This is a genomic window from Paraburkholderia sp. USG1 (assembly GCF_031570135.1).
Lineage (GTDB): Bacteria > Pseudomonadota > Gammaproteobacteria > Burkholderiales > Burkholderiaceae > Paraburkholderia > Paraburkholderia dioscoreae.
The window spans coordinates 115,343-172,574 of the sequence record NZ_JAMWXW010000012.1 but is presented as its reverse complement, the minus strand read 5'-3'; the positions used below and the strand labels follow the sequence as shown (position 1 = coordinate 172,574).

The 57,232-nt window shown below is 63.4% G+C and carries 49 protein-coding genes, 2 tRNA genes and 2 pseudogenes (2 of these 53 cut by a window edge); 32 read left to right on the top strand and 21 right to left on the bottom strand.

Annotated elements, in window-relative coordinates:
• Positions 1–1,004: the 5' portion of an alpha/beta fold hydrolase gene (locus NE850_RS17830; RefSeq protein ID WP_310699020.1), read on the bottom strand. Its footprint begins 901 nt before the window's first position; only the first 1,004 of its 1,905 coding nucleotides appear in the window; its start codon is at positions 1,002–1,004; its stop codon lies beyond the left edge, outside the window.
• Positions 1,005–1,146: 142 nt separating this feature from the next.
• Positions 1,147–2,139 carry a glycosyltransferase family 2 protein gene (locus NE850_RS17825; RefSeq protein WP_165185742.1) on the bottom strand — a complete coding sequence of 331 codons (993 nt, stop codon included), beginning with the start codon at positions 2,137–2,139 and terminating at the stop codon, positions 1,147–1,149.
• A 333-nt stretch (positions 2,140–2,472) separates the two neighbouring features.
• On the opposite strand from NE850_RS17825, the gene NE850_RS17820 reads away from it, so the two are divergent.
• Positions 2,473–3,933 carry an oligosaccharide flippase family protein gene (locus NE850_RS17820; protein WP_007182175.1) on the top strand — a complete coding sequence of 487 codons (1,461 nt, stop codon included), beginning with the start codon at positions 2,473–2,475 and terminating at the stop codon, positions 3,931–3,933.
• A 49-nt stretch (positions 3,934–3,982) separates the two neighbouring features.
• On the opposite strand, the gene NE850_RS17815 is transcribed toward NE850_RS17820, so the two are convergent.
• Genes NE850_RS17815 through NE850_RS17790 form a run of 6 tightly spaced genes read right to left on the bottom strand, consistent with a single transcriptional unit; the run spans position 3,983 to position 12,010 of the window.
• Complete coding sequence (locus NE850_RS17815) at positions 3,983–5,137, bottom strand: glycosyltransferase family 4 protein (RefSeq protein WP_165185739.1); 1,155 nt, start codon at positions 5,135–5,137, stop codon at positions 3,983–3,985.
• Positions 5,134–7,548 (bottom strand): hypothetical protein, encoded by a 2,415-nt coding sequence (locus NE850_RS17810; RefSeq protein WP_165185736.1) that lies wholly within the window; start codon positions 7,546–7,548, stop codon positions 5,134–5,136. The genes NE850_RS17815 and NE850_RS17810 overlap by 4 nt, the downstream gene beginning before the upstream one ends.
• Positions 7,549–7,561: 13 nt before the next feature.
• A complete protein-coding gene (locus NE850_RS17805; protein ID WP_007182178.1) occupies positions 7,562–8,719 on the bottom strand; it encodes a glycosyltransferase family 4 protein in 1,158 nt (385 codons plus the stop codon).
• Positions 8,716–9,894, bottom strand: a complete 1,179-nt coding sequence (locus NE850_RS17800) for a glycosyltransferase family 4 protein (RefSeq protein WP_007182179.1) — start codon at positions 9,892–9,894, stop codon at positions 8,716–8,718. Before NE850_RS17800 ends, NE850_RS17805 begins: the two co-directional genes overlap by 4 nt.
• Positions 9,895–9,905: 11 nt before the next feature.
• Positions 9,906–11,477, bottom strand: a complete 1,572-nt coding sequence (locus NE850_RS17795) for an O-antigen ligase (protein ID WP_165185733.1) — start codon at positions 11,475–11,477, stop codon at positions 9,906–9,908.
• Positions 11,477–12,010: a GNAT family N-acetyltransferase gene (locus NE850_RS17790; protein ID WP_007182181.1), complete on the bottom strand. Its 534-nt coding sequence runs from the start codon at positions 12,008–12,010 to the stop codon at positions 11,477–11,479. The genes NE850_RS17795 and NE850_RS17790 overlap by 1 nt, the downstream gene beginning before the upstream one ends.
• A 350-nt stretch (positions 12,011–12,360) precedes the next feature.
• Here NE850_RS17790 and NE850_RS17785 point away from each other — a divergent pair, with 350 nt between their 5' ends.
• The 9 genes from NE850_RS17785 (at position 12,361) to NE850_RS17745 (ending at position 24,998) form a co-directional block, all read left to right on the top strand.
• Positions 12,361–12,612, top strand: a complete 252-nt coding sequence (locus NE850_RS17785; protein WP_007182182.1) for an acyl carrier protein — start codon at positions 12,361–12,363, stop codon at positions 12,610–12,612.
• Positions 12,609–13,886, top strand: coding sequence for an acyl-CoA dehydrogenase family protein (locus NE850_RS17780; RefSeq protein ID WP_310699016.1), 1,278 nt, complete (start codon positions 12,609–12,611; stop codon positions 13,884–13,886). Before NE850_RS17785 ends, NE850_RS17780 begins: the two co-directional genes overlap by 4 nt.
• Position 13,887: 1 nt before the next feature.
• Positions 13,888–14,952: an amino acid--[acyl-carrier-protein] ligase gene (locus NE850_RS17775; RefSeq protein ID WP_007182184.1), complete on the top strand. Its 1,065-nt coding sequence runs from the start codon at positions 13,888–13,890 to the stop codon at positions 14,950–14,952.
• Complete coding sequence (locus NE850_RS17770) at positions 14,949–16,025, top strand: DUF1839 family protein (RefSeq protein ID WP_165185730.1); 1,077 nt, start codon at positions 14,949–14,951, stop codon at positions 16,023–16,025. The genes NE850_RS17775 and NE850_RS17770 overlap by 4 nt, the downstream gene beginning before the upstream one ends.
• 40 nt (positions 16,026–16,065) lie before the next feature.
• Entirely contained in the window at positions 16,066–18,705 is a 2,640-nt protein-coding gene (locus NE850_RS17765) for a glycoside hydrolase family 2 protein (RefSeq protein ID WP_165185727.1), read from the top strand.
• A gap of 627 nt (positions 18,706–19,332) precedes the next feature.
• The gene (locus tag NE850_RS17760) at positions 19,333–20,067 is read left to right on the top strand and encodes a Crp/Fnr family transcriptional regulator (RefSeq protein WP_007182187.1); all 735 of its coding nucleotides are present in this window, start codon (positions 19,333–19,335) and stop codon (positions 20,065–20,067) included.
• Positions 20,068–20,102: 35 nt separating this feature from the next.
• Positions 20,103–21,488 carry an undecaprenyl-phosphate glucose phosphotransferase gene (locus tag NE850_RS17755; protein WP_007182188.1) on the top strand — a complete coding sequence of 462 codons (1,386 nt, stop codon included), beginning with the start codon at positions 20,103–20,105 and terminating at the stop codon, positions 21,486–21,488.
• A 2-nt stretch (positions 21,489–21,490) separates the two neighbouring features.
• Positions 21,491–22,444: a glycosyltransferase family 2 protein gene (locus NE850_RS17750; RefSeq protein ID WP_007182189.1), complete on the top strand. Its 954-nt coding sequence runs from the start codon at positions 21,491–21,493 to the stop codon at positions 22,442–22,444.
• Positions 22,445–22,589: 145 nt separating this feature from the next.
• Positions 22,590–24,998, top strand: coding sequence for a polysaccharide biosynthesis tyrosine autokinase (locus tag NE850_RS17745; protein ID WP_165185721.1), 2,409 nt, complete (start codon positions 22,590–22,592; stop codon positions 24,996–24,998).
• Positions 24,999–25,233: 235 nt separating this feature from the next.
• Here the strand turns inward: NE850_RS17745 and NE850_RS17740 are convergent, their stop codons facing one another.
• The 3 genes from NE850_RS17740 to NE850_RS17730 form a co-directional block, all read right to left on the bottom strand.
• Positions 25,234–25,656, bottom strand: a complete 423-nt coding sequence (locus NE850_RS17740) for a type II toxin-antitoxin system HigA family antitoxin (RefSeq protein ID WP_035518172.1) — start codon at positions 25,654–25,656, stop codon at positions 25,234–25,236.
• The gene (locus NE850_RS17735) at positions 25,653–25,952 is read right to left on the bottom strand and encodes a type II toxin-antitoxin system HigB family toxin (protein ID WP_007182193.1); all 300 of its coding nucleotides are present in this window, start codon (positions 25,950–25,952) and stop codon (positions 25,653–25,655) included. The genes NE850_RS17740 and NE850_RS17735 overlap by 4 nt, the downstream gene beginning before the upstream one ends.
• Before the next feature lie 254 nt (positions 25,953–26,206).
• A complete protein-coding gene (locus NE850_RS17730; protein ID WP_007182194.1) occupies positions 26,207–27,430 on the bottom strand; it encodes a glycosyltransferase family 4 protein in 1,224 nt (407 codons plus the stop codon).
• 176 nt (positions 27,431–27,606) lie between these two features.
• Here NE850_RS17730 and NE850_RS17725 point away from each other — a divergent pair, with 176 nt between their 5' ends.
• A complete protein-coding gene (locus NE850_RS17725; RefSeq protein ID WP_007182195.1) occupies positions 27,607–28,893 on the top strand; it encodes a glycosyltransferase family 4 protein in 1,287 nt (428 codons plus the stop codon).
• 123 nt (positions 28,894–29,016) lie between these two features.
• Here the strand turns inward: NE850_RS17725 and rpiA are convergent, their stop codons facing one another.
• From rpiA to rnr, 3 genes are all read right to left on the bottom strand, one after another.
• Positions 29,017–29,712 carry a ribose-5-phosphate isomerase RpiA gene (rpiA, locus tag NE850_RS17720; protein ID WP_007182196.1) on the bottom strand — a complete coding sequence of 232 codons (696 nt, stop codon included), beginning with the start codon at positions 29,710–29,712 and terminating at the stop codon, positions 29,017–29,019.
• 66 nt (positions 29,713–29,778) lie between these two features.
• Positions 29,779–30,522 carry a 23S rRNA (guanosine(2251)-2'-O)-methyltransferase RlmB gene (rlmB, locus tag NE850_RS17715; RefSeq protein WP_007182197.1) on the bottom strand — a complete coding sequence of 248 codons (744 nt, stop codon included), beginning with the start codon at positions 30,520–30,522 and terminating at the stop codon, positions 29,779–29,781.
• 212 nt (positions 30,523–30,734) lie between these two features.
• Positions 30,735–33,236 (bottom strand): ribonuclease R, encoded by a 2,502-nt coding sequence (rnr, locus tag NE850_RS17710; RefSeq protein ID WP_007182198.1) that lies wholly within the window; start codon positions 33,234–33,236, stop codon positions 30,735–30,737.
• Between the two features lie 337 nt (positions 33,237–33,573).
• Between rnr and NE850_RS17705 the strand changes: the two genes are divergently transcribed.
• The 6 genes and pseudogenes from NE850_RS17705 to NE850_RS39490 form a co-directional block, all read left to right on the top strand.
• Positions 33,574–33,660 (top strand) — tRNA-Leu (locus NE850_RS17705).
• A 241-nt stretch (positions 33,661–33,901) separates the two neighbouring features.
• Positions 33,902–33,988: transfer RNA gene (locus NE850_RS17700), tRNA-Leu, on the top strand.
• Between the two features lie 754 nt (positions 33,989–34,742).
• Positions 34,743–35,309, top strand: a complete 567-nt coding sequence (locus tag NE850_RS17695; protein ID WP_165185718.1) for a carboxymuconolactone decarboxylase family protein — start codon at positions 34,743–34,745, stop codon at positions 35,307–35,309.
• Positions 35,310–35,375: 66 nt separating this feature from the next.
• The gene (locus NE850_RS17690) at positions 35,376–36,152 is read left to right on the top strand and encodes an enoyl-CoA hydratase/isomerase family protein (protein ID WP_165185715.1); all 777 of its coding nucleotides are present in this window, start codon (positions 35,376–35,378) and stop codon (positions 36,150–36,152) included.
• A 53-nt stretch (positions 36,153–36,205) separates the two neighbouring features.
• Positions 36,206–36,887, top strand: a pseudogene (locus NE850_RS17685) (peroxiredoxin-like family protein).
• 97 nt (positions 36,888–36,984) lie between these two features.
• A pseudogene (locus NE850_RS39490) lies at positions 36,985–37,353 on the top strand (SDR family NAD(P)-dependent oxidoreductase); the annotation flags it as partial.
• 55 nt (positions 37,354–37,408) lie between these two features.
• On the opposite strand, the gene NE850_RS17675 reads toward NE850_RS39490, so the two are convergent.
• The 3 genes from NE850_RS17675 to NE850_RS17665 all read right to left on the bottom strand — a co-directional run bounded on the left by NE850_RS17675 (position 37,409) and on the right by NE850_RS17665 (position 39,990).
• Positions 37,409–38,329, bottom strand: a complete 921-nt coding sequence (locus NE850_RS17675) for a LysR family transcriptional regulator (protein ID WP_165185712.1) — start codon at positions 38,327–38,329, stop codon at positions 37,409–37,411.
• A gap of 211 nt (positions 38,330–38,540) precedes the next feature.
• Positions 38,541–39,305, bottom strand: a complete 765-nt coding sequence (locus tag NE850_RS17670; RefSeq protein ID WP_310699013.1) for a hypothetical protein — start codon at positions 39,303–39,305, stop codon at positions 38,541–38,543.
• 232 nt (positions 39,306–39,537) lie between these two features.
• A complete protein-coding gene (locus NE850_RS17665) occupies positions 39,538–39,990 on the bottom strand; it encodes a helix-turn-helix domain-containing protein (RefSeq protein WP_007182207.1) in 453 nt (150 codons plus the stop codon).
• A 126-nt stretch (positions 39,991–40,116) separates the two neighbouring features.
• Here NE850_RS17665 and NE850_RS17660 point away from each other — a divergent pair, with 126 nt between their 5' ends.
• The 3 genes from NE850_RS17660 (at position 40,117) to NE850_RS17650 (ending at position 42,316) form a co-directional block, all read left to right on the top strand.
• On the top strand, positions 40,117–40,479 hold the full coding sequence (locus NE850_RS17660; RefSeq protein WP_310699012.1) for an NAD(P)-binding domain-containing protein: 363 nt from the start codon (positions 40,117–40,119) through the stop codon (positions 40,477–40,479).
• 52 nt (positions 40,480–40,531) lie between these two features.
• Entirely contained in the window at positions 40,532–41,473 is a 942-nt protein-coding gene (locus tag NE850_RS17655; RefSeq protein WP_007182209.1) for an SDR family oxidoreductase, read from the top strand.
• A 204-nt stretch (positions 41,474–41,677) separates the two neighbouring features.
• Positions 41,678–42,316 carry an NADPH-dependent F420 reductase gene (locus NE850_RS17650; RefSeq protein ID WP_007182210.1) on the top strand — a complete coding sequence of 213 codons (639 nt, stop codon included), beginning with the start codon at positions 41,678–41,680 and terminating at the stop codon, positions 42,314–42,316.
• 269 nt (positions 42,317–42,585) lie between these two features.
• Here NE850_RS17650 and NE850_RS17645 read toward each other — a convergent pair whose 3' ends face one another.
• On the bottom strand, positions 42,586–42,954 hold the full coding sequence (locus tag NE850_RS17645; protein WP_007182211.1) for a helix-turn-helix domain-containing protein: 369 nt from the start codon (positions 42,952–42,954) through the stop codon (positions 42,586–42,588).
• Between the two features lie 111 nt (positions 42,955–43,065).
• Between NE850_RS17645 and NE850_RS17640 the strand changes: the two genes are divergently transcribed.
• Together NE850_RS17640 and NE850_RS17635 are read left to right on the top strand one after the other, a co-directional pair.
• Entirely contained in the window at positions 43,066–43,800 is a 735-nt protein-coding gene (locus tag NE850_RS17640) for an SDR family NAD(P)-dependent oxidoreductase (RefSeq protein WP_165185706.1), read from the top strand.
• A 70-nt stretch (positions 43,801–43,870) separates the two neighbouring features.
• Complete coding sequence (locus tag NE850_RS17635) at positions 43,871–44,518, top strand: nuclear transport factor 2 family protein (protein ID WP_007182213.1); 648 nt, start codon at positions 43,871–43,873, stop codon at positions 44,516–44,518.
• A 335-nt stretch (positions 44,519–44,853) separates the two neighbouring features.
• Here NE850_RS17635 and NE850_RS17630 read toward each other — a convergent pair whose 3' ends face one another.
• Entirely contained in the window at positions 44,854–45,783 is a 930-nt protein-coding gene (locus NE850_RS17630; protein ID WP_007182214.1) for a LysR substrate-binding domain-containing protein, read from the bottom strand.
• 213 nt (positions 45,784–45,996) lie between these two features.
• Here NE850_RS17630 and NE850_RS17625 point away from each other — a divergent pair, with 213 nt between their 5' ends.
• The 5 genes from NE850_RS17625 to NE850_RS17605 all read left to right on the top strand — a co-directional run bounded on the left by NE850_RS17625 (position 45,997) and on the right by NE850_RS17605 (position 50,615).
• A complete protein-coding gene (locus NE850_RS17625) occupies positions 45,997–46,911 on the top strand; it encodes an amino acid ABC transporter permease (RefSeq protein WP_310699010.1) in 915 nt (304 codons plus the stop codon).
• 26 nt (positions 46,912–46,937) lie between these two features.
• Entirely contained in the window at positions 46,938–47,711 is a 774-nt protein-coding gene (locus NE850_RS17620) for an amino acid ABC transporter ATP-binding protein (protein WP_405044855.1), read from the top strand.
• Between the two features lie 49 nt (positions 47,712–47,760).
• Positions 47,761–49,083, top strand: a complete 1,323-nt coding sequence (locus NE850_RS17615; RefSeq protein ID WP_007182217.1) for an LLM class flavin-dependent oxidoreductase — start codon at positions 47,761–47,763, stop codon at positions 49,081–49,083.
• Between the two features lie 72 nt (positions 49,084–49,155).
• Positions 49,156–49,656 carry a flavin reductase family protein gene (locus tag NE850_RS17610; RefSeq protein WP_007182218.1) on the top strand — a complete coding sequence of 167 codons (501 nt, stop codon included), beginning with the start codon at positions 49,156–49,158 and terminating at the stop codon, positions 49,654–49,656.
• A 59-nt stretch (positions 49,657–49,715) separates the two neighbouring features.
• Positions 49,716–50,615, top strand: coding sequence for an ABC transporter substrate-binding protein (locus tag NE850_RS17605; protein ID WP_007182219.1), 900 nt, complete (start codon positions 49,716–49,718; stop codon positions 50,613–50,615).
• Positions 50,616–50,982: 367 nt separating this feature from the next.
• Here the strand turns inward: NE850_RS17605 and NE850_RS17600 are convergent, their stop codons facing one another.
• A complete protein-coding gene (locus NE850_RS17600) occupies positions 50,983–51,684 on the bottom strand; it encodes a TetR/AcrR family transcriptional regulator (protein ID WP_007182220.1) in 702 nt (233 codons plus the stop codon).
• Between the two features lie 200 nt (positions 51,685–51,884).
• Between NE850_RS17600 and NE850_RS17595 the strand changes: the two genes are divergently transcribed.
• Positions 51,885–52,652, top strand: a complete 768-nt coding sequence (locus NE850_RS17595; RefSeq protein ID WP_007182221.1) for an SDR family NAD(P)-dependent oxidoreductase — start codon at positions 51,885–51,887, stop codon at positions 52,650–52,652.
• 32 nt (positions 52,653–52,684) lie between these two features.
• On the opposite strand, the gene NE850_RS17590 is transcribed toward NE850_RS17595, so the two are convergent.
• On the bottom strand, positions 52,685–53,473 hold the full coding sequence (locus tag NE850_RS17590; RefSeq protein WP_310699006.1) for an enoyl-CoA hydratase/isomerase family protein: 789 nt from the start codon (positions 53,471–53,473) through the stop codon (positions 52,685–52,687).
• Between the two features lie 449 nt (positions 53,474–53,922).
• On the opposite strand from NE850_RS17590, the gene NE850_RS17585 reads away from it, so the two are divergent.
• The 4 genes in view from NE850_RS17585 to NE850_RS17570 are tightly spaced (each overlapping or abutting the next) and all read left to right on the top strand, a layout consistent with a single transcriptional unit that may run on beyond the window.
• Positions 53,923–55,092: an ABC transporter substrate-binding protein gene (locus NE850_RS17585; RefSeq protein WP_007182223.1), complete on the top strand. Its 1,170-nt coding sequence runs from the start codon at positions 53,923–53,925 to the stop codon at positions 55,090–55,092.
• Complete coding sequence (locus tag NE850_RS17580; protein WP_310699005.1) at positions 55,089–55,919, top strand: CoA-transferase; 831 nt, start codon at positions 55,089–55,091, stop codon at positions 55,917–55,919. The genes NE850_RS17585 and NE850_RS17580 overlap by 4 nt, the downstream gene beginning before the upstream one ends.
• Positions 55,916–56,854 carry a CoA-transferase subunit beta gene (locus NE850_RS17575; RefSeq protein WP_007182225.1) on the top strand — a complete coding sequence of 313 codons (939 nt, stop codon included), beginning with the start codon at positions 55,916–55,918 and terminating at the stop codon, positions 56,852–56,854. Before NE850_RS17580 ends, NE850_RS17575 begins: the two co-directional genes overlap by 4 nt.
• Positions 56,851–57,232 carry the start of a branched-chain amino acid ABC transporter permease gene (locus NE850_RS17570; protein ID WP_007182226.1) on the top strand. The gene runs 491 nt beyond the window's last position, so 382 of the gene's 873 nt are visible here — the first part of the coding sequence; it begins with the start codon at positions 56,851–56,853; its stop codon lies beyond the right edge, outside the window. Before NE850_RS17575 ends, NE850_RS17570 begins: the two co-directional genes overlap by 4 nt.

Sequence of the window (57,232 nt, the reverse complement as noted above, 5' to 3'; positions counted from 1 at the left end):
GCATTGCCGATTCGCGACACGGCGCCTGTATTCAGCAACAGCGCGGCCGGCGCGGCGGCCGCGCCGCGTGCTTCGGGCCGGCAATAGATGCCGAACAGCCTGCCGCCGTCGAGCCATACCGGCGTTTCGATCACACCGGGCTCGACCACGTGGGCCGTCTCGTGATCAGCGGCATGTTGGTCATTAGCATTGGTATCGCCGATCTTGCTCGCGCGCCCGGATGCACTCGCACGGGCCACGCCGTCCGCCAGCCAGTTTTCCATGGACTGGAATGCCGCCTGCGGAATCTCGCTGTCGAGCGACTCCATCATGAACTTGCTGTACTCGTCGAACGACTGCCGGTCGACGTCGATACCTTGCTCGCGATAATGCGCAGCCAGCGCGTCGATCCGCATGGGATCGAGCGAATCGAGTATGAGAACGCGGCCGGCCGGCCGCTGTGCATCGCGTTTCAGATCGACGGCGCGCAAACTCTCCAGGGTGTCCCGATAGAGACGAAAGCCGTATGCCTCCACAAAAGCGTCGGTATCGGGTTCGGCCAGGCAATCCATCGCAGCCGGAATCGACAGCCATTGACGATAATGCGCACGCAACTCGCGCTGATAGTTCTTGCCCGACAGAACGGGCGCGAGCAGCACGAGGCCGTCCACGCCGCCAAGCTCCTGAGCGGCCAGCGCGGCGAGCGTGCCGCCGAGCCGCATGCCGCACAGCGTCACGCGTTCGACACCGGCGGTCTCGCGCAGCAACGCCACGGCTTGCCTGATGCTGTCGATCCATGCGCGCCAGCGGCCGGGTTCGTTCGCCTCGCCCGCCGAATCGCCCGTGCCCGGATAGTCGAAACGCAGCACGGGCATGCCGCGCGCGGCGAGCCGCTCGGCCAGCCTGCGCATGCCGCGATAAGTGCATAGCGCGTCGTAGCCGAACGGGTAGCACAACACCACGCCGTCCGCCCCGCTCGCCGGATGCAACCAGCCGAACTGGCCGCCGAACACTACAGGCCTCACGCTATGCTCCTCACGAGGTTCTCCCTTTCAACGCATTACATCAGCCATCGCATGATTGGTCTGTACGTCCCGCCACATTGACTCGGAGTCCGATATATCGGCCAACGACCGTGGCGCGGGTGATCAGCAGCGGGCAGCGCCATCAATTGCCGTGCGGCGCGCGCAGCGCGAACGTCGAGCGCGCGGCAAGCAGCACGTGATAGAGGAAACGTGCGCGCAGTCTGTCGCGCATCGGGTAATGCCTCGACAGCAGCACACGCCAGGCCGCGGCAGGCTCGCCCGCACGCGCATAGGCCGAGGCCGCGCGCGGCGCCACGCGGCGCAGGGCATCTTCGCGCGCGGCCTGCGCCGCGGCGGGCACATGGCTCTCGCGTAGCTGCGCAAACGCGTGCATGGCGGGCAGCGCATGCGTCGAAATCGACAGCGCCGTTTCACGCGATACGGACACGAACTCGTCCACGAAGCAGATCGCCGTTGCCGCGACGCTCAGCCGCAACCCGAAATCGAAGTCGCACGCTTCGCCGACTTCCGCGGCCGGCCGATACGCGATGCGGCGCGCGTCCACGGTATTCACCAGATAGCCGTTGTTCGGGAACATCTGGTCGATGCCGGCCAGCGCCGGCACGGGCAGCCTTCCGGCACGCCCTGGCACACGCCGGTAATCGCGATTCAGGCGTTCGCTGGCGTCGGGCCGCGGCGTGCCGTCGTCGGCGATCACGCGCTGCTTGCCGAATGCCGCTGTCAACTCTGGACAGGCTTGCCAGCAAGCGTCGAGACGGCTCAACGCATCCGCTTCGAGCAGATCGTCGTCGTGCAGCAGTACGAGCCGGGCACCGTGTGCGCGCGCGAACAACCGGTTCACATTGGACGCCTGGCCGAGCCGCGGCACATTGCGCTCGTAACGAATGGACCGGTCGCTGTGCAAGCGGCAGCGCTCCACCACCTGCTGCGCGCTGTCATCGGTCGAATCGTCGCCGATCACGATTTCGAACTCGCCATAAGTCTGCGCGAGACAACTCGCGATGGCCTGTTCGAGCAGCGCGGGCCGGTTGCAGGTGGGAATGCAGATGGAGATCAGCCGCGCATCCAGTTCGGTCGCGCCGCTTCCCTGCTGGTCGCCGGTGCGATCAACCATGTGTGCTCCGCAAACAGTTCGCGTTCAGGCCGCTTTGCATTCTGGCCCGCGAGCGGCGCTCGAATCCGGCACGCTTCATTGTCAAACCCCGTTTGATGAATGCGCGGCAAACCGCCGCCGCGCGCACTACCTTCTGATGATTTGCATTTAACCCTGCCCGATGGCAAGTATCTGTACGGCCACACACATAGACGCGCTGGGGGCCAGGGCAATATCGAAACCTGCGACGGACCGACGCCGTCGCGTAAAGCGTGCTGCAGGGTGCGACTACGCACCGACAGCGGCCAGAACGGACCACACCATTGCAGGAATTCAGACGCCGGACCGCGCACCATGGAAAGAAGTATCGTCAGGAACATCGTCATCAATTTCGCCGGAGCGATCGCTCCAACGTTCATCTCCCTCGTCACCGTGCCCGCCTACATTCACCTGATGGGCGTCGAGCGATACGGCGTGATCAATCTGGTGTGGACCTTGATCGGCTATTTCAGCGTGCTGGATCTCGGCACGAGTCTCGCCACGGAAAATCAGATCTCCAAAGCACGCGCCGCCAACGACGACTCGATCGAGCGCATCTTCTGGAGCGCGTGGTTCATGAATCTGGGCACCGGCATCGTCGGCGGCCTGCTCATTTATGTCGGCACGGTCGTCTATATCACGCACGGCGTGAAGATCGAACCCGCCTTCCAGCGCGAAGTAATGGCGAGCCTGCCGTGGATCGCCGTGGCCGTGCCGATCGCCAACGTCTCGTGGGTATTTGCCGGCGCCATCAATGGCGTGGAACGCTTCGCCAGCTTCAACATCAACCAGACGCTCGGCACGGCGCTGTTCCAGTTGCTGCCGTTAGCGGCGATCTTCTGCTTTTCGCCCTCGCTCGCGGTGGTGATTCCGGCGGCTGTGGTGGCGCGTCTTGTCGCCGGCCTGATGCTGGGCGCGGCCGCGTTTCGCGCGCTGGGAATTCGCCGCGTGCGGATGCCGCAATGGCATGTGATGGCCGAACTGTTCCGTTATGGCCGGTGGATGCTGATGTTCTCCGGCGCCAACATGATTGCGTCGACGCTCGACCGCGTGCTGGTGGGCGCACTGCTCGGCGCGCGCTACGTGACGTACTACGCGACGCCGCAGAACCTGATCACGCGCCTGAATCTGCTGCCTATCGCGATGGTGCGCACGCTGTTCCCGCGCCTGTCGGCCGTCTCCCGCGCGGATGCGGACGCATTGGCGCATAGCGCTCTCGCCTTTCTCAACGGCGCGTTTACGCCGTGCGTGATCGTCGCGCTGTTCGCGCTCAAGCCTTTCCTGCTGCTCTGGCTCGGACCGACAGTCGCGGCCGCCGCGCCGGTCGCCAGCGTGCTCGTGCTCGGCGTATGGCTGAGCGGCCAGTGCGGGATTCTGGGCATTCTGATCCAGGCGCAGACCAGTCCGGCGGCCGTCGCCACGGTAAGCTGGTTCGAACTGCCGGTGTTCGCCGGCTCGCTATGGTGCGGGATTCACTGGTTCGGGATCATGGGCGCGGGTGTCGTCGTCACGCTGAAAACGCTCTTCGACTATGGCGTGCTGCTGGTTTTTGCGCGGCTGCACGTGTGGACCATCGTGCGCAATATGCTGGCTCACCTCGCGTTCCTGCTGGTTGCGGTCGTGCTCGCCGATTCGATCAGCGCGCTGCCGACGCTGATCGCCGCGGCACTGGTGCTGGCGCTCGCGAACCTCGGGCTGTCGCTGCATGGGTCGAGCGAACTGCGCGGCGTCGTCTACAAGCTCTGGGCACGCTTTACGCCGTCCACCAGCAGTTAAATCCGGAGAATGGCGGGTTCAAGCGGGTCGCTGTGCGCGGCCCGCTTTATCAGATCGTGGTCGATTGCGTGACGCTATCAGGCACCACCCTGCCCGATGCCGTCATCCCGCGCGTGGCGATGCTGGCAAAACGGCGCGGCTGGCAACTTGCCAACGTGCGTTCGTAGATCGACAGATAGCCGTCGCTCACCTGCTGCACGCTGAATTTTTCGAGCTTGTGCGGCGCGCGTGCGGTCAGCGCCGCATGCGCGTCGCGCGCGGTCATGAGATGCCCGATCGCCTCCGCCAACGCAGCGGGATCCTGCACCGGCACGAGTACGCCGGCTTCGCCGCCGTCGAGCATCTCGGGAATGCCGCCCACGCGCGTCGCTACGATCGCGCGCCCCAGTTCACGCGCTTCGCACAGCACGAGCCCGGCGGCTTCATAGTGCGAAGCGAGTACGAACACGTCAGCCTGGGCGAGATACGCGCGCGGGTCCGCGACAAAACCTTCGAAGCGCACTTGCGCGGCGACACCCAACTGCTGCGCCAATTCCTCCATTGCAACGCGGTCCGGCCCGTCACCGACGAGATACAGCACCGCGTCCGGCACGCGCTTGTGCAGCAGAACGAAGGCGTACAGCAGATCGCCGATGCCCTTGCGTTCATACATGCCCGACACCGTGACGACGCATGGATGCGCGAGTTGCGGCTGCGCGGGCATCGGCGTGTCGGCGAGGCGCGGCGTGCCGATCGTGCCGTTACGCACCACGCTCAGACGCTCCCGCGCAATGCCGCGCCGCGCCATTGCCACGGCCACCGCATCGCTGACCGCCACCACGTGGTCGCCCACGCCCATCAGCGTCGCGCTGCGCTGAAACTCGTTGTGCACCGTCGTGATCAGCACGTAGCGTCGCCGCAGCGCGCTCATGCGAGCGATCAACGCGCCGGTCATCATGTGCGCGTGCACGACGTCGGGATCGTATTGCGCGATGAGGCGTCTGAAGGCCGCCACCATGCCCACCACGCGGGACGGTCTGGGCGACTGCGGCAGCAGCACATGACGCACGCCGTGCCGCGCCAGCAGGGCTTCAAAGCCGCCGCCGGCCGAAGCCACCGTCACGTCGTGGCCGGCGCGCGCCTGCAGGCAGGCAAGGTCGACCATCACGTTGACGATGCCATTGCCGATGCATTTCGCGTGATTGGCGAGGTGAATGATTTTCATGGAGTCTGCGCAACAGTCGTTGAGTGAGGGGCGGCCGCGGCAGGCGGCGCGGTTTGCGGTGTGAAGCGGTACATCAGCGCTTTGCCGTACGCGTCTTCTTCCACCAGCACGAGGTATTCGCCCGAAGCGAGGCGATGGGCGGTCATCGGCATCGGCACATCGACCCAGCCGCTCGTCGAGCCGACTTCCTTGCCCGGTGAGAGGCGGCCGACATCGCGTCCGGTCGCGCGGTCGTACACACGCACCACCGCGCCGCGCGTTTCGACCGCGAAAACGTAATCGCCGGCCACGGCGAAGCCGCTGATCGACGACCAGTCCGGCGCGCCGCGGTCGGGCAAACCGATCACATAGCGCAGCACAGGTTTGCCGCTCTTCCAGTGGTCGTAGCGGGCCAACTGCGAACCCGCGCCGTTCCAGTTCTCCTGAACGAACGGATGCGCCGGCGTCGAACCGGCCACAAACATGCTGTCCTGATCGGGGAAGTAATTCAGGCGCGCGATCCGGTAGAACGGTGCGGGCGGCGCATACTGCCGCATCGCCGTGTAGCGGTAGACCGGATTGCCGACGCGGTCGAAGCCCTGCAACGGAAAGCAGCGAATGCCCTGCGATTCGGTGCCCTGCCAGATATCGCCGTGGCTATCCACCCACCAGCCGCGCATTTGCGGCGCGTCGGTGCTGCGGAGGTTCTGGTCGAACGCCGCCGGGGAAAAGTCGCCCTTGCCCGTCGTGTCGCGCCAGATCCATTCGCCCTGGCGCGGCTGGTTCGGCGGCCACGCGCCGTCGATATGCGATTGAGAGAAAAGCCCTGCGGGAATCGCGGTCTCGCGATCGTCGGCGAAACGGTAGATCCGCAGATACGACGAGTACATGTCGGTCGTATAGAGCAGCCGGTGACCGCGCACGTCGCGCACCATCGGCATGCCGCGCTGGCCGCCGAGATACAGATGAAAATACGGATCGTACGGATAGCGGAAACGGTCCGCCGTGTAGCCGGCATACGACCACTCCTGGCCAAGCGGTCGCGAAAGATCGAGCGTGAAGCGCTTGCTGCCGCTGTACACCGAAGGCGGCTCGCCATCCACGAACTGCGCGCCGTCGACGAACAACAGTCCCTGCAGACTGAAGCGCTGCTTACCATCGGGCGTATAGCTTTCGAGCAGTGCGCCGTCGTAAGTACTCGGGCCCGTGCCGAACGGTCGCGGTCCCGCACCGTTCATCGACACGTAGAGGTTGCCGCCGCGGTCCACGCCCACGCCGGTCAGCCCGTTGAAGCGCCGCGGCCCCGGCGCGCCGGCGCGCCCCGCATAGATGCCGCGCTCCTGCCCGAAGCTCGCCGACAGTTGCAGGCCCGCTCCCTGCTCAATCGTGCTGCCCGCCGTCGCGCCGGGCGTCGCCGTGAAGATCAGGATCTGCTGGCGTACGCCGTTGTCGGCGATCAACAAACGCCCGTGCGTATCGACCGTCAGATCCACCGGCACCACGCCGTCGGGCAATGCGAGTTCGGCGAGGCGAGTGCCATCGCGCGCATGGTGAACCACGCGCCGCGCGCTGTCTGTGCGGCTGTTCTCAATGACCCACAAGGAGCCGTCGGGAGCGAGCGCGAGGCGGCCGGGCTCATGCACCGGGAATGCGCCGACCGGCTGCATGGTCTGCGCGTCGTAGATCTGCACACGGTTGTCGAGCAGGTTCGAGACGAACAGACGCGTGTCGTCGACAGCGAGGCCCCGGACCGCATAGTCCGTCTTGTCCGAATAGGTGGAGATCAACAGATACGCGAGCCGGCTGCCGGCGGGAAATTTCACCTGACCGGCGAACGGCACGCCGTCGCGAATGTCGGCGCGGCTGCGGCGCGCCACGCCCGTCCATACTTCGCCCTCGCGCGGAGTCGCGCGGTGCTTCGCCTCTTCGTTGCCGAGGCTCACCATTGTCTGTGCGACGTATACGTACTCGCTGTTCACCGCGATCGCGTCGCCGCCCATCATGCCCCAGCCATGCGACTCGCCGCCGTGGCGAACCAGTTCGCCGTTGCGGTATTGGCCGAGTTCGCCGCCGCCTTCGTCCCAGGGTGCGTTCGTGAATACGTCACCGTCGGGCGTGACGGCGAGCGCCTGCACGTCGATCTGCATCCAGCGATGATCGGCGTAGCCCCACGTATTGCCGATCCACGAGGTTCGGTAGGATAGCGAAGGATGAGCGGAGACGGCATGCGCTTCGGCGGCGGGCCGGCTGGCCGCGGCCACGGTCGTGGCGGTCGCGGTTGCCGCAGCAGTGGCTGCCGCCGCTTCGGTGGCAAGCGTCGGCCCGTGTGTCGTCCAGCCGGCACCACCCGCCGTGACCAGCACGAGCACCGGCAACGCCACGGCGATAACGCACACGAGCCGCTCGAAGGTTTTGCGTGCAGAGCTTCGCATGATCACAGGCGCATCAGAATGCGCTGATCGCTTCGCGATAAACGCGCGCAACCTGCGCGGCGACCACCGGCCGGTCGAAATGCGCGCTCGCATACGCGCGGCACGCTTCGGCATCCGGCACCGCGCGGCGCCCGAGCAGCACGTCGGCAATACCTTCGCCGATCGACCTGAAACCGCTCGACGGCAGCACCAGTTCGGACGACAGCTGCGCCACCGCTTCCGGCAGGCCGCCCACCGGCGTCACCAGCACCGGCGTGCCGGCCGCGAGCGATTCGATCGTGGTGAGCCCGAAGCCTTCGAGCGACACGGTGGGCACCACCGAAAGATCCGCCGCGCGATACCACAGCGGCACCTTCTCGTCGGCCACGAAACCCGCCAGCCGGACATTGCGCTCCAGGCCACGCGAGACGATGCGCGCCTGCAATTGCGCTTCCAGCGGCCCCTTTCCGGCGATGATCAGGAGTACGTCCGGGATCATCGGCTTGACGATAGCCATCGCATCAATCAGATCCTCGAGTCCCATGCGCGACACGAGGCGCCGCATGCAGAACAGCAGCGGCCTGTCCTGCGGCAAACGCAAACGCCCGCGCGCCTCGCGCTTCGTCGCGCGCGTATTGAAATGCGCCACGTCGACACAACCCGGCACGATACGAATGCTGTCCTCACGCACGCCATAGGTTTCGTGCAGAACGCAGCCGAATGCCTGCGAGAGCACGATATGCCGTGTCCCGCTGCGATACACGAAACGTTCGAGCGCGACACGCGCCGCGCGAGACCAGCCGCCACCGCCGCCCGGAAACGATTCGGCCGCCCACGGTCCGTGAAAATGCACGACCTTCGGCACGCGGCGAAATACGCCCACAGTCGGCGCCGCGTAGAGCGCGAAATGCGAGGCGACCACGTCGGGCATCTTCGCGGCCCGCAGCGCGCGCGACTGCCTACGCGAGCCCCACAACCGCGTGCCGAGTTGCGACTGCGCGCCGGCAAAGGCCAGCACGCGCCCGCCCGACGCATCGAACACGCCCGGCGTGCCCGCCACCATGCCGCGCACATTGACGCCCTGGTCGGGCAGCGTATCGATCAACGCCTTGAACATGCGGTCGAGGCCGCCCGGCCTCTCGTTGAACCAGTGCATACCGATTTGCAGCGAGTCGATGGACATATCGGTCATAGCTCCGCCGATGCGGTCGCACACGCCGCCGGCAGCTCGCGCGACGTACGCCGCGCATGCACCTGCTCATAAACCGACAGATAACGCTCGGCCATAGCCTGCCAGCTCAAGGTGCCGGCTACCGCGCGCGCGGCGAGGCCAAGGCGTCGCGCGTAGTCCGGTTCCTTCGCGAGATGTTCGATCGCCACGGCGAGCGCGGCGGCGTCGTTGGGATCGTCGAGCACGATGCCGCTGCCGCGCGCGATCACTTCCGCGCCGCCCGCGGTACGCACGGTAATGACCGGCAGTCCGGCGGACAGCGCTTCGAGCAGCACGAGTCCCATCGGCTCGTAGCGCGAGGGAAATACGAACGCATCGACCGAGCGCATCAGCGCGGGCATGTCCATCACCATGTCCGTGAAGTGGACCCGCTGCGTCAATCCGAGCGACTCCACCAGCGCGGGATACGGACTGTTGTGCAAAATCCCCGCGACCGCCAGATGCACGTTCGGGGGCGTACGCACGAGCGCATGCAGCACCGTGTCGAGATTCTTGCGCGACATGCGCAGGTCGCCGGCGAACAGCAGCATGAACGGTCCTTGCGGCAGATTGAAGCGAGCCCGTTCCGGCGCACCGGGCGTGAATTCGCCGGTGTCGACGCCGTTATGGATCACCTGCACGCGTGCCCCGCCGATGCCCAGCGCGCGAACCTCGCCCGCCACTTTCTGCGACACCGGCACGATCACTTCGGCGTGCCGGAATGCCCACTTCTCACACACGATGTTCAGCAGCGTGTAGGTGACCTGGTACGCGTGATACAGGTTGTGCAGCAGCCGGAACGGATAGAAGCCGCAGCGATACCAGCCGTCGTGGACGAAATGCGCGGCGTTGACATCGGCACGCGCCCACGCAATGAAGCCGTTCACGTGCACCACGTCGAACTCGTTGCGATGCGCGCGAATCCATGCGCCGCAGCGCCACGCGAACATCTGGTATTGAAGCAGCTTGGTCGGCAAACGGCTGGTGGCGACCTGCACGAAGCGCACGTGGGGATGCTGCACCAGTTCAGGCGCCGCCTCGGCGGCGAGCAGCGTCACCGAATGACCGGCGGCGAGCGCCGCCAGCACGATTTCATAATTGACCCGCCCCTGGCCGTCGTTCTTGCGCACGACGTGGGTGACGATCAGAATCCGCATCCTCTTGTCCTTCATCTGGATATCTTGTTGTGACGTGGCGAAGCCGCGGCGGCCACGTTCTGGCGTTCGCGCGCATAACGCAGCGAGATCACCGGCAGCGTCACGCCGAGAAAGAAAAACATTCCCGATACGGAGGTCAGCGTGTTGATGAAAATCATCATCGAGAAAATCGCGACGGCCACGCCGACGCCGGAAATCGCCAGCAGGTCGTTCGGATGCAGCCGGCTCGCGCGGTACGCGCGCCACAGCAGCATGAGCACGCCGGTGGCGTACAGCAGCGTGCCCGGCCACCCCATCACGAAGGGGACTTCCATCAGGCCGCTGTCGAAATCGACCATCGCCGTGGATGATTTGTCGTCGGAGAGCTTGGTGCCGAGTCCGATCGTGCCGAGCCCCTGCCCCGCGATGTCGGTGAACGCCGAGGAGAAGAAGCTCTTGTAGAACTCCGCGCGCGCCTGGTAGCTGTTGTCCTGGCCGAGGTTCTGCATCGTGCTGAAGCGCTGTATCACCGGTTCGGCGACCTGATCGATCATCATCAGCGGCGCGGCCATTACGGCCAGTCCCAGCACGCCGGCCAACAGACGCATGCGGCTTTTGCCGTTGAGCATGAGAAACGAATACGCGAGTGCGATCGCAAAGCCGCCCCACGTGCTGCGCGCGCTGGTGAGCAGCAGCACGGGAATTCCCACGCAGCCCAGCACGATGCGCGCTTTACCGCGTGCCGCGAACGACATCAGCAGAATCGTCATGAGCGTCACCGCGAACGGGCCGCACGAGTTCATCGTGCTGCTCACGCGCATGCCGAACGGCACGGGCTGCCCCTCGGACTGCATTTTCGAAGCGATCAGCCAGAACGCGTCCCACGGCATCGGCGAAACGAATTCGACGAGGCCGTACACGCTCATCAGGAGTCCGCCATAAACAAAGGTCTTCAGCAGCACCCGGTGATAGTCCGGATAATGGCGCCACGTGACGGTGAGATAAAACGCCACCATCACGGGATACAGCCAGTTGATGAGCGTGTAGGTCGCGGCGGCTGGGCCGACCTGCGCCATGCCGACCACATACGCATACAGCAGCGCGATCACGATCAGCACGAGCGGCGCCGCGCGGCGCTGCCCCAACAGCGAGACATGCTTGAGCAAGGTCAGGCCGGTGAGCGCGACGGCAAGCAAAGGCGCGATCATGATCGGACTTTGATCATTGAACGCACCGTTGACGAAGTCCGCGAGACGGCGCACCTCGGGCGTCAGGAAAAACAGCCAGCAGACGAAACCGAGGTAATGCGCGGGCGAGCGCCAGTACAACAGCAACGCGATACCGAACGCTGCGAACGGAAAGAAGTACTCGACCAGTCGGCCCTGATGCAGCGCGATCAGCCCCAACGTCACCGCAAACAGCAGCAACGGCAGGCGCAGCGGATGCCGCAGGCCTCTGACCTGCCTGCGCGTAACCGGCGCAAGCGGCACCGCAGTCGGCGCGGCGGGTCCGGAAACCGTGCCGGGCAGCGCGCGCGGCCTGTCCGGCGCCGGTCTCGCCAGTGCAAGCTGCGCACTGGATGGCGTGACGAGCATTCGCCCCATCACAGCAACTCGAAAGTATTGACCAGCACGGCGCTGTCGCGCTCGCGGCGCCGCACGCCGAACAGCGGCTGACTCACGCGCACCTGGCGAGTGAGGCCGATGAACGGCACGCCATGTTCGAGATACGGCCCTTCAGTCTTGCGAAAGCCGAATTGCTCATAGAAGCCGCGCAAACCGAGCGGTGCGCTGACACGCGCGGCATGTCCCGGCCAACGTTCGGCGAGCGCCTGCAGCACGCGTTCGAGCAGCAGTTCGGCGGTGCCGTCGCCGCGTCGCAGCGGGCTCGTCAGCACCTTGTCGATGGTGATCTCCGGATCTTCCGCGTCGCCCGGTTGCAGGCGCGCATAGGCGAGAATCGGCATCGGGCGCGCCATGTCCTCCACGGCGAATACATGCAACGCGTTTTCGTCGCGGCCGTCGGCGTCGAGACAAACATGCGATTGTTCGACCACGAACACCGCGCTGCGCGCCCGCAAGATCAGATACAACTCGCGTGCCGAAAGTTGATCGAATTCCAGCGTTTTCCAGTTCATCACGTTCCCCAGCGGTCCAATAAATTCAACGAAGCCGGCATCGCGCGCCCGCCTCGACGGCCTGGCTGCCTGCGCCGGCCCGTTCTGATGGCTACACGGTACGTCCGCAAACCGCGTGTTTCCGTGCGCCATCGCACTGACGCTGGGCTTTGACAATTCTTAAATACAGGACATCGGGGCACGGCATGTCAGCACGCCGCCTGAAACCGCACGCCGTGACTGTGAACGCGTCGCGCCCGGCAAATGGACCACACCGGCATGCGCCGCGGCAATGGACACAAAAACGATTCACGTGCGTTCGATCGATGTCCGCAACATTCGAGACCGTTGAATAACTGGGGGACCACACCATGAAAACCGCATTGCGACGCATCCTTTCCGAATCGGCCCGCCTGGATGTCCCGCCGGACACCCTGGCCGACGACGCCGATCTGTACGCCGCGGGCTTGTCATCGCTCGCGACCGTGCATCTGATGCTGGCAATCGAAGATGAATTCGGCATTGAAATTCCGGACCGTCTGTTGACGCGCCGGCTGTTCTCCAGCATCGATTCGATGGCCGCCGCGGTGACCGAGCTGCAACAGGCGAAGGCGGCAGCATGAACGCCCCCTTGCTGGATGCGGCGCCGTCGGCCGCTCATACGCCGGCGCACGACGAAACCGACCCGTCGGTCATTCTGACCGCTGTCGAAACCGAACCCGGCTGGCGCGCGGCCGCGCAACGCTGTGCCGCGGTGGCCGCGCAGTTCGCGGACTCGGTGGATCGCGAAGCACGCTTTCCGGTCGAAGCATTCGACGCCCTCAAGCGCGAGCGCCTGCTCTCGGCGATGGTGCCGGCGGCGTTCGGCGGCGCGGGCCTGTCGCTCGCCGACGTCGGCGCGATCTGCGAAACGCTGGCGCAAGGCTGCGCCTCCACCGCAATGGTGTATGCGATGCACCAGATTCAGGTGGCGTGCATCGAGGCGCACGGCAGCAGCTCGGCGTGGCACCGGAAGTCGCTCGCGCAACTGGTCGAACACCAATGGCTGCTGGCTTCGGCCACTTCGGAGGAGACCATCGGCGGCAATATGCGCACCAGCGCCTGCGCAGTCGAGCTCGACGCTGCGCGCTTTCGCATCGAAAAGCTCGCACCGACGATCTCGTATGGCGCGCACGCCGACGGCATTCTCGTCACGGCCCGCCGCACCGCCGAGTCGGCCGCGGCCGACCAGGTGCTGATCGTCGCGCTGCGCGCCGATACGCAGCTGGAAAAGCGCGGCGGCTGGGACTCGATGGGTATGCGCGGCACCTGCAGCGAGGGCTTCCGGCTCATCGCCACGGGACTGGCCGAACAGCTTCTGCCGACACCGTTCGCTGAGATCGCCGATCAGACCATGCTGCCCGTCTCGCACACGCTGTGGGCCTCGGTCTGGACCGGCGTGGCCAGCGACGCCGTGAATCGCGCGAAAGCCTTCTTCCGCGCACAGGCGCGTTCGAAGCCCGGTTCGATTCCGCCGGCCGGCTTGCGCCTCGCCGAAGCGGTCGGTCTGCTGCAGATGATGCAGGCGCGCCTCGCGGTCGCGCTGGAGGCGGCGCGGGCCGCCCACAGCGCGCGTCACGGCGGCTCGCAAGCCGATGCGCCGCTCGCGGCCATGCTCGGCTTCGCCTCCGACATGAACACGCTGAAGACGAGCATCTCCACCACCGCGCTGCAAGTCGTGCAGGAAGTGCTGATGATCTGCGGCATGGCGGGCTACAAGAACGGCACACCGTACAGCGTCGGGCGCCATTTGCGCGACCTGTACTCGGCGCCGCTGATGATCAACAACGACCGCATTGCGCAGAACACCGCGAGCCTGTTGCTCGCGCAACGTCCTGCCGCCCCCGGGAGAGCCTGAGATGAACACGATGACCGATACCGCCGCGCTCGCGGCCGCAGCACAGCAGGCCGAAGCGCCGAGCTTCCGCGATGAACTGCTGGCCGCGGGCCTGTTGATCGATACCGGCGAAAACGGCCTGTACGGCCGCAGTCAGATTTTCGAAGACGTGGTGGACCGTCTGAACGTGGCGATCACGCATCTGGGCGCGGACCAGCAGCCGGAAGTGCTGCGCTTTCCGCCCGCCATGCGCCGCACCGACTTCGAAGACAGCGAGTATCTGAAGAGCTTCCCGAATCTGGCCGGCACGATTCACTCGTTCTGCGGCGACGACATGGGCCACCGGCGCCTGTTGCGCGCACTCGACGACGCCATGACCGAAAGCGACGACGACCGCAGCGACGCATGGATGGCGCAGCAGAAACCGACCCGCGTGGTGCTCACGCCGGCCGCCTGCTATCCGATCTACCCGGTGATGGCGCGGCGCGGTCCGTTGCCCGCGAACGGCCGCACGATCGACGTGCTGTCGTATTGCTTCCGTCACGAACCCTCGCTCGATCCCGGCCGCATGCAGATGTTCCGTCAGCGCGAATACGTGCGCCTCGGCAACGCTGAACAGGTGATGGCGTTCCGGCAGATGTGGATCGAGCGCGGCTCGCTGCTCGTCAATCTGCTGCAGTTGCCGGTCGAAGTGGATCTCGCCAACGACCCGTTCTTCGGCCGCGGCGGCAAGATCGTCGCCGACAGCCAGCGTGCCCAGGCGCTCAAGTTCGAACTGCTGATTCCGGTGGCCGACCCGCGCGGCAAAACGGCTTGCCTGTCGTTCAACTATCACATGGAACACTTCGGCGCGATCTGGAAGATCGAGTGCGACGACGGCACGGTCGCGCATACGGGCTGTGTCGGTTTCGGCATGGAACGCATCACGCTCGCGCTGTTCCGTCATCATGGGCTCGACGTGAACGCGTGGCCGGACGACGTGCGCGCGCTGCTGTGGGGCGATACCGAAGGACGGGTGGCGCATGGCATCGCGACCATGCAGACAGCGTCCGACGCGGCGGCGCAAGACGCCGGAGAGCGCGTATGAATCCGTCGATGACACCTTTGCCGAACGGCGCGCACACCGCCTTCCCGCCCAGCCGGCGCGCCGATCCGCCGCTCGCGGGCGGCATCGCCACGGTCACGCCAGTCACGCCGGTCACGCGTTCGCGCGAGCATGCGCCGCATGCGCTGCATCAGGGCGAGCGTGTGTGGCAGGAGACCAACTGCTACGTGGACCTGTGGATCGAATTGCTTCATGGCTTCGGCCTCGATCCGCGCGCGGCGTTCGGCTTTACCGTCACGCAGGATTTCGAAGGCGACCAGTTCACCTTCTTCAAGTTTCCGCTCGAGGATATCGAACGGCTCTACGGCACCCAGGTGCAGGAACTGGCCATCTACGATTCACTCGAAGCTCGCGTGCTCGCGCAGACTTCGCGCGGTCATACGGTGCTGGTGGAAGTGGACGGCTATTACCTGCCGAACACGCGCGCCACGTCGTACCGGCGTGAGCATCCAAAAACCACGGTGGGCATCGACTTCATCGATCCCGACGCGCGCCGTCTCGGCTATTTTCACAACACCGGCTATCACCGGCTCGACGGCGAGGACTACGACGGCGTATTCCGCAAGCTGCCGCAGTTCGCGCAGCAGCCCGATCTGCTGTTTCCGTACGTGGAATTCGCCAAGCAGGCGCGGCCCGCGCTCGAAGGCACCGCACTGGCGGAGGCATCGGCGGAACTGCTGTGCGCGCATCTTGGGCGCCGGCCGCTCGTCAATCCGGTTTCGCAATGGCGTGCCGCGTTTCCCGCGCATCTCGAGACGCTGCTCGAACGCGGCGAAAAGTTTTTCCACCCGTACTCGTTCAACCTGATGCGCCAGCTCGGCGCGAACTTCGAGTTTCTCTCGAAGTATCTGCTGTGGCTTTCCGCGCAAGGCTTCGAGATTCCGGCATCGATTCCGGCAGCGGCGCAGAGCATCGCGTCGGAGTCGATGGTCATGCAGTTCCGGCTCGTGCGGGCCATTACCCGCGGGCGCCGCGATCTGTGCGAAGACTGCTTCGACGTGCTCGAAAGCGCTTACGAAAAGACGCTGCCGCCGCTCGCCGCGCTGGTGCTGTGACGCGCCGCGCGAAGCTTTGCGGACTTCTCAGGAACCTGCCGTGGATGGACTGACGATCAACCTCGCGCCCGATGAAGGCGACGCGAGCGGAGCGCTCGTGAGCGCGCCTGACGAAGCCCGCAGCGCCGCGCATACCGGTGCACATGTCGATGTCGCCTCGGCACGGGCATCGCAAACACTCTGGCCGCAGCGGCTCGATATCGGCTGGCAGTGTGTCAGCACGCCGGCGGGCGCATGCGCGTCGCCCGCCGATTTACCCGCACATGGCTGGCTCGCCGCGCAAGTGCCCGGCACCGTTGCGAGCGCGCGGCGTGCCGCGGGTCTGCTGGACATCTCGCAGCCGCCGCCGCTTGCCTTCGACGATCACTGGTATCGCCTCGCGCTCGAAGGCAGCGGCCAACGCCGCTTGCGCCTGCATGGCCTCGCGACCGTCGCCGAAGTGTGGCTCGACGGCGTCAGGCATCTCGACTCCGATTCGATGTTCGTTACGCACGATCTCGACATCGAACTGAACGGCAGCGCGACGCTCGCGCTGTGCTTCCGCTCTCTCACCCCGGCATTGGCGGCAAAACGTTCACGCGCTCGCTGGCGGCCACGGCTCGTGTCGCCGCCCACCTTGCGCAACGTGCGCACCACGCTGCTCGGCCATATGCCAGGCTGGTGTCCTTCGGTGCAGGCGGTCGGGCCGTGGCGTCCGGTCGAATTGCTGAGCGACGCGCCTCACGCATTCGACACCGTGGACATGTCGAGCCGGCTCGACGGCGACGACGGCGTTGTTTCGTTGACGCTACGTTTCGTTCGTCCACAGAATGAAGCGAACTTACGCGCCTCGCTTAAATGCAGGGATGGTGTTTCGTCTTTGCAATGGCGTGATGCATATACACTGACCGGCAGCGTGCGCGTGCCGTGTGCGCAGCGCTGGTGGCCGCACACGCACGGCGAGCCCACGTTATATTCATTGACGTTGCAGCTTGATGACGGGCACCCGACATCTCACGTATTGGGTTTGGTCGGCTTTCGCAGCATTGAAGTGGACCGCGGCGCCGACGGCATGGGCTTCGCATTGCGCGTAAATGGCCTGCCGGTGTTCTGCCGCGGCGCGTGCTGGACCAGTGCGGACCTCGTCACCCTCAACGGCACTGAGGCGCAACTGCGCCACGCTTTCACGCTGGCCCGCAATGCAGGCATGAACATGTTGCGCGTGGGCGGCACGATGGTCTACGAGTCCGACGCGTTTTATGCGCTCGCCGACGAATACGGCATGCTCGTCTGGCAGGACTTCGCGTTGGCGAATTTCGACTACCCGAGCGATGCCGCGTTCAGTGCGTCGATCGAGCGCGAAGCCACCCAGTTTCTGACGCGCACACGGCGCTTCGCTTCGCTCGCGGTACTGTGCGGCGGCAGCGAAGTCGACCAGCAGGCGGCCATGTTCGGCCTGCCGCCTTCGATGCGCGCGCAACCACTCTTCACCGAACAGTTGCCCGCCATCGTCGCGCGCGAACGGAGCGACGTGCCGTACGTGAGCAACTCGCCATCGGGAGGCGTGTGGCCGTTTTCGACTAACGAGGGCGTCACTCACTACTACGGCGTAGGCGCCTATCAGCGTCCGCTCGACGACGTGCGCCGCTCGCAAGTGCGCTTCGCCGCCGAATGCCTCGCCTTCGCCAACGTGCCCGACGACGCCACCTTGCACGACGCGCCCGGCACGATTCATCTGCACGATCCGCGCTGGAAAGCCGCCGTGCCGCGCGACCCCGGCGCCGGCTGGGATTTTGACGACGTGCGCGACCACTATCTGCAAACGCTGTACGGTGTCGAGCCCGCATGCTTGCGTTACGAAGACCCCGAGCGTTATCTGGACCTGTCGCGCGCAGTGGTCGCCGAACTGATGGGAGACGTATTCGCCGAATGGCGCCGCAACGGTTCGACATGCGGCGGTGCGCTGGTCTGGCAGCTTCAGGATTTGCGAGCCGGTGCAGGCTGGGGCTTGATCGATGCCACAGGACGGCCTAAAAGCGCCCTGCACGGCCTCGCGAAAGCCCTGCAACCCATTCAGGTGCTGATGACCGACGAGGGCCTCAACGGGCTCGATATTCATCTGCTCAACGAGCGCGCGCAGCCCCTCGTCGCACAACTCGAACTGGTCTGCCTGCGCGAGGGCAGCGTCAAGGTCGCCTGCGCAAGCTGCGAAGTCGAGCTTGCGTCGCACAGCGCGCAACGTATAAGCGCGGCCGCGTGCCTCGGCCAGTTCTTCGATTTCACGCACGCGTACCGCTTCGGCCCGCGCGCGCACGACGTGGTGATGGCCACGCTGCGCGACAAGGCGAGCGGCGAGATCGTTTCGGAAGCGTTTTATCTGCCGGAGCGGCGCGTTGCCGGGCGCCACGATCTGGGAGTGAGCGTTGCCGCCGAGCGTAACGGCGACGGCTGGCAGCTCGTGATCGAAACAAAGCGCTTTGCGCGCTTCGTTCATATCGTTGACACACACTACCGCGCCGCACACGACTGGTTCCATCTGCCGCCGAACCGGCGTTGCGTCGTGCCGCTCATTCCGCTCATGCCGCACGACGGATTCGTTGCACACGCATCGAATGCCGTGTTTAAAGCCGATGCAACATACGCGGCGCCCGCCGGCGAAGTTCGCGCGGTCAATGCGATATCCGCCACGTTCTACGGCTGAACGTCTCCCTGATCTGGCCACCCCTTCGCGAGGCGCGTAAAACCTCGCGCTGCGCGAATCCATCTGTCTGGTCTGCGGAATCACTGTTGGTTTTTCTCAGACTTTTGCGGCGCCAAAAACATCATCGGTGCGGCGCCGCACATAGCGTGTCGAACACATCTGAATCAATTCCGGCACATCCCGGACGCCGCATGAAAACACGCCCAGTAAGGCTGATTCACCCCTGAGACACCTGGCACCCACCCCCTTCCGTCAGCCGCCAGCCCAGTCCCAGCAAGGCATTGATCCAAACGAAGGGGCTCTGCGAAACGTGCGGCGGGCGCGAGGCCGGTGTACAGATTTGAAACAAAAAGCCGCGTTTGGCTTCGCGCAGCGCTAAGCCTTCGTGCGTTACCCCGCACCAGTCCTCGTTTTCCCTATCGCTGGCACGCTCCTCGCTAATAGAAGAGCGCAACACCGCGTCACCGCAGACGAGATAGACAACCACGGCGGCGCATCAGGCCAATACGGGGCCGGTCCTGTTCATCCTTCGCTGCTCGCCAGGCAGCACGTGTTTATCAAGGGATGCAGGCATCGGATCAAAAACAGAAAGTCACGCAGAGCGCGACTTTCACGCGAGGACCGATCATGTTGACACTTCAATCCGATTTGCACGGTAACCATTTGCTCGGCGCACTGCCGTCCCACGAATGGCAGGCACTGGCACCCCACCTGGAACTGGTTCACCTGCGCACCGAGCAATTGCTGTGTGACTCGGGTCAACGCATTCATCATGTCTACTTCCCCACCACCGCGATCATCTCGATGCTCTCGACGATGGAAGACGGCAGCTCCGTCGAAATCGCCGCGGTCGGCCGCGAAGGCATGACGGGCGTGCCGGTGCTCACGGGCGGCGAAACCATGCCGAACCGCGTGCAGGTCCAGTGCGCCGGTTTCGCGTACCGGATGAGCGCACAGGCGCTCAAGCAGCAATTTGCCCGCTCCGACTTTCTACGCCGCCTGATGCTGCTGTACATGCACGCCCTGCTCACGCAAGTCGCGCAAACCGCCGCCTGCAACCGTCATCACGCGCTGAACAAGCAACTGTGCCGCTGGTTGCTGATCGAGGTGGACCGCGTTGCATCGAACGATCTCACCGTTACCCAGCAACTGATCGCCGACATGCTCGGCGTGCGCCGCGAAGGCATTACCGAAGCGGCCGGCAAGTTGCACGACGAAGGCCTGATCCATCACAGCCGCGGCCATATCAAGGTGCTCGACCGCAAAGGACTCGAGGCACGCGCCTGCGAATGCTATGGCCTCGTCAAGCGCGAATTCGACCGCCTGCTGCCGCGTCTGCGCCAGGCCGAAGCCGTCGAGTAAGCGCAGGTCCGTTCGACTAATGGGTAGAGTCAAACATGTTCAGGAATACTGCGCGATTCCTCGACGCACTCTTCGTGATTGCGGGAGGCCTGCTCGCTCACTGGATGCGGTTCTCGACGCCGATTGCGCTGTCGGACACCGAGCGTCTTCTGATCGCCTTTAACTGCGTACTGGTCCTGCTGCTGTTTCCCGGCTTCGGGGTCTATGAAACCTGGCGCGGCAAACACCTGTCATCCATGCTGGCGAGAGTGGCCGCAGCGTGGATAGTGGTGGTCGCCACCGCGCTCTTTCTCGCGTTCACGCTGCATCGCATGGATGCCGTGTCGCGTTTGTGGTTCGGCTACTCCACGCTGATTTCCGGCGCACTGATCATCGCGACCAAGTGCCTCGTGCACGTGGCGCTGCGCATCGTGCGGCGCCGCGGGATGAACTACCGCACCGTGGCGATTGTCGGCGCACCCGGCTTCGCACGCACGCTGCTCGCCCATCTCGAACATGCGCCGCAAGCCGGCTTCAAGCCGGTGTGCGTATTCGACACCAGCATCGAAGCGGCCGAATCGTACGGCGCGCGTCTGAACCGCCTGCCGGTACTGACCGATCTGAACGCCTTCGCCGCCAGGGTGCGCGAAGAACACGTGAACGAAGTGTGGCTCGCGTTGCCGCTTTCCGAAGAACATACGATCTACCGGTTCACGCGCATGTTCCGGCATGACTTCGTGAATCTGCGCTTCATTCCCGATGTGCGCAGCCTTTCGCTTTTCAATCACGCGCTGGTCGATGTCGTCGGTTTACCCACGCTCAATCTGAGCGCGACGCCCTTCTCGTCGCCGCAGATGTGGCCCAAGCTGATCTTCGACCGCCTGTTCGCGGCGGCTGCGCTGCTGGCGCTCGCGCCGGTGTTCGTGGTGCTCGCGATCGGCATCAAGCTCAGCTCGCCGGGACCGGTGTTCTTTCGCCAGATTCGCAAGGGCGTGGACGGCCAGCCGTTCGCGATCTACAAGTTCCGTTCGATGACCGTGCATCACGAAGCGCAGGGCCAGCTCACCCAGGCCTCGCGCAACGACGCCCGCGTCACGAAGCTCGGCGGCTTCATGCGCCGCACTAGCCTCGACGAGCTGCCGCAATTCCTCAACGTACTGCTCGGGCAGATGTCCGTGGTCGGCCCGCGTCCGCATGCGGTCGAACACGACGATCTCTACAAGGATCAGGTGTACGGCTACATGTACCGCTACCGGATCAAACCGGGCATTACCGGCTGGGCCCAGGTCAACGGCTATCGCGGCGCCACCAGCAAGGTGGAAAAGATGGAAGCGCGCGTCAAGTTCGATCTCTTCTACATCTACAACTGGTCGTTCTGGTTCGACATGAAGATCGTGTTCATCACGATCTTCAAGGGCTTTGTCGGCCGCAACGCATTCTGATCATGCCAATACGGGAACCGTTCGTGAAAGTCTCCGTGATCGTGCCGACCTACCGGCGCACCGCCGACCTGGCGCGCTGCCTCGCGGCACTCGACGCCCAGGAGCGCCGCGCCGACGAAGTGATCGTGATCGCACGCCACGACGATTACGCCACGCTCGACTGGTTGCGCACCCGCGAGGCCAACCGGCCCGACTCGCGCCGCGCGGTCGTGCTGGTGCGCGAGCCGGGCGTGGTCGCCGCTTACAACCTCGGCATCGAAAGCGCCAGCGGCGACGTGCTCTGCTTCACCGACGACGACGCCGCGCCGCACTCCGACTGGGTCGCGCGGATCGCGCGCGCCTTCGAACGCGATGCGACGCTCGGCGGCCTGGGCGGACGCGACATCGTGCACGAACGCAACGGCATCCTGCAAGGGCAGAAGCCGCGCGTGGGGATCGTGCGCTGGTATGGGCGAACCATCGGCAATCACCATATCGGCCACGGTGAGGCGCGTGAAGTCCACGTGCTCAAAGGCGTGAACATGTCGTTTCGCCGCGAGGCGATCGGCGCGCTGCGTTTCGACGCCCGCTTGCGCGGCACCGGCGCGCAGGTTCACTGCGAGATGGCCTTCAGTCTGGACGTGCAGCGGCGCGGCTGGAAACTGATCTACGACCCGGCGCTGCTGGTGGAGCACTTCCCCGCCCAGCGCAGCGACGAAGACCAGCGTTTCACCTTCAACGACGCGGCGTTCTATAACGCGTCGTTCAATCTCCGACTCATCATGTGCGAATACCTGACGCCACCCGGCCGATGGGCGTTCGTTGCTTACTCGACGCTGATCGGCGATCGCGCGGACCCGGGGTTCCTGCGCGCATTGTCGCTAGCGTTCGAGCGCGGCGGCGTGGCACTTGCGCTTCGCAAATGGCGGGTCGGTTTACGCGCAATGCGCGGGGCATGGCAGGAAGCGATGCGCTGACCGATCGACGCACCGGATCGACGCACCGGTTTCTCGCGAGGGACCACGACATGATCATCAAAACAATGGCCGCCGAGCTCGCGGCCGTACCGCTCTTCCACACCGCGCTGTTGTTCAGAAAAATTGCTCGCAACGGGGAATCACTATGAGTACATATGACATGCTGGAGCCGGGACCGGCGTCCAGCAGCGACGAAGATGCCGTGATGCGCGACCTCCTGCGCATGGTCATGGATCAGATCTGGTGGGTGATCGGCATTGCCGCGAGCGTGATTCTCGCCGCGGTGCTCTATACGAAGATCGCCACACCGATCTATTCCGCCGACGCGCTGCTTCAGGTCGACGCGCAAAGCAGCAACAACGGCAGCGGGCAAGCGCAGAACTCGGCGTCGCTGATGCCGACGGTCGGCCCGATGCGCACCGACGCCGAGATCGAGATCGTCAAGAGCCGCGCCGTGGTCGAACCCGTGGTCGAACAGTTCAAGCTGAACTTCACCACGTCCGAGAAGTCCGTGCCGGTGCTCGGCAGGATTTCGGCGCTGTTCGCGCGTCCGGGCCATCCGCTCGGCGCGGCCTTCGGCCTGGATTCGTATGCGTGGGGCGGCGAGCAATTCGAGGTCCAGTCGATCACCGTGCCGAAGTCGCTCGAAGGCGCGCGCCTGACCTTGCGCGTGCTGGACCACGGCCGCTACGAACTGAGCGACGCGTTCGGCCAGCAGATCCTGACCGGCGTGGCCGGCCAGGAAGCCGAAGGCGGCGGCGTCACGCTGTTCGTGAAGACACTGGTGGCGCGTCCCGGCACCGAGTTATACGTGACGCGCTACAACCAGCTCGACGCGGTCAACGGCCTCGCGGCCGGTTTGCAGGTCACGGAGAAAGGCCGCGACACCGGCGTCGTGCAACTGTCGTACACGGGCACCGACCCGCACGCGATCACCGACATCGCCAACGCGGTGGCACAGTCGTATCTGAAGCAACGCACCGAGCGCGCGCAGGAAGAAGCGAGCCGCATGCTGACCTTCCTGAACGGCGAATTGCCGCGCCTGCGCGAAGAAGTGAAGAGGACGGAAACCGCCTTGTCGGAGTATCAGTCGAAAGTCGGCTCGTTCTCGTTCCAGCCGACTCAGGAAGCCGGCGTATATCTGGCCGGCGGCCTCGACTACGACAAGCAGCTCGGCACGCTGCGCATCCAGCGCGCGCAACTGTTGCAGCGTTTCACCGAAGCCTCTCAGGAAGTGCAGCAGGTCGACGCGCAAATCGCCGCGATGACGCGTGAGAAAAAGCACTTCGAAGATCACTTCGCGTCCCTGCCGAGTTCCGAGCGCAACGCCATCGCGTTGCAGCGCGATGCGAAGGTTGCCGAAGAAATCTATGTGACGCTGCTGAACAAGACGCAGGAGCTGTCGATTTCGCGTGCCGGCACGATCGGCAACGTGCATATCATCGACGAAGCGTTGCTGCCGTCCCAGCCGGTGCGGCCGAAGTCGGCGCTGATCATTTCGGCCGGCACGGTGCTCGGCGTGATCGGCGGCATTCTGTTCGCGTTCTGCCGCCGCACGTTCTTTACCGGCGTGTCCGATCCCGAGTTCGTCGAACGGCGCTTTCATCTGCCGATCTTCGGCTCGATCGCCTTCAGCCCGGAACAGGCGCGCAGCGACCGGCAATTGAGCGCGACGCGCCGCGCCGCCCTGCCCGCGCCGCGCTCCACGCCGACGGAGGTACGTGCGGCCGCCGACGAACCTGCGGGCGTCATGCGGCTGTTGCGGCCGCGCCCGGCGGCCGGCGGTCAAGCCAGTGTGCCGGTGGGCACGCAGACCATCATCGGGTCGGGCAAGACACCGATACGGCCGCTACTGGTCAAGACGCATCCGTACGATACGACGGTGGAAGGCTTGCGCGGTCTGCGCGCCACGCTGCAATTCGGCCTGCTCGACGCGCCCAACCGGATCGTCGCGATCACGAGCCCGGCACCTTCGGACGGCAAGAGCTTTTTGTGTGCGAACCTCGCCGCGCTGATGGCGGAATCGGGCAAGCGCGTGCTGCTGATCGACGCCGATCTGCGGCGCGGCCGGCTCGCGCACTATCTCGGCCGCTCGCCGAACGGCGGCCTGACCGAGTTGCTGACCGGCGAGGCGGACCTCGAAACCGTGGCGCGCGCGACCGGCGTGGACGGCCTGCACTTCATCGCGGCGGGCGCCTATCCGCCGAATCCGTCGGAGATTCTGACGTCGTCGCGCTTCAGCGAGATTCTTGCGCGCTTCGAGCAGGAGTTCGATCTGGTCATCGTGGATACGCCGCCGCTGCTGGCCGTGGCTGACGCGGCGGTGGTCGCCAACATCGCCGGGTCCACCGTGCTGGTGATGCGCTCCGGCGCACACACCGAAGGCCACGTGGCCGACGCGCTGAAGAAGTTGCGGCGCGCGCGGGCCCGGGTGGTGGGCGGCGTGATGAATGCCGTGCCGCTCAAGAGCCACAATCGCAACGGCACGTACGACTATGCGTATGCGTACACGTACTCCGCCGGTGATCCGCCCGACATTCACGCGCCAGGCTAGAGCGCGTTGAGCGTGGGATAACGAAAAGGGCTGCGCCGCATCGAGGGCGCAGCCCTTTTTGTATTGGGCGGGTCTACAGGGCGGAGGGAGGACACCGATACCGGCGGTTAGAAATGCCGCCGACGGTGCATGGACAGAACCGAACCGAAGTGATGTGAAGAGAAGTGAACTGAAGGACCGGAAAAAGCTTGCCGGTCAGCGCAGCGCATGGCACAGGGCCGGCGCTGCGCCGTTTTTACAGAAACGCACTGACGTCGGTATGAAAACGCACGGCCAGGGCCTTGGCCACCTTCTTGCTGATGGCGCGGCGGCCCGCAAGAATGTCGCTCACCACGGTGGGCGATGCGATACCTATCAGGTCTTTTTGCCTGAGCCCATGCGTTTCCAGCAAATGACGCAACACCTCGCGCGGTTCCGCTTTTGGAATCGTGACGTTGTGCGCTTCCCAGCTTTCGATCAGGTCGGTCACGATCGCGAACAGATCGGACAGCGGATCCTCCTCGTTGCCGTTCAGATGATCGGCAAGCGAGTTGGCGAGCCGCACCATGGTCTGGTAGTCCTGCTCGTTGCGAATGGGCGTGATCGGCAACTGGGCTTGCAGCGCGGCCCAGGTTTGTGCGATGTCGGGAAAACCTCCCGGAAGGCGATCGGCATTCATGAGTTTAGATTCTTCCTCGTCCAAAGGTCGTACTCCGCATGCGTCAATACATGACGAACGAATAACGACTGCCTGTTGTAGTGAATCGCCGCAACGATCCTGAACCGGTTGCCGCCTACATCGAAAACGGTGTATTGAGGCGGCACGTAGTCCACGCCGGCGAACGTCTGCTTCAGGTCGTTATAGCCATACGCGAGGCATGCCTGCGCCAGTGAATACCACGTCAATAGCGCACTGCGCGCCCCCGGATGTCTGTTTATGAAGTCCAGCAACGCTTTCTTTGAAATGACCCGCATCGGATTTCCTTGCACGTAATCGCGCGCTGAACATGGGCGCGCCACCGGCAAGGCTAAACGGAGCGAATCGACAACGATAGCCGGCCGGAAGGCATAGTCCGAACGGCTGTTTACAGCTCACTGCGGGACAACGAACAGCATTTTATTCTCGTTTCGCGAACTTCGCGATATGCGAATAATGAGACGACCTACCGCTGCCCAGCGGTCGTCTCTCCACCATGCGCAAGCCACTGACGTGGTCGCCTTCGAGCCCGTCAGCGGCCCCAACTGCTTTTCGGCGCCGGTTCGGCCGGCCAGCGTAGATCCTGGGGCTGGGCGGCCGGATCGGGCTCGACCCGCTCCACTGCCCCGACCCGATGACGCAGCCCCGCCGCCGCGATCGTGCGCGTGACCTCGGCCATGAATGCGCGCCGGAACACCGCCGCCGAAAACCGTTCAGCGTTCGCACGGCATGCCGCCGGCGTGATCTGGTTGCGCTGACGCTCGAAGCGATCGATCGCGTCGAGCATCGACACTACCGTCTGGCGCGCGAAATACACGCCGGTGGGATGCGCCTCGCCGATCGGCACCACGGTTTCAAGCGCGCCGCCCTTGCCGAATGCGATGACCGGCGTACCGCATGCCTGCGCTTCGAGCGGGACGATGCCGAAGTCCTCTTCGGCGGCGAACACGAAAGCTCGCGCGCGTTGCAGGTGATCCTTCAGAACCTCGAACGGCTGATAACCGAGAATCGTCACATTCGAGCGGGCCTTGGCACGGATCGTCGCCATCTCCGGCCCGTCGCCGATCACGATCAGCTTGCGGTGCGGTGTGGCATTGAAGGTCTCGACAATCAGATCGATACGCTTGTAAGGCACCATTCGCGAAGCAGTCAGATAAAAGTCTTCCTTGCGCGTACACAGTTCGAATTCCTGCACGTCGACGGGCGGCGGAATCACGGCCGCATCGCGCCGGTAGGTTTTCATCATGCGGCGCGCCACGAACTGCGAGTTCGCGATCAACCGGTCGACGCCGTTCGCCGAATGCGAATCCCAACCGCGCAAGTAGTGGAGCAGCGCGCGCGCCGCCCACGACTTCGGTCCATGCGTCAGATTCGCTTCGCGTAGGTACTGATGCTGCAGATCCCACGCGTAGCGCATCGGTGAATGCACATAACTCACATGCGTCTGATCCGGGCCGACCAGTACACCCTTGGCGACCGCATAAGAACTCGTAATGATCAGATCGTAGCCGGACAGATCGAACTGTTCGACAGCAAGCGGCATCAACGGCAAATAAGCTCGATAGTGGCGTCGTGCGAACGGCAGCCGCTGAATGAACGATGTCGTCACGGGCTTGCCGCCCAGGGGTCTACGGTCTTCGAGGAAATCGACAAGACTGAAAAGATCCGCGTCGGGAAAGCACTCGATGATCTGCTCAAGCACCTTCTCCGCCCCGCCCGGCGCGACCAGCCAGTCGTGCACGATCGCCACTTTCATGATCCCCCCGATTTTTAATTAACGCCTCTTGGGCTTAGCAACGAGTGTATGTGGCGCATCGTTGGCTGTGCGTGCGCGTGCCCACATTCGACGCGCGACTGTACGCGAATAATCAGGTATCGCCATTCGCCTATTGCGAACCTGCGCCTTCTCGCTTTCTATTACTTCGCCTTCCTATGCGCCCGACGATCGAAGCCTCGCCACTCGCCCCGCTTACTCATTCCTTGCAACTGGTTCAGCCCACGCTGATCGATCCACCTGCTGCACCCGCGCCTTCTGCATCGACGGCAACCGCTGCAGCGCCCGCCATACCTCGCGTGCTGTTCGTCGATCAGAGCGGCCAGCTCGGCGGCGCTGAATTCGCGCTGCTGCAACTGGCGGGACATTGCGCCGCGCGCAGCGAAGTCGTGCTGCTTTCCGATGGCCCGTTTCGCGCGCGCCTCGAAACGCTCGGCGTGCGCGTGCAGGTGATCAACGACGCGCGGGTGTCGAACGTCGAGCGGCAAGCGTCTGTGTTGAACTGTCTGCGCGTCGTGCCCGGCATCCTGCGTCAGGTGCGCGCAATCGCCACGCGTGCACGACGTTTCGACGTGCTGTTTCTCAACACGCAGAAAGCGCTGGTGCTCGGCGCGCTCGGCAAACCGCTGCATCGCAAACCGGTGATCTGGTATCAGCACGACATTCTCACGCGCGAGCATTTCGGGCGCGTGCAGTTGAGTGTCGTCAAATGGCTGGTGCGCTTCGCGGTCGATCACGTGGTGGTGAACTCGCAGGCGTCAGAGCGTTCGCTCGCGGCGCTGACCGGCAGCGCGGCCGGCTCGGCACCGGTCGTCTATAACGGTATCGACGCCGCCGCGTTCAGCCGCGTGAACGGCAGCGACATGGCCGCGCTGCGGCGGCGCCTCGGCTTGCCGGAAACGGCCTGGCTCGCGGGTCTGTTCGGCCGCCTCGCGCCGTGGAAAGGCCAGCATGTCGCGCTCGACGCGCTCGCGCGCTTGCCGGACGCGCATCTCGTGCTGGTCGGCGCCCCGCTATTCGGCGAGGATGCCTATGCGCAGCGCCTGCGTGAGCAGGCCGCGGCGCTCGGCGTGACCGATCGCGTGCACTTTGCGGGCTTTCAGGACGACGTGCCCGCGTGGATGAAAGCGATGGACGTGATCCTGCATACATCGACCGAACCCGAGCCGTTCGGACGGGTGGTCGTCGAAGGGATGGCGGCGGCGCGCCCGGTGATCGCCTCGGCGGCCGGCGGCGTAACCGAGATCGTGCGGCACGGGCACAACGGCTGGCTGGTGAAACCAGGGGATGTCGCGGCGCTAGCGGAGGCAATCGGCACGTTGCGTGCCGATCCGGCCTTGGCGCAGCGTCTTGCAAAACAGGCGCTGGCCGATGCGCAAGCGGAATTTTCGGTGGAGCAGTATTTGCAGCGGATGACGCAGGCGATCAGGCAGGCCGCGCGTTGATGCACGCGTTGATGCAGCTTAGCGCACGTTAAGCATGCTCACGCATATCGACTCGAGTCCCGCATTCGCTGTCTGCGCGAGCCGGTTGACCCGAACTCGCGCGCGACGATCGGGCGGCGTTGCTCAGCCCTTGCTGTACTCGATCGTCTCGACGCCGGTGTCCGTGCCGAGCAGGCACAGATTGGCGCCACGACTCGCGAACAGGCCCACCGTCACCACGCCCGGCCATGCGTTGATATGCGTTTCCAGCGTGCGCGGGTCGCTGATGCGCAAACCCTTGACGTCGATGATCTCATTGCCGTTGTCCGTGATGAACGGCACGCCTTCCTTAGTGACGCGCACCACCGGCACGCCGCCGAGCGCCGTGACGCGGCGGCCGATCGAGGTGCGCGCCATCGGCACCACTTCGATCGGCAGCGGGAAATTGCCGAGCGTTTCGACCAGCTTGCTGGCGTCCGCGATACACACGAACACGTCCGACACCGACGCGACGATCTTCTCGCGCGTGAGCGCGCCGCCGCCGCCCTTGATCATCGCACCGCTGTGGTCGATCTCGTCGGCGCCGTCCACGTACACCGGCAGCAAATCGATTTCGTTGAGATCGAGCACCTTGAAACCGTGCGACTGCAGCCGCGCGGTGGTGGCGAGCGAACTCGACACCGCGCCGCGATAGCGCGTTTTGTCGGCGGCCAGCGCGTCGATGAAACAGTTCGCGGTGGAGCCGGTGCCGACGCCGATCACCGAGCCTTCGGGCACGTTGGCGTTCACGTAGTCGGCGGCGGCCTGGCCGACCAGTTGTTTGAGTTCGTCTTGAGTCATGGAAGAGGCTGGCGGGCAGTAGAAAAACGGTAGTTTACCGGAGTGGCGCGCGAGCGCCGGCCGGGCTTACTTCTTCACCGCCCGCTGCCGCACGGCTTCGAACAGACAAACGCCGCTCGCCACCGAGACATTCAGGCTTTCGACCGTGCCCGCCATCGGAATCTGCATGACCACGTCGCAGGTGTCGCGCGTGAGACGCCGCATGCCCTCGCCTTCGGCGCCCATCACCAGTGCCACCGGACCGTCCAGCTCGGTGTCGTAGAGGCTTTTGGTGGCCTCGCCGGCCGTCCCGACGACCCACACGCCCGCGTCCTTCAACTCGCGCAGCGCGCGCGCCAGATTCGTCACGGTGATGTACGGCACGGTGTCGGCCGCGCCGCTCGCCACCTTCGCGGCCGTCGCGTTCAGACCCACCGCGCGGTCACGCGGCGCGATCACCGCGTGCGCGCCGGCGGCATCGGCCACGCGCAAGCAGGCGCCGAGGTTGTGCGGATCGGTCACGCCGTCGAGCACGAGAATCAGCGGCGAACCGTTGATGCCGTCGAGCAGCTCGGCCAGGTTCTGCGCGAGCGGCATGTCGCCCGCGCGCGCGACCACGCCCTGATGGCGCTCGGTGTGCGCGAGGCCCCACAAACGCGTTTCGTCGGCGGCGATCAGGCGCACGCCGGCCTCTTTCGCCGCGTGCAGGAATTCGGTCATGCGACGGTCTTTGCGCGTCGCGTCGTAATAGACATCTTCGACTGTCGACGCATCGTGCCGGATACGCGCGGTCACTGCGTGGAAACCATATAAAACCTTGAGACGTGCCATGACTGATACAACCTTTGATTGAGCGCGCGTGCAACACGCGCTGCTGTGATGAATATGAATCTGCGCAAACCTGCCTGCCGCGCTTCGCCGCCACGTTTCGCCGCCACGTTTCGCTGCCGCGTTCGAATGCCTGCCGGCGATAAAACGCAGACCGCGCGCATCGGGCACGTTGCTACGTGCCCGATGCGCGCGGTTCAGGCAGTCCGGCGACTTCAGCGCTTCTTGCGTGCCTGCGGTTTCGACGCCGATTTGGTCGCGGCGCCGTGCTTCTTCGCCGCGCCGCGCGCCGCGCGCGCTTCCTTGACCGCCTCGGTTTGCGCGGGCGCGGCGCGCTTGCGGCGCGCGCCCGGCGCTGCCGTGCCGCCTTCCGCCGGCGGCAGCGCACGCACGCGTGCACCGCCGTTTTCAGCGGACGACTTGTCAGCCCCCGGCCCACGCGCCAAAGGCGGCTTGATCGGCGTGTCGCGCACGAGCCGGAAGTCGATCTTGCGCGCGTCGAGATCGACACGGCTTACCTGCACCCGCACCCGATCCGACAGCCGATAACGGATGCCGGTGCGCTCGCCGCGCAGCTCGTTCTTGATCTCGTCATACTGGAAGTAGTCCGAGCCGAGTTCCGTGACGTGCACGAGGCCTTCAATGAAGAGCGAGTCGAGCTGCACGAAAATGCCGAACGAAGTCACGCCATTCACCATGCCGCCGTACTCTTCGCCGAGCTTGTCGCGCATGAAGTAGCACTTCAACCAGGCTTCGACGTCGCGCGAGGCTTCGTCGGCGCGGCGTTCGTTGGCCGAGCAATGCAGACCGAGCTCTTCCCAGATCGCCACGTTGTTGCCGCGCACGCGGCCGCGTTTTTCGTCGTCGGCCTGCTGCATGGCGCGAGCGCGCGGCGAGAGCGCCGTATTCAACTCGACGCCTTGCGGCGGCTCCGGCTGATACTTGCGGCCCTGCAGGATCGCGTAGATCGCGCGGTGCGTGAGCAGATCGGGGTAACGTCGAATCGGGCTCGTGAAGTGCGCATACGCCTCGTACGCGAGACCGAAGTGGCCGATATTGTCCGGGCTGTAGACGGCCTGCTGCATGGAGCGCAGCAGCATGGTTTGCAGCATCTGCGCGTCGGGCCGCTCGCGAATCTGCGCCATCAGCGCGGCGTAGTCGCTCGCGTGCGGCTTGTCGCCACCGTTGAGCGTGAGGCCCATGCCGCGCAGGAAGGTGCGCAGATTCTCGAGCTTTTCCGCGGTCGGCCCGGCATGCACGCGGAACAGTCCCGGATGTTTGTTGCGCTTGAGGAAGTCGGCCGCGCAGACGTTAGCGGCCAGCATGCATTCCTCGATCAGCTTGTGCGCGTCGTTCCGCGTGCGCGGAATGATCTGTTCGATCTTGCCCTGCGCATTGCAGACGATATACGTTTCGGTCGTATCGAAGTCGATCGCGCCGCGTTTCTGGCGCGCGGCGAACAGCGACTTGTACACGCCGTACAGATTCTGCAGTTGCGGCAGCAAGGCGGCGCGGCGCGCGGCCTCCGGGCCCTTGGTGTTCTTCAACACCGCGGCGACTTCCGTATAGGTGAGCCGCGCGGCCGAGTGCATCACGCCGGGATAGAACTGATACGCCTTCACTTCGCCGCGCGTGGTGACGATCATGTCGCACACCAGCACGCAACGGTCGACGTTCGGATTCAGCGAGCACAATCCGTTCGACAGCTTCTCCGGCAGCATGGGAATCACGCGGCGCGGGAAATACACCGAGGTGCTGCGCTCGATCGCGTCCGCGTCGAGCCCGCTCTTCGGATGCACGTAATGCGACACGTCCGCGATCGCGACGATCAGGCGGAAGCCCTCGCCGCGGCCGACCTGAACCGGCTCGCAGTACACGGCGTCGTCGAAGTCGCGGGCGTCTTCGCCGTCGATCGTGACGAGCGGCACGTCGCGCAGATCGATGCGATGACGCGCATCGACCGGGCGCACTTCGTCGGGCAGCCGCGCGGCTTCGTCGAGCGCGGCCTGGCTGAATTCGTGCGGCACACCGTATTTGCGCACCGCGATTTCGATTTCCATGCCGGGGTCGTCGATATCGCCGAGCACTTCCACCACGCGGCCGAGCGGCTGCGAATGACGGCTCGGGAAATCGGTCAGCTCGACCACCACCACCTGGCCCACCTTGGCCTTCTTGGTGTTCTGCTGGATCAGAATGTCGTGGCCGATACGCTTGTCTTCGGGCGCCACAATTAGCGCGCCGTTCTCGTTGAGCAGCCGGCCGATCACGCGCTTGTTGGCGCGATCCGTGACCTCGACGATGTGCCCTTCCGGACGGCCGCGCCGGTCATAGCCGACGATGCGCGCGAGCACGCGGTCGTTGTGCATGACCTTCTGCATCTCGCCGGTGGGCAGGAACAGATCGTCCTGGCCGTCGTCGCGAATCAGAAAACCGTAGCCGTCGCGATGGCCTTGCACGCGGCCCGCGACGAAGTTCGACGGATGAGTCAGTTGATAGAGATTGCGCTGATCGAGCCGGATCTGGCCGTCGCGCTCCATCGCGCCCAGGCGCTTGAAAAATCCTTCGCGCTCCTGGCGCTTGATCGACAAGGCTTCGGCGATGTCGTTCGCGGCAAGCGGCGCTTCACTCGTGCGCAGGACGCCGAGGATTTCTTCGCGGCTTGGAATCGGATACGGAAATTTGCTCAAGGGCTTGTCGATGATTTTTTCTCGTTGCATGGACGTCGGTCTGCGATGTGGCTCGGCTTGGGAAGCGATGACGGCGCGCTTCGCTTGCGCTTCAGTCGCGCTTGAATTGCACCTGCAAATGCACAGAAAAGACTGCTCGGGTCCGGCTCGGTCAAGGCTGAGTCCGACGGGCGTGTGCACCGTGCCAACGAACTACTGCGAGGCATTCTAACACCCGTATTGCGCGCCTAGCGGCCCGTCAATAGTCGCCCGGCGGTTGCTGCGAGACGCATGCACGCTCCTCGGAGCGATGTTCAGGCGAGTTTTGAGAAACGCTTGACAGTCACCAATCTGTCGCTATAATGTCGGTCTTTGCTGTTCATCACCTGCCCAGGTGGCGAAATTGGTAGACGCACTAGGTTCAGGTCCTAGCGGTGGCAACACTGTGGAGGTTCGAGTCCTCTCTTGGGCACCAGATTCAAAAGTAAAGCCGCTTACGAGCGGCTTTACTTTTTGTGTGAACCCATGTGATCCGTTTCTGTTTATCGGCGTGGATCACGTGGTGAAATGAGTGGTGGCAGGACGGTTGTCGAGCAGTGAAAGCATTCCTTCATTGCACGCGATATCCGCGCGGTTGATTGGAGCGAAGTTAGTTTGAATGTGGGGATTGACACGCTGCATCATCACGCTAAAATAGCGGTCTAGGTTGAAAACGTGCCCAGGTGGCGGAATTGGTAGACGCACTAGGTTCAGGTCCTAGCGGTGGCAACACCGTGGAGGTTCGAGTCCTCTCCTGGGCACCATCAGTTGTTCCGGCGTAAGCCGGTGAAGTTCGAGAAACCCCGTAAGATCAATGTCTTACGGGGTTTTTTGTTGCCTATAGTTCCCGTGGTTCCCGTGGTTCCCGTGCGCGCCACTGGCATTGCTCCGCTACCGACGACCGAGCACGGGCAAGGATAATTTCCTCAGCCTCGGCCCCTACCCCGATATCACGCATCGTTGATGCGCGACGGTCGGCCACTACCGCACGCAATCTCGTACGCGAAGGCATCGATCCGGTTGCATATCGCCAGGCCGAGTCCATCGCCCGCAAACGCCTGGCCGAAGACGCCTTCCATCTCGTGGCCCCGCGCTGGCTCGACTCGTTCGCATGTTGATGCCGGCATGCCCGCTCACTGCGGCACAGCGGTCGTTCGCCAACGGCGATCGCGAACGGCCGCTGGGACATCAACGAATTCACACTGCCGCCCTACTTCGGCCGCTCCGGCCAGCCCGTCCACAACGACCGCCTTTAAGATATTCCGGCCTTCCGCTCCATCCAGTCGGCCGGCGCGCCCTTGACCGGAGCCGTCGGTAGGATGTCCGCCAGGCGAGGACTTTCCATGCGTTTGCGTTCCACCACCGCTCACCGCGCCGGACCATCCGCCCCCTCAGGCGTGAGCACTTCAACCATCGCTTTATGCCTGCGAGGAATGACTGTTATCGACGGTGCCTGCCTTCTTAGAAAAAGGGCTGACCTTCATCATTTGCTCACCGTCAACCAGCAGGAGCAAAACGATGAGCAACTTCCAAACCTACACGATCGATAACGCACCGGCCGCCTCGAAGGCCAGCCTTGAAGACACGAAGCGCGCGTTTGGCTTCGTCCCCAACCTTCAGGCGCATATGGCGGAATCGCCCGCGCTGCTGGCCGGTTACTCGGCGTTGTGGGATCTGTTCTCAAAGAGCACGCTGACGCCGCACGAACAGCAGGTCGTCTACCTGACCTCGAACTTCGAGAACAACTGCCGCTATTGCATGGCCGGTCACAGCACGCTGGCGAAAGTGATCAAGATGGACGCAGGCGTGATCGCCGCGCTGCGCGCCGGCACGCCGCTGCCCGATGCAAAGCTCGAAGCGCTGCATCGTTTCACGACGCTCGTGGTGCGTGAGCGTGGCTTTGTTCCCGACGCTGATGTCGACGCCTTTCTCGCCGCAGGCTACACCCGTCAGAACGTCCTCGAAGTGATTCTGGGCGTGGCAACCAAGGTGATGAGCAACTACACGAACCACATCGCCCACACCGAGCTCGACGGCTTCATGGCCGGTAACGAGTGGACCAAGCCGGTCGCTGTCGCTGCCTAAGCCGTCTCGGGGAGCCGCCTCGCGGCTCTCGTCCAATCCCATATCGAAGCTCACCGAGGAACCGAAATGTCCGCGTTCGACCGCTATAAAGACGCATACGCCAACGCCAGACTGACCCGTACGCCGGACGGCGTGCTCGAAGTCCGCTTCCATACCGACGGCGCGAAGCTCGTCTTCAATGGCCATACGCATGAACAGTTCACCGACATGTTCCATCAGATCGGCGCAGACCCGGATAACCGCGTGGTCATCCTGACCGGTAGCGGTGACGCTTTCATGGACGCGATTTCGCCGGAAGGTTTCGATTTCTTTACTCCGCGCGGCTACGACAAGATCTTCCGCGAAGGCCGCAAGATATTGATGAACATCCTGGACGTCGAAGTCCCGATGATCGCCGCGCTGAACGGCCCGGTCCTGCTGCATTCGGAATACGTCCTGCTGTGCGACATCGTGGTGGCCACACCCGAGACGGTGTTCCAGGACATGCCGCACGCTGCGTTCGGCATCGCCCCCAACGATGGTGTCCATCTGCTGTGGCCGGAAATGATCGGCAGCATTCGCGGCCGGTACTTCGTGCTCACGCAGCAAAAACTCGACGCTGCGGAGGGGAAGTCGCTGGGCGTCGTCAATGAGATCGTACCTGCGGATCAACTGCTCAGTCGTGCGCATGCCATCGCCGCGACTATCGCAAAGCAGCCCCCGCTCACCACCAAATACACCCGCATCGGCCTGACCCAGCGGCTGCGTCGCGTGATCGACGAAGGCATCGGCTACGGGCTGGCGCTCGAAGGTATCACTGCGGCCGAAGTGGCGCGCATTGCGGCAGCGCAGAACGTAGCCTGAAGCCACCGGCTCGTTGGTTCCTCAATTCCTCTTTCTCTCGACGGAGAACACTCATGTCACTGCAAGACAAACTCGACGCATTCCGGGCCGACTTCAAGGCGGGCAAGCCGCCGTTCAACGCACCGCCGGAGATTCATTCGGTGATGGAACGCGCCACGGCAGAACTGATTGCGAGCGGGCAGGCCGCCGGAGCCATTAAGGCCGGTGATCGCGCGCCGCACTTCAACCTGAAAGATCAGGATGGCAACGACGTGTCTTTCGCAGCGCTGCTCCTGAAGGGGCCACTGGTCGTGACGTTCTATCGCGGCGCCTGGTGCCCGTACTGCAATATCGAATTGCAGGCGATCAACGAAGTGCTGCCGCAAATTCAGACATATGGCGCGAACGTCGTGGCGATCTCACCGCAGACACCGCTCACTAGCCGCAAGTCGGTGCGCACCAACGAACTGGGTTTTCCGGTGCTGAGTGACATGAACGGTCGTGAACGGTCAGACGCGCGCCGACTTCGGACTGCGCTTCGCGCTGCCCGACTATCTGGTCGAGCTTTACAAGAACCTGAAGAACGATCTGCCGACGTTCAACAACGATCCCAGCTGGACCTTGCCGATGCCGGCGCGCTATGTCATCGGACAGGACGGCATCGTGCTGTATTCCGAGGTCAATCCGGACTACGCGCGTCGTCCCGACCCGTCGCATATGTTCCCGGTTCTGGAAAAAGCGACCGCCAACGCCTGAGCCTTACTGCTCAGCGCTTAAGGCTAAACGGTCACTACGCCGCGCCGGAGAACCCGCCGCGGCTTTTCGATTCCTTCCTGTTCTTAAAGGACATTTAATGACACAGCGTACTTTTCTCGTTACCGGCGCGACCAAAGGCATCGGTCTCGCGCTGACAGAGCGCCTGATTGGCGACGGCCACCGTGTCGTTGGCCTCGCGCGTGAAGCAAGCGATTTTCCGGGTGAACTCGTCCGTGTCGATCTCGCCGACCGTGATGCAACCAACGCCGTGCTCCAGGATCTGGTGCGCCGGCATTCGTTTGACGGCGTGGTGAACAATGTTGCGCTGGTCAGGCCATAACGTCTGGGTGAAGTCGCGCTCGACGATCTCGACGACGTCCTCGCGCTGAACCTCCATCCGGCGGTCCAGACCGTTCAGGCGTTGCTTCCCGGTATGCGGGCCCGGGGCTGGGGATGGGTCGTGAACCGCCTTCATGACGGGTCAGACGCTGTACGTCGACGGCGGCGCGTCGATCGGCAAGCTAGGGTTCTGAGGGCGTGCCGGCATTGCCGGCAGACGCGACGCCCACTACCTCCGCCACGAAAGCGACGAAGGCGCGCGCCTTCGCACTCACCAGGCGTCCGGCAGGGAATACCGCCCAAAGGTCGATCGGGGGCAATTCCCAGTCGGTCAGCACCGCCTTGACCGTACCATCGGCAAGTTCCGGAGAAAACATCCATTCCGACGCGATCGCGAGGCCCATGCCGCCGAGCACCGTCGTGCGGATGCCCTCGGCGGCGCTGACACTGACGCGACCCGACACGACCACGGCTACTTCCTTGCCGTGCTGGCTGAACGCCCAGGATTCGCCCCCACCGCGTAACGAATAAACCACGGCCTGGTGCTGGCTCAAATCCGCGGGCGATTTCGGCACGCCTGCTTCGGCGAAGTAGCCGGGTGTGCCGACGACCAGCCTCCGGCTCCGCCCAATGCGACGCGCGGTCATGGCCGAATCGTCGAGCGAGCCCATGCGCAATGCAACGTCCACGCCTTTTTCGAGCAGGTCGATGGTGCGATCGTCCAGCACGATGTCAATCTGCAGATTCGGGTGGCGGTTCATGAAGGTCTTGAGCGCCGGCAGGATGTGCAGGCGTGCAAAGGTCACTGCGGCGCTGATGCGTAGCACGCCCGACAGTCCAGTAGACGCGTCGCGCACCACCTGTTCAGCAAGATCCACTTCTTCGATTGCGCGCCGCGCGTGCTCGTAGAACCGCTGACCCGCATCGGTGGGTGTCAGGCCGCGTGTCGAGCGCAGCAGGAGTCGCACGCCGAGCCGCTCTTCGAGCTGCGCGATCGACTTCGAGACGGCCGGCTGCCCGAGCTTAAGCCGTTTTGCGGCCGCCGAGAATGAACCCGCCTCCACGACACTGACATACGTTTCCATTGCTGCCATCCGGTCCATGCCGCTGCTTCTCCTTGAAGGATCGTGAAGTCCGTGTCGTGGCTGAGATGTTTTAAGCCCGAAGTCTATCGCGTCGGAACACGGTCGATGAAATTGGCGTTGTCGAGCGGGCTTTGCAATCCGCACAATCCACGGAAACGATCCGCAGAGACTAAACAGCCCCGCCGCAGGGGATCTTGCGGCGGGGCCAGTAACAACGCTCGCTTCTGGTTCAGATGACCGGCGCTTCGCTGTGGAAGGAATAATCGGTGTAGCCGCGCGCATCGCCGCCATAGAACGTCGAGCGGTCGTAACGGTTCAATGGCGCCCCGACGCGCAGTCGCTCGGGCAGATCCGGATTGGAGATGAACAGGCGGCCGAACGCGACAAGATCGGCGTCGCCTGCCTCGATCATGCGATGCGCACTATCCGCAGTAAAGCCCCCCGCCGCGATGAGGGTGCCTTTGAACACACGACGCAGATCCTTTGCCGAAACCGCCGATACCGCTGCATCGACGTCGTCGTTACCGCGCACACGAGGCTCGACCATATGCAGGTATGCCAGGCCGTAGCCATCCAGACGACGCGCGACGTAGCCGAACGTAGCATGCGGATCGCTATCGGACACCGTGCCATACGAGCTTCCGGGCGAAAGACGAACACCGATCTGGCCAGCGTCCCAAACTGAACCGATGGCATCGAGCACCTCGAACAGAAAGCGCGCGCGATTCTCTAACGAGCCGCCGTATGCATCCGTGCGGTGATTCGAGCCGTCCTGCAGGAACTGGTCAGGCAGATAGCCATTGGCGGCATGCAGTTCGACGCCATCGAAACCGGCCTGTTTCGCAAGCGCCGCGGCGTGACGGAATTCTTCGATCACGCCGGGCATCTCTTCAGGCGCAAGGGCACGAGGTAGCACCTGTTCGACTTCGATAACCTGGCCGTTTTCGTCGTGGATTGCCGAATGTTCATAGGCGCGCACGGCTGAAGGGGACATTCGGTGTGAGCTCGCAACAGGCGCGAATGTAGCGTCATGGCCGCACTGTGCCGGACGACGACTGGCTCAGTGCGACCCTGAGCAGCCGCTGGGGTTGGTGAAACATTAATAGCGGCTTCCAGGACCGTTTCGGACATCGGCCCCGTTATTCGCTGCACCTCGTAGCCGGTGGTGTATGCATATCGTTCGTGCGACGTGACAGGACGCGCTTGCCGTCTTGCTCATTTCTTGCTCATTTCTTGCTCTCAGGAAACATACATCCGCCATTGCGGACCAGCGCCTTCACCTCTTCACTCACCTGCAAGGGGCTCTGACTCAATCGAGCAACGAATTCCTTACGGCGCCGCACGTACGACTTCGAATCGTGCTTCGCACTCCAAAGGACTATGGTAAGCACGACAGGAATGAGGTCCAGGCCCTTCTCGGTCAGCGTGTAAAAGTCCTTCCGCCTGTCGTCGGGGCTGGGTGCCCTCGAGAGAATTCCTTGCTCCTCAAGAAACGCAAGGCGGGAAGCAAGGACATTGGTCGCGATTCCCTCTTCCGATTTCAGGAACTCGCCATACGTCTTCTTGCCGGCAAAAACGATGTCGCGAATGATCAGGAGCGACCAGCGGTCGCCGAAGATCTCCACGCCGTAGTTCACTGCGCAATGGGACCGAACGTCTTCTTTAGATGTCGTCTTCATGGCTGGATATTAACATCGCTTGCTTGATGCAAGTAAAATTCCATGTTTACTTGTTTTTTGCAAGTAATTTGAATAGGATGGTTGCTAGTGGTTACGAGCGCCACCCAACTCACCAGGAGACAGCACATGAGCACTATCAGCATCATCGGCGCAGATGGCATGGCCGCAGCGATCGGCGGTCTTGCCGCCGGGGCCGGACACACCGTCGAGATGATGAGTCGCGACGCCGCCAGGGCGCGGGCGCTCGCCGGGCAGGTTGGAGCCGGCGCGACGACAGGAACGTTCGGCGCCGCCCCGGCCGGGGACATTGTCATCCTGGCGGTTCCCTACTCCGCCGTTCTCGGCGTGGTGAAGCAGTACGGCGAAGAGCTGGCAGGCAAGGTTCTAGTCGACATCACCAACGCCGTCGCCTCCGACCACACGAATTCTGTGACCCTCCACTCCGTCAAGCCCACCCACCTCTCAATCGGCGGCAGCCTTCTCGGCTGAGTGCATCGGTACCACCACTTCTCGCATCACATCACCTACAAGGAGCAATAACATGCACGTTTTGGTCACTGGCGGGACCGGCCATATCGGTTCGTACATCATCCCCGAGCTCATCGCCGCCGGCCACGAGGTCACCGGCCTGGCCAGGTCGGACAAGTCCGCGGCGGCGGTGTCCGCGCTCGGGGCCAAGGTGCGTCGCGGGGATGTTTCCGACCTCGATGGGCTCAAGGCGGCAGCGGCGGATTCCGATGGCGTCATCCACCTCGCGCACAGGCAGGACCTGCTTCCCTCCGGCGGGATCGATGCCGTGGCCGCCGCGGAACTGCAGATCATGCGCGCGTACGGCGAGGCGCTGGCAGGGACCGGAAAGCCGCTGGTCGCGGCGGGGAGCATTGGCTCGCCCGGGTGGGAAAACCTGGGCCGGCCAGCCACGGAGGAGGATCCGCCCCTTCCCGGCGGCGACGAGTACAGGGGAACCCTGCGGGTTCGTAACGTCGTGGAGATCGCTGTGCTCGGCCTCGCGGCGCGGGGCGTGCGGTCTTCGATCGTGCGGATTCCTCCCATCGCGCACAGCACGACCGATAGTGCCGGCTTCCTCCCGCTGCTGATCGGGCTCGCGAAGCAGAAAGGCGCCATCGGCTACCCCGGAGATGGCGCGAACCTGTGGCCGGCCGTGCACAGCCGCGACCTCGCCTCCTTGTTCCGGCTGGCGCTGGAGAAGGGTCCGGCTGGAAAAAATTGGCACGGGATCGAGGGCGCGGGCATCCGGTTCCGCGAGATCGCCGAGGCCATTGGCAGCCATCTGGGCCTGCCGGCCGTGAGCATTCCCGCGGACGTACTGATGCTGCCGGGATACTTTGGATTCCTCGCGAATATGGTCACGCTGAACCTCCCGGCGTCCAACCTCATCACCCGCCAGACCCTCGGCTGGGAACCCGCCCAGCCCTGGCTGCTCGCCGATCTGGACAACGGCCATTACTTCCCTGCCGGCTGAGTCGAGCTGAGGCAGGGAGCCGGGTCGCAACGAGCCCGGCGGACAGCGATGTCGCGATGCCGTGATCCGTTCGACCAAAGATTCTGTCGACCCGGGGATGTCATGAGGGATGACGCACGCAGCTCGCCACACACGAAATATTAGCCGGGGGATGCCCCGGTTAAAGACTACGGAGCAAGACCCCAACTCACGAGGAATCTGCACATGAGCACTATCCGCACTATCCGCACTATTAGCATCATCGGCTCGGGAGGCATGGCCGCGGCGATCGGCGGCCGTACCGCCAAGGCTGGGTACACCGTCGAGGTAATCAGCCGCGACCCCGCCAGGGCGCGGGCGCTGGCCGACCAGCTCGCAGCCGGAGCGACCACAGGGACGTACGGCGCCGCGCCAGCGGGCGACATCGTCATCCTCGCCGTGCCGTACAACGGTGCGGCGGCGGTGGTGGCCGAGTACGGGAAAGCGCTCGACGGCAAGGTGATCATCGATATCACCAACCCGATCTCCCCCGACGCCACGGGCCTCGTCACCCCCGCCGGCAGTTCTGCTGCGCAGGAGATCGCCAGGGGCGCCCCCGTCGGCGCGCATGTCGTGAAGGCGTTCAACACCCTCTTCGGACCCGTCCTTGCTCGGGGTGGGCGCCTCGATGCGTTCATCGCGGCCGACGATCCGGAGGCCAAGGCGCGCGTCTCAACCTTCATCGAGAGTCTCGGCCTTCGTCCGTTCGATGTCGGCGGCCTACATATGGCCCAGACGCTCGAGTCGCTTGGCCTGATGCTCATCGGTCTGGCCAAAAACGGCGCCGGCACCTTCGACATCGCCTTGAAGGTCGATGTCGGCTGAATCACCGACACCTCGTCCTCACCGGCAGGTCCACGACACCACTGGGAACAACACGTCTCTCACGTCGTTCTCATCGACCAACTCGGCTTTTCTGCCATATGAAATCGCGCCGAAGAGCGTGGGATCTACACGCTGCGGCGGCTCGGCCTGGAAATCCTGCGGCAGGTCAAGGGAGTAGAGACCGTCCGACTTCTGTGCGGAGGAATTCCACCTGCCGCCCTCCTACGAACGCGGAGGGTCGTATGACTCAGCGGTTCTTCAGCGTCCTGCTAAAGCAAACGGTCTCGCTCGGCGAGAATGCTCACCATTTCTGCCATGTTCTCGGTTCCCCAAGTGCACAGCGGGACAATCCTGTCGGCCAGACTGCGTCCGAGCGGGGTCAGCGCGTAGTCCACGCGCGGTGGCACCTCCTTGTAGTCGGTCCGCGCCAGCACGCGATCGGCTTCCAGTTCCTTCAATTGCTGGATCAGCACCTTTGCGCTGACGCCGTGGACGTTGCGCTTGAGCTCGCCGTAGCGCTTCGGGCCGTCGAGCAGAAAGTACAGGATCAGCGGCTTCCACTTGCCCGCGATGATGCTGAGCGTGGCGGCGAGCCCGTAGGAGTAGCGACCCCCGCAATTTTGAGAACAGTCAGTCATTTTTCATGGTTACCAAAAGGTGCATACTTGTCCGTAGGTTATCAGAACTGCATACTGATCTCAAGCCAGCAGTTCCCTGCTTCCGTACAACTCCAAGGAAGGATGCACGACATGACCAGACTGAATGGAAAGACCGCTGTGATCACCGGCGGCGCTACCGGCATCGGCCGCGCCGCAGCAAAGCGCTTTATCGAGGAGGGCGCCTTCGTCTTCATCTACGGCCGCCGGCAGGAAGCGCTCGACGCCGCTGTGGCCGAGCTCGGCCCCAATGCCCGCGCGGTGAAGGGCTCGGTCTCGGATGAGGCCGACCTCGACCGACTCTACGCGGCGGTGAAGGCCGAGCGCGGAACCCTCGACATCGTCTTCGCCAATGCCGGGGCGGGAAGCCAGCTTGCGCTCGGCAAGATCACCGCCGAGCACATTGACGAAACCTTCGACACCAATGTGAAGGGTACGATCTTCACGGTCCAGAAGGCGCTGCCGCTGATGGGCCAGGGCGGTTCGATAATCCTGACCGGATCGAGCGCCGGCACCACAGGCGCCCCGGGAATGAGCGCCTACAGCGCGAGCAAGGCGGCAGTGCGCAACCTCGCGCGGACCTGGGCCGAGGACCTGAAGGGCACCGGCATCCGGGTGAACGTGTTGTCGCCCGGGGCGACGGCGACCGAACTCGCGAAAGCAGCGCTCGGCGAAGAAGGCCAGAAGGTCTACGCCGCTATGACTCCGCTCCAGCGCATGGCCAATCCGTCGGAGATCGGGGCCGTGGCCGCCTTTCTCGCGTCGTCGGACAGCAGCTTCATGACCGCCAGCGAGGTCGCTGTCGACGGCGGCCTGGCGCAACTCTGACGCTACGCCCTACGGCGCTCCACTCGATTATCCGGAGCGCCGTAAGGCTCGGCAAACTGAAGGAAAATATATGAGCTACGCAATTATCGGCTTCGGCAAGATCGGCCAGGCGCTGGCCAGGGCGTTTGCCCGAAGCGGCATCGAAGTGTCAGTTGCAACCACTCGCGACCCTGAAAGCTTTGCATCCGCCGCGGCCGCGATCGGACCCACGATCGACTTCAGGGATGCGATCGTTCCCTCGCTTGCCCCAGTCGCGGATCTATTTCGATCACGTCCGACTAGATCGGACACGATCAGATGCAACAGAAATGGAGAGATTTCGATGAGCACGCAAGAGAATGTCCAGATTGTGAAGGATTTTTTTGCAGCAATGAGCCGCGGCGACAAGCAAGGTCTGCTGGCGATTTGTGCCGAAGACATTGAGTGGGTCATTCCGGGCGAGTGGGCGCTGGCTGGCACACACCGCAGACACGAGGGATTGGCGGATCTGCTTCAGAAGGCTTCCGAAATGGTGGAAACGTCATACCCACAGCCCCCCGAATTCGTAGCGCAGGGCGACCGGGTTCTGGTTGTCGGCTTCGCCGCCGGCAGAGTCAAAGCCACGAATAGGACGTTCGAGGACGATTGGGTCTTCGCCATTACCGTTCGAAATGGCAAAGTGACGAACATCCGGGAGTACATCGACACGCTTGCACTGGCACGGGCCTCCGAACTTTAAGGCTGGAGCGGGCGCTGAATCCAACAACAGTAGACAATCCGTTGGGTCGAACTGAGTCTGTGGAAGTCGCAGGCAGGTTAATACACCTTATCAGACCGAGGTTGCGACGTCTAAAACAGAGCAGTGCGATATCGTTCCAATGCAAGCAAACCGCAGGCTATAACATAGACCATTGAAAGCAGGATTCCAGTAAGAGACGTCGAAATCGGCAGCCTGAGCTTCAGCAATTCGGCGCTGAGCGACTAATCAACTTCGCTTATTCGCGTCCGCGTATTTGCGTTCTGCGCAGTAGCTGTGAGCCCATCGTCCTGTTGACGCGGGCCATGGCTTTTTTGTCAGGTCGGGCAACGCTTCGGCGCCCGCGGTGTTTTCTTTGCCTGGTTGAATTCGAGCAGTAGCATGTCGCGAAACCCGTTTGCCGCCGTAGACAACGGGCGAGCGGTCGACGTAATCAGATACGCGCGATAGTCGATGCGCGGCTTGAACGCGGCGATGTGATAGCCCAGATGCGCGAACTCGAGCGCCGACTCGCGGATCACGAGCCCGACGCCCAGACCATGCGCCACCATATGGCAGACCGTCGATGCCCACGGGGTCTCCGCGCGAATGCGTCGCTCGACGCCGCTCGAATCGAACACCGCATCGATCGACGTGCGCGCCTTCACCTTGGCGGCCATCGAAATGAAGTCTTCGCCGGACAGATCGGTTGGCTGCAACACAGGTCGTCCAGTCAGGCGGTGCCCTTTGGGCAGAATGCAGACAATCTCCGAACTGGCGATTTCCTCGCTACGCAACCCCTCGCGATCGGATGCGCGCAGCGCGATACCGAGATCGATGGTCTGCCGCGACACGGCTTCGATCACGCTATCGGTCGACATCGGCTCCAGCGACGTCAGCAGTTCCTCACGCCCCGCGACATAGCGTGTGATCCGTTCAGTGATCCAGCCCTCGGCGAATGCGGGAAATACGCCGACGCGCAAATAGCCGCGCCGCATGGTGCCGATTTCTCTCGCTACATCGTTCAGGTAATCGAGGCCGCGATATACCTGCGTGACTTCGGCGAAGAAAATTTCCGCTTCTGGCGTCGGCACCAGCTTGCCTCGGCGCCGCTCGAAAGCGACGAAACCGGCCTCCTGCTCGAAGCGCTCGATCATCCGGCTCACGGCCGGTTGCGATACGTTAAGGCGCTGTCCGGCGGCGGTGATCGAGCCGTGCGTCATCACCGCGACGAACACTTCCATCTGCTTGGCATTGAGCCTGGCCACGAGCCTGTCTCCCCGATTATTGGCGCAACGCGGTGGTGTTGAAAGCCACCGTGCAGCGATTTTAGGGCATTACATAGAGTAGGATCAAACGAACAAAATTGTACTAGATGTAATAGTTTTGCCTGCCTATAGTCGCTTCATCGACGCATTGCGCGCCTTTCAAAACGACTGCTTCACGAGGACAGGCCAGTGGACATTGAAGCTCGAAAAGACATGCAGGACGCCGCTGCGTTTTTCACGGAGACGCCGGCCGCCCGCCGGCAAAATGGCGAAGCGTACAGGGCCGCCGTGCAGCAGCCTGCGGGCTTGCGCATTCACGCGCGCCCGAAGAAATCCGACTGGTTCTGGTACGCCATGCTACTTGTCGTCGTCATCCTGTTCGTCGAACTGGTGGTAGACAACCCGCGCTGGCAATGGGACATCGTCGCCCATTACCTGTTCAACAAGCGCGTGCTGAAGGGATTAGGGAATACGCTGGTCCTCACCGCGTCGTCGAGCGCGCTTGGCCTGTGTTTTGGGGTCGTGATCGCCGCCTGCCGGATGGCCGACAACGCAGTGCTGCGCGCCGCCGGTTACGTGTACATCTGGATCATCCGCGCGACGCCGCCGCTAGCAATGCTGCTGTTGCTGTTCTTTCTGTCGGCGCTGATTCCGCGGCTCTATCTGCCGCTGCCGTTCCTTCACGCGAATCTGTTCGACATCGACACCAACCAGATCATCTCGCGCTTCAGCGCGGCCGTGATCGGTCTCGCGATGTACCTCGGCGGCTATAGCGCGGAAATTTTTCGCGGCGGCGTCTCAGCCGTCGATCGCGGACAGCGCGAAGCCTGCAAGGCGATCGGCATGAGCGATTTCCACACGATGTGGCATGTGGTCATGCCGCAAGCGGTGCGCATCATCATTCCGCCGCTCGCCAACGAACTGATCACGATGTTCAAGAACACGTCGCTCGTCACGGTGATCGGTTACGTCGAACTCCTGACGACCGTGCAGTTGATCTACGCGACCAACTTCGAAACGATTCCGCTGCTGACCGTCGCCTGTATCTGGTATCTGGCGCTGACGAGCCTCGCAATGGCGGCGCAGAGTCTGCTTGAACGTCACTTCAGGAAAGGAGTGCGGACGTGAACGCGATCCACGAGGACACATCGGCGATGAACGACACGACACGCTTTCTCGACATGCGCGCCGTCACGAAGCAGTTCGGCGACTTCACCGCGCTGGATGCCGTGGACTTCTCGCTGTCCAAAGGCGAAGTCGTTGCGATGATCGGGCCGTCCGGTTCGGGCAAGAGCACACTGCTTCGCTGCATCAATATGCTCGAATTGATCGACGCCGGCAGCATCACCTTCAAGGGCGAAGTGCTCGGCACAGAAATGCGCGGTACGCGGTGCGTGCGCCTGCCGAAGAAAACACTCGATCAGCAACGCCGTTACTTCGGCATGGTCTTTCAGGGCTTCCATCTGTTCCCGCACTATTCGGCGCTCGACAACGTGCTGGCCGGCCCGTGCATTGTCGGGCGCAAGCGCAAGCGCGACGTGATGGAGCGCGGCAAGTATCTGCTGTCGCGCGTTGGACTCGCGGACCGGATGCACCACTACCCGGCCGAACTGTCCGGCGGACAGAAGCAGCGCGTCGCGATTGCACGCGCGCTCGCAATGGAACCAGAAGTGATGCTGTTCGACGAGCCGACCAGTGCGCTCGATCCGGAACTCGTCAACGAAGTGCTCAACGTGATCAGGGAGCTGGCGCTCGCGGGCACCACGATGGTCGTCGTCACGCACGAGATGGAATTTGCGCGCAAGGTGGCGAGCCGCGTGGTGCTGATGGACGGCGGCCGCATCGTCGAAGAGGGCACACCAGCCCACATCTTCAATGGCGGCGGCACCGAACGCTGCAAACGCTTTCTTTCCAGCCTGCGCACCTAGCGCATGGCGGTTAACCGGTGTTTTGGAAACTTCGATCGGGATTGTAAAAATGACTGCTACAGACGGAAAGATCAGAATTGGCCTCTCGATGCGCTATCTGGGTTATCACATGGCCGCATGGCGGCATCCGGATGTGCCGGCAGCGGGCGCCATCGATTTCAATTACTTTCTTCGTACTGCAAAGAAAGCCGAAGAAGCAAAACTCGACATGATTTTCTTTGCCGACGGAATCGGTATCCGCGCAAACGATACGCCTAAAGGATCGCTCGCCCGCGACGCAAAGAATGCCGAACTCGAACCGCTGACCTTGCTGGCGGCGATCGGCGCGTGCACGTCGCATATCGGCCTCGTCGCGACGGCTTCGACCACGTACAACGAGCCTTTCCATATCGCACGCAAGTATGCGTCGATCGACCATATCAGCGGCGGCCGCGCGGGCTGGAACGTCGTCACGTCGTGGTCGCAGCAGGAAGCGTGGAATTTCAGCCGCGACGAACATCTCGGCTATGACGAGCGTTATGAGCGCGCGGACGAATTCGTCGAAGTGGTCAGGAAGCTCTGGGATAGCTGGGAAGACGACGCGTTTATCCGTGATAAGGCGAGCGGCGTCTTCTATGACGAGGCGAAGCTGCACGTGCCGGATCACAAGGGCAAGCACTTCAAGGTGCGCGGCCCACTGAACTCCGCGCGCACGCCGCAAGGCCGGCCCATCATCGTGCAAGCCGGTGCCGCCGAAGCGGGACGCGAACTTGCCGCGCGCTATGCCGATGTCGTCTATAGCAATGCAAGCGGCATGGAAGGCGCCAAGGCCTACTATGACGATCTCAAAGGCCGCCTTGCGAAATACGGCCGCAGGCCGGATCAACTTTTGATCATGCCCGGCGTCACACTGTATGTCGGCAAGACGCGCGGCGAAGCGCAGGACAAGTTCGATCAGTTGCAAAACCTGATCGATCCGCTTAGCGGACTGGCCATTCTGTACGGCGTGCTCGGCGATCTGTCCGAATACGATCTAGACGGCCCGGTGCCCGATGTCGGCAATCAGCGTGTGCGCAGTATTGCGGAAAATCTGCTGGCGCTGGCGCACAGGGAAAACCTGACGATCCGCCAGATGTACAAGCGCGTGGCCTCGGGCAATAACTGGCAGATCGTCGGCACCGCGGAAGACATCGTCGACGAAATGGAAAGGTGGTTCCGGGCCGGCGCTGCCGATGGCTTCAATATCTGCCCGGCGACGTTGCCGCAAGGTGTCGACGACCTGACGCAATACATTCTTCCCGAGCTGCGCAAGCGCGGACTGTTTCGCACCGAGTACGAGGCGAGCACGCTGAGGGGCAATCTCGGACTGCAGCCCCTGCACTTTGGCGATTAGATTTCGGCGACTAAAAAAGTATCGTGCGCCGCTTGCCAAGGAGCGGTGCCTTTCTGACGCGAGGCGTTTCACATGAGCACCGACACGACCGACGAAATTTTCCGCAACGCGATGGCGCGCTTCACCAACGGCGTCACGGTCATCACGACCGCTATAAGCGGCACGCCGTTCGGCCTGATCGCGACATCGGTGTGCAGCCTGTCAGCCGATCCACCGACGGTGCTCGCCTGCGTAAACCGAAGCGCGAGCGCACACGACGTGATCCTGCGCGTTAAGGTGTTTGCCGTCAATCTGCTGTCCGCCGACCAGAAGAACGTCGCGCAACGCTTTGCCACCGAGAAAGGGCCGTCCCGTTTCGATCCGGCGCAATGGAAAGCTGGCAAGAGTGGCGCGCCGTTGCTGACCGGCAGTGTCGTCTCTCTCGATTGCAAAGTAATCGCGACGCACAACGGGTATTCGCATACGATCTTTATCGGCGAGATCACCGATTCATCGACACACGACGACCCGTCCGCGCACTGTCTGTTCTGGCATCAGCGTCATTTCGCGGCTGCGGCAGTGGAAGCGCGATGAGCGCCACAGCAGAACATATGCTTTAGTCCGGTCAACCCCGTTCCAACCATCCCTACATAATGACCACGCCCATTCGTTTCACCCGGATCGTTGCACGACTCACTGTTGCCGCCACGCTCGGCCTGAGCGTTACGCCATCTTTCGCCGAAGACGCGCCGAATATCGACTCCATACCTGCAAGCCCCGAGCTTTCCGCGCTCGTGCCGGAGTTCTATCGTCAGAAGCAACCGATCACGGTTGCGGTCAATCCGGAGATCGCACCCGTCAAGTTCATCGACGAAGACGGCGACGTAGCGGGCTTCGCGCCCGATCTGGTCTCTGCTGCGGCCAAAGTTCTGGGGTTGAAAATCAGGTTCGTGCAGGCATCGTTCGATTCGTTGATTCCGGGCCTCGCCGCGAACCGCTTCGATGTGCTGTTGTCGCTTGGCGATTTTCCGTCGCGCCATAGCAAAGTGACGTTCATCGACTACTTGAACGTTGGCCAGACGATCGTCGCCTCGCCTAAGCGGCAATTGACGCTCAAATCACTCGACGATCTATGTGGGATGCGGATCGCGCTGCCGCGCGGCACGGCGCCGCTGCAACGGGCCAATGAAGTGAGCAGCAAATGCGTAGCGAACGGCAAGAAAGCGATCTCGATCGCGACGTATCCGGACACCAACATGACGCTGATGTCGCTGACCAACGAAGCAAGCCAGGCCGTGTGGGTCGACTCGCCCGCTGCGAACTACAACATCAAAAAGTTTCCGGACAAATACCAGGCGGTGTACTACTACGACCTCTCGTCATACGGAATCGGCTTTGGTGTCGACGACAACGGCAAGCGGCTCGCTCATGCGTTCCAGCAAGCCCTGATCAAGTTGCAGCAGCAAGGGTTCTACCAAAGTGTGATGCAGAAGTGGGGTCTGCCGGCGAAGGACGGACGCCCCACCTTCCCCGTCAACGATCCGCAGATGTGAACACTCGGGCTGGAAGCGAGCCAGCCTACGGCCTTTGTTTCTTCCTGCTCCAAGTCGCCACCCAGGCACGCGCGTGCGCATGACATGCCTTGACATCTACCGGTCGCAAGGCAAATACGGGAGAATCAATGTAGGACTGTCATCCGTTGGTCGCAGGTTCGAATCCCGCACGGTACCCAACATAGGCCGAGGTAGTTCGAGAAACCCCGTAAGATCAAAGTATTACGGGGTTTTTTTCATTTAGCCCCCTGCTGTTCTACTGGTATCGACGATTCCCACATTTGCGCATCCCGGACTTGGGGGGCGAGCCCGTGTTCAGAACGCGTCGAACCTGAGCCGCAGGGGCGGCGTTCCACGCCGCCCGGCTTTACGCCGGCCGCCGCCGCGCCTTCGCGACCGGCGCCTCCTCGGCCGGCTCCTCCACTTCGATGCTGCCCGGATCCGCGATCAACTGCGCGACCGGCGTGCCCGCCAACGAGCGTTCGAGAATCTCGGTAAGCGCAACGGCAATCTGAGCGCCCGACCAGCTGCCGCTCGGTTGATACCACTTCCGGCTCCAGTTCATTGCGCCCATGATCATGAAAATGGCGAGCTTCGCATTGCATGACACGATGCTGCCGTCCGCAATGCCTTCCTCGACCAGATCGCGCAAACCCTGTTCGAACCTGTCTCGCCGCTTGATGATCGCGCGCATGTGCACGGGCTTCATTGCGTTCTCTTCGAGCAGAACCACATAGCTGCCGTCCTCGCCGAGCATCAGGTTCAGATAACCGCGCAGCGTAGCCGCGAGTTTCTGCAGGCCGGTTCCGGCTCCCGCGCGCGCCTGCACGAGAATCTCCATGGCGCTGTCCATCGCCGAATCGTGGCAGAAATAAAGCAGCTCTTCCTTGCTGGGTACATACGTATACAGCGCGGCTTTCGTCACGCCGAGTTTCTTCGCGATTTCAGCGAGCGACGTGCCGTGATAGCCGCTCCGATTGAACGACGCCGCCGCCTCGCGCAACAGCACCTCGCGCTTGCGATCGAATTGCTCGCTCGCGCCCAACACCGCATTCTTCCAGGTGCTCATACACACACTCCGCAAAAGCCATGCGCAAACCGAAGCAAGCCGTCTCTCTGTTTCATCTCAGTGGGTGATTCAAAAAAATGATTCGAAAAAATTTGATCGGATGCCATTCTAACCCATAGGTCGGTCTGTTGCCCCTGCAGTCAAGTTGTGGTTAAACTAGGGCGACACCCCTTCTATTTCTTCTTCTCGAGACCTACCGGATGCTAAATCAAACCACTGCCGTCATCACCGGCGGCACGGCGGGTCTTGGCCGCGCCTGCGCCGAAGCTCTGCTCGAAGCGGGGGCCGCCGGCGTCCTTATCAACGGCCGCAATGCCGCGCGCGCCGAAGCCACCCGGGCCGAGTTGCAACAACGCTTTCCGGGCGCGACCGTCGCGCTTTCCATCGGCGATGCCGCGCAGCCGCAGATTGCCGAAAAGATCATGGCGGACGCAATGGCATCGCTCGGCCGTATCGACGTGCTGGTGAATTCTACCGGCGGCAACGACATGCCAAGGCTGTTGCATGAAATCGCCGTCGCGGAGATTCCCGGCATTCTCGAACGCGGCCTGTTTGCGCAGATTCTTTGCAGCCGCGCCGCGTTGCACTACATGCGCGAAGCGCGGCGCGGCGCAATCATCAACATCGCATCTGACGCCGCCAAGTTGCCGACACCCGGCGAAAGCGTGATAGGCGCGGCAATGGCCGGCATCGTCATGTTCACGCGCGGACTCGCCACCGAAGGCAAGCATGACGGCGTGCGCGCCAACATCGTCACACCGTCGATCACGAGCGGCACGGACCATTACGACAAGATCATGGCGGACCCGTTTGCCGGCAAGCTGTTCGGCAAAGCGGAGAAGATGGCGAAGCTCGGCGTGGTCACGAGGGAAGAACTGGCGGGCCTGGTGGTGTTTCTCGCGTCACCGGCCGCCGCGAAGATCACCGGTCAGGCGATCAGCATCACGGGCGGTATCTCGGCCGTCTGATCAGAACGGCTGCGCGGGGTGGCGGCCCGCGCCTAAGAGCGGAACCAGGGCGAGCGACGCTCCTGGAACGCCGCCAGTCCTTCGCTCACGTCCTCTTCCAGCAAGCCGCCCGACACGACCTCCTCCTCCAGCTTCAGTCCCGCCTCCAGCGACCCTTCGAGTCCCTCGCGCGCCAGCCGCTTCATCGTTGCAAGCCCGATGCGGCTGCGCGTAGCCAACTCCTCGCAGTAATCGAGCGCCGCCTGCCGCAGTTCGCCCGCTTCGACGACCCGATTCACGAGACCCCATTGCTGCGCAGTCTGCGCATCGAGCCAGCGCGCCGAGAAGAACAAATCCATGCTGCGGCGCAACCCGATCAAACGGGGGATCCGCTGGCTCGCGCCGAAGCCCGGCAGCAGGCCGTACTGTGCATGCTGATCGCCGAAGCGCGCGTCTCGTGCGGCGATCGCAATATCGCAGGCCAGCATCAATTCGAAGCCGCCGGCTAGCGATAAACCCTGGCATGCCGCAACTACCGGCAGGCTGCTCGTGGACAGCCGCTTCATGGTTTGGTGCGCAGTGCTGATAAAGCGGCGCATTTCGCCGATGTCCTGGCGCAACGAAAGAACCTCGTCGAGATCCGCGCCGGTGCAGAAATTCTTGCCCTGAGCGCAGATCATGATCGAGCGCACGCCCGACTCAGGCGTCTCGAACGCGTCCACGGCCGCGCTGATCGCCGCGAACACCGCAAGCGACAGGCAATTGAATTTTTCAGGCCGCGCGAGTTCGATGACACCTACGGTGCCGGCGCGGCTCACTGCGACAACGGACGGCTCGGTCATGCTGGGGTCTCCTTCTGTCCGACACTTTCCGGGTCGCCAATCCCCCCGGATTCATCGCCCACGATATCCGCAGCAATACCACGTGTCAATTGAACTGACTCATGGGTCAGATTGAGCTACCGAGGGTCGCCACTCCGGATCGTTTCACACATCTAGGTTGGGGTTTCCCTGTAGTTCATGCACATTTCCTCCCACCTTCCTATCGGCCCGAAACCCTCGCGACGGAAGGATGAACGGCCAGAAAAATATCCACAAGTAAGTTGTCTAACCGATCGGTTAGTTAGTTGACATCGTAGTCAGCATGGCGTTAAGCTGAATTGGAACGCGAGGCTGGCGGGCGGCATGGGCTCAGGCGGAGTTTCACGGGGCCGCATCGGCGTCATGCCGGCACAACCAACGGCAAGCGGGATTCTTCCCAAGCCCCAAAAAAACAGAATCAGGAGACACCCATGACCGCTTTTCGCTCGTCGGCATTCCGCGCGGTGCTAGCCGTGTTCACCTCCGCAGCGTGCATTTGTGCCGCCGCGCCCGCGTTCGCCGCAGACCCGATCAAGATCGGCTTCACCGGTCCCGCTTCGGGCGGCATGTCGCTGCTCGGCCAGGGCGTGCGCGACGGCATTCAGGTGTACGTCGATTACATCAACGACCAGGGCGGCGTGAACGGCCGCAAGCTCGAACTGATTGCGGAAGACGACGGCTACGAGCCCATGCGCTCGCTCGCCGGTGTAAAGAAGCTCGCCGAACAGGACAACGTGGTCGCCATCGTGTCGCCCACGGGCACACCGGGCGTCACCGCCATGCTGCCCTATGCGCAGGAACGCAGGCTGCCGATCATCGCGCCCTATGCGTTCAGCCACAAACTGACCACGCCGACACAGCGCTATGTGTTCACGTCGCTTCCCGAAGTGCGCCTGCAGGCCGACGTACTGGGCACCTATCTCGTGAAAACGCTCAAGCACACGAAAATCGCCGCCATCTACCAGAACGACGATTTCGGTCAGGACGCGGTAGCGGGCTTCGAAGCGCGGATGAAAAAGGACAACGTGCCGTTCACCAAGCTGCCGTTCGATCGCGGCACGTCGAATTTCAGCGGTGTGGTTTCGCAAGCTCGCCAGTCCGGCGCCGAAGACGTCGTGTTCTTCGGTATTCCGCGCGACGGCGCGCTGATCATGCGCGAAGCGAACAAGATGGGCTGGAAGCCGCAATTCAGCGGCCACAGCGCGCTCGGCGATCCGCAGACATTCACGCTGGCGGGCGCCGCGCTCGTCAACGGCGCGATCGCGGTAGCAGTGATGGAGCCGCTCGATTCGAAAAAACCCGCGGTGCTCGACTTCATCGCGCGCCAGAAAAAGTATCTGCCGAAGACACCGCCCACCACGTACAGCATGCACGGCTATAACGCCGCGGAGATTTTCGTCGAAGCGTTGAAGCACGTGCAGGGTGAGCCGACCGGTGACAAGATCGTCGCCGCACTCGAACAGATGAACAATTTCAACACCGGCCTGATGAGCCCGATCACGTTCACCGCCACGCAGCACGCCGGCAGCAACGCCGTTGCGTTCATGCGCGCGGAAGACGGCAAGTGGGTCATCAAGACCGACTGGATGAAGGCCGAATGAATCCCGACAAACGGACCGGTCTCAACGACGCACTGTCCGCCGTGCGCGACGGCCACACCGTCGCGCTCGGCGGCATGACGCTGTACCGGCGGCCGGTCGCCGCCGCGCTCTCACTCGCCGCAGCAGGGCGGCGCGATCTGGAAATTGTCACGCTCACGGGCGGCATTGAAACCGATCTGCTGATCGGCGCCGGTTGCGTGCGGCGTCTGCGCAGTTGCTATACAGGCCTCGAGGTGGTCGGCTTCGCGCCGCATTTCACGCGCGGCGTACAGAACGGCACGCTCGAACTGATCGAAGAGACCGAATACACGTTGAGCTACGGCGTGCAGGCTGCCGCCATGCGCGTGCCGTTCCTGCCGATGCGCGGCGATATCGCCCGCACGGATCTCCCCAAGGCGCGGCCCGACCTGAAAGCGTTTGCCTGTCCGCTCACCGGGGCGACGTTGTTCGCGGTGCCCGCGTTGCACGTGGACGTCGCGATCCTCCACGCAAGCGCCGCCGACCGCTTCGGCAATTGCAGCCTGCAAGGCCAGCTTGCGCTCGATCGTCATCTGCCCGCCATCGCCGACATTACGATTGTCACCGCCGAAACCATTGTCGAGCCCGACGAACTTCGCGCAATGGACGGCGGCGTGCAACTGCCCGGCATTTTCGTAACGCACCTCGTGGAAGTGCCGGGCGGCAGCCTTCCGACTTCGTGCTTTCCGCAGCATCCGCTGGATCTTGCGGCGGTACTCGATTACGCCGATGCCGCAGGCACGGCCGGCACCAGCGATAGCGACGCCTGGCAGCAGTGGCTTGAAACCGCAACCGGAGCGCTGGCATGAGCGACACAACAGACTCCGCCGCAATGAGCGATCTCCTGCTGTCAGACGAACAGCGCGCGCAGACCGACCAGATGGTCGTCGCAATGGCCCGCCTGGTCGAAGACGGCGACTTTCTCGCCGAAGGCATCGGCACGTTCCTCTCGACGTCCGCCTATATGCTCGCCAAACACATGCATGCGCCGAATTGCACGAGCCTGTGCCCGAACGGCAATACGCTGATGGAGGGCACGCGCGCACTGACGCTCGGCCACGACGAATTCGACACCGTGCCGCGCGCATCGGTATGGCTCGACTATCTGCAGATCAATCTGCTGTACATGCCGGCGATTTTTCTCGGCGGTAAACCGCGCTGGACGGAATTCATGCGCCCCGCGCAGATCGATCCGATGGGCGCGACCAACAATGTCTGCATCGGCGCGCACGAACGGCCGACGCTGCGGTTGCCCGGCTCGGCGGGTATTCCCGACGCGTCCACGGCGGCGAAGCGTTTCTACTACTATGCGCCGCGCCATACGCGCCAGGTGTTCGTGCCGTCGCTCGATTTCTGCAGCGGCGCGGGACATCCGGGACAAGGCAACGGCGTCGACATGACGATCGTCGTCATCACCAACCTGTGTGTGATGGCGAGCGGACCGTCCGGTCGTCTGCAGGTCACGCATCTGCATCCCGGCGTGACGCGCGGCGACGTTGAGCGCAATACCGGCTTCGAACTCAAGTGGCACGCGGACGTGGCCGTATCGCCGCCGCCCACCGCCGAGGAATTGAAACTGCTCGACACGCTCGTCGATCCGCGCGGACTGCGTTTCCTCGAAATGCTGAGCGGCAAGGCGCGCAAAACGCGTCTGAGAGCGCTCGCGGGCGGCGCGCTGCCAGCCGCGTCGAATCCGCCCTCGAACCCGAAGCACACGAAGCACACACAGGAGAGCGCCACATGACCGCGGAACTCATCATCGGCGGTCTCGCTTCGGGCAGCCTGTATGCACTGATCGGCATCGCCGTCGTCCTGGTGCTGCAAGCCACCGACGTGCCGAACTTCGCCCAGGGCGAAATGGCAATGTTCTCCACCTTCGTCGCGTACACAATGCTCAACACCTATTCGCTGAGCTGGTGGATCGCGCTGCCGGCCGCGATCGCGTTCGCCGCGCTGCAGGGAATCGTCGTGCAGCAACTGATCATCCGGCCGCTGCTGGGCTCGCCGACCATCAATGCGGTGATTGCGACGCTCGGACTGAACATGGCGTTGCACAGCGTCGCGGGAATGATCTGGGGCAATCTGACCAATGTGTTCACGAGCCCCGTGGCCGACCTGCCGG

What these genes read in the sequence shown, in the direction of transcription:
- NE850_RS17820 (WP_007182175.1), top strand. Translation starts at nt 2,473, where the DNA reads ATGGAAAGAAGTATCGTCAGGAACATCGTCATCAATTTCGCCGGAGCG.
- NE850_RS17760 (WP_007182187.1), top strand. Translation starts at nt 19,333, where the DNA reads ATGTTGACACTTCAATCCGATTTGCACGGTAACCATTTGCTCGGCGCA.
- NE850_RS17740 (WP_035518172.1), bottom strand. Translation starts at nt 25,656, where the DNA reads ATGAATGCCGATCGCCTTCCGGGAGGTTTTCCCGACATCGCACAAACC.
- NE850_RS17745 (WP_165185721.1), top strand. Translation starts at nt 22,590, where the DNA reads ATGAGTACATATGACATGCTGGAGCCGGGACCGGCGTCCAGCAGCGAC.
- NE850_RS17815 (WP_165185739.1), bottom strand. Translation starts at nt 5,137, where the DNA reads ATGAAAATCATTCACCTCGCCAATCACGCGAAATGCATCGGCAATGGC.
- NE850_RS17625 (WP_310699010.1), top strand. Translation starts at nt 45,997, where the DNA reads ATGCAGGACGCCGCTGCGTTTTTCACGGAGACGCCGGCCGCCCGCCGG.
- NE850_RS17580 (WP_310699005.1), top strand. Translation starts at nt 55,089, where the DNA reads ATGAATCCCGACAAACGGACCGGTCTCAACGACGCACTGTCCGCCGTG.
- NE850_RS17600 (WP_007182220.1), bottom strand. Translation starts at nt 51,684, where the DNA reads ATGAGCACCTGGAAGAATGCGGTGTTGGGCGCGAGCGAGCAATTCGAT.
- NE850_RS17750 (WP_007182189.1), top strand. Translation starts at nt 21,491, where the DNA reads ATGCCAATACGGGAACCGTTCGTGAAAGTCTCCGTGATCGTGCCGACC.
- NE850_RS17725 (WP_007182195.1), top strand. Translation starts at nt 27,607, where the DNA reads ATGCGCCCGACGATCGAAGCCTCGCCACTCGCCCCGCTTACTCATTCC.
- NE850_RS17650 (WP_007182210.1), top strand. Translation starts at nt 41,678, where the DNA reads ATGAGCACTATCCGCACTATCCGCACTATTAGCATCATCGGCTCGGGA.
- NE850_RS17590 (WP_310699006.1), bottom strand. Translation starts at nt 53,473, where the DNA reads ATGACCGAGCCGTCCGTTGTCGCAGTGAGCCGCGCCGGCACCGTAGGT.
- NE850_RS17670 (WP_310699013.1), bottom strand. Translation starts at nt 39,305, where the DNA reads ATGTCCCCTTCAGCCGTGCGCGCCTATGAACATTCGGCAATCCACGAC.
- NE850_RS17655 (WP_007182209.1), top strand. Translation starts at nt 40,532, where the DNA reads ATGCACGTTTTGGTCACTGGCGGGACCGGCCATATCGGTTCGTACATC.
- NE850_RS17790 (WP_007182181.1), bottom strand. Translation starts at nt 12,010, where the DNA reads ATGAACTGGAAAACGCTGGAATTCGATCAACTTTCGGCACGCGAGTTG.
- NE850_RS17735 (WP_007182193.1), bottom strand. Translation starts at nt 25,952, where the DNA reads ATGCGGGTCATTTCAAAGAAAGCGTTGCTGGACTTCATAAACAGACAT.
- NE850_RS17780 (WP_310699016.1), top strand. Translation starts at nt 12,609, where the DNA reads ATGAACGCCCCCTTGCTGGATGCGGCGCCGTCGGCCGCTCATACGCCG.
- NE850_RS17645 (WP_007182211.1), bottom strand. Translation starts at nt 42,954, where the DNA reads ATGACTGACTGTTCTCAAAATTGCGGGGGTCGCTACTCCTACGGGCTC.
- rpiA (WP_007182196.1), bottom strand. Translation starts at nt 29,712, where the DNA reads ATGACTCAAGACGAACTCAAACAACTGGTCGGCCAGGCCGCCGCCGAC.
- NE850_RS17785 (WP_007182182.1), top strand. Translation starts at nt 12,361, where the DNA reads ATGAAAACCGCATTGCGACGCATCCTTTCCGAATCGGCCCGCCTGGAT.
- NE850_RS17825 (WP_165185742.1), bottom strand. Translation starts at nt 2,139, where the DNA reads ATGGTTGATCGCACCGGCGACCAGCAGGGAAGCGGCGCGACCGAACTG.
- NE850_RS17665 (WP_007182207.1), bottom strand. Translation starts at nt 39,990, where the DNA reads ATGAAGACGACATCTAAAGAAGACGTTCGGTCCCATTGCGCAGTGAAC.
- NE850_RS17695 (WP_165185718.1), top strand. Translation starts at nt 34,743, where the DNA reads ATGAGCAACTTCCAAACCTACACGATCGATAACGCACCGGCCGCCTCG.
- NE850_RS17805 (WP_007182178.1), bottom strand. Translation starts at nt 8,719, where the DNA reads ATGACCGATATGTCCATCGACTCGCTGCAAATCGGTATGCACTGGTTC.
- rnr (WP_007182198.1), bottom strand. Translation starts at nt 33,236, where the DNA reads ATGCAACGAGAAAAAATCATCGACAAGCCCTTGAGCAAATTTCCGTAT.
- NE850_RS17640 (WP_165185706.1), top strand. Translation starts at nt 43,066, where the DNA reads ATGACCAGACTGAATGGAAAGACCGCTGTGATCACCGGCGGCGCTACC.
- NE850_RS17575 (WP_007182225.1), top strand. Translation starts at nt 55,916, where the DNA reads ATGAGCGACACAACAGACTCCGCCGCAATGAGCGATCTCCTGCTGTCA.
- NE850_RS17635 (WP_007182213.1), top strand. Translation starts at nt 43,871, where the DNA reads ATGAGCTACGCAATTATCGGCTTCGGCAAGATCGGCCAGGCGCTGGCC.
- NE850_RS17795 (WP_165185733.1), bottom strand. Translation starts at nt 11,477, where the DNA reads ATGGGGCGAATGCTCGTCACGCCATCCAGTGCGCAGCTTGCACTGGCG.
- NE850_RS17620 (WP_405044855.1), top strand. Translation starts at nt 46,938, where the DNA reads ATGAACGACACGACACGCTTTCTCGACATGCGCGCCGTCACGAAGCAG.
- NE850_RS17810 (WP_165185736.1), bottom strand. Translation starts at nt 7,548, where the DNA reads ATGCGAAGCTCTGCACGCAAAACCTTCGAGCGGCTCGTGTGCGTTATC.
- NE850_RS17610 (WP_007182218.1), top strand. Translation starts at nt 49,156, where the DNA reads ATGAGCACCGACACGACCGACGAAATTTTCCGCAACGCGATGGCGCGC.
- NE850_RS17755 (WP_007182188.1), top strand. Translation starts at nt 20,103, where the DNA reads ATGTTCAGGAATACTGCGCGATTCCTCGACGCACTCTTCGTGATTGCG.
- NE850_RS17605 (WP_007182219.1), top strand. Translation starts at nt 49,716, where the DNA reads ATGACCACGCCCATTCGTTTCACCCGGATCGTTGCACGACTCACTGTT.
- NE850_RS17660 (WP_310699012.1), top strand. Translation starts at nt 40,117, where the DNA reads ATGAGCACTATCAGCATCATCGGCGCAGATGGCATGGCCGCAGCGATC.
- NE850_RS17595 (WP_007182221.1), top strand. Translation starts at nt 51,885, where the DNA reads ATGCTAAATCAAACCACTGCCGTCATCACCGGCGGCACGGCGGGTCTT.
- NE850_RS17770 (WP_165185730.1), top strand. Translation starts at nt 14,949, where the DNA reads ATGAATCCGTCGATGACACCTTTGCCGAACGGCGCGCACACCGCCTTC.
- NE850_RS17775 (WP_007182184.1), top strand. Translation starts at nt 13,888, where the DNA reads ATGAACACGATGACCGATACCGCCGCGCTCGCGGCCGCAGCACAGCAG.
- rlmB (WP_007182197.1), bottom strand. Translation starts at nt 30,522, where the DNA reads ATGGCACGTCTCAAGGTTTTATATGGTTTCCACGCAGTGACCGCGCGT.
- NE850_RS17690 (WP_165185715.1), top strand. Translation starts at nt 35,376, where the DNA reads ATGTCCGCGTTCGACCGCTATAAAGACGCATACGCCAACGCCAGACTG.
- NE850_RS17615 (WP_007182217.1), top strand. Translation starts at nt 47,761, where the DNA reads ATGACTGCTACAGACGGAAAGATCAGAATTGGCCTCTCGATGCGCTAT.
- NE850_RS17675 (WP_165185712.1), bottom strand. Translation starts at nt 38,329, where the DNA reads ATGGACCGGATGGCAGCAATGGAAACGTATGTCAGTGTCGTGGAGGCG.
- NE850_RS17585 (WP_007182223.1), top strand. Translation starts at nt 53,923, where the DNA reads ATGACCGCTTTTCGCTCGTCGGCATTCCGCGCGGTGCTAGCCGTGTTC.
- NE850_RS17730 (WP_007182194.1), bottom strand. Translation starts at nt 27,430, where the DNA reads ATGAAAGTGGCGATCGTGCACGACTGGCTGGTCGCGCCGGGCGGGGCG.
- NE850_RS17800 (WP_007182179.1), bottom strand. Translation starts at nt 9,894, where the DNA reads ATGCGGATTCTGATCGTCACCCACGTCGTGCGCAAGAACGACGGCCAG.